Genomic DNA, 50,995 nt, shown 5'->3' with positions numbered 1-50,995 from the left:
GCTCCAGATCCGGGAGTTCAATCCACACTACGATTCCAGTCTCCGACAGCGCGCACCCTTGAATCATTCGAGCCCCCTCCATCCCTTGCCAGTGATTCAAAACAGCCGTTCGTTTGGTCGGAATCGAAATCCGCTCGCCTTTCTTGAGGCACGACACCCGGATCACCAGATCAAAGCTGCCCCGTCCCACCTCCACCGACACAATCTTGGCATCGAGCACCGCACTTCCCGTAAACACCGGACAGCGTGCCACCGTGCCCAGCGCCTTCGCCGATTTCTTTGTCCCGACCACGATTTCAAGCGCCTGCTTCAGGGCCTGACTTTTCAACCGTTCCGAGAGCCGGGTATCAGTGAGCCTGCCCAGCGTCGCTTTATCCAGCTTGCCGGGTGTCTCCCACAGCGACCGGATATAGAAATTGACCGCCGCTCGGTACGCTTCCAGCAGCGCCGCGATCTTGCGCCGCTTGGTTTCGGTTGCAAATTTCAGCGTCACTTTGCAGGCTCGTCGCATATCACCTCTCTCACTTGACCCCGATGTGCTTGTCGCGTCTGAGTCCACATCACCAGGTTCCATTGCCCAGTCCAAAGTGTTTTATACCTGACTATATTACAATGTACTTGCCTATAAATCAACCAAACAGTTACAAGACTGACTGAGAGATGGCCTGTGAACCAACCGTTCATCGAAAAAACAGGCCACTGATTGAAAAAACAGGCCGTTGGTCGAAAAACTCTTCCATTATCTTGATTTGGACTGAGAATGTCGAATACATGATGGTTCTCGAGAAAGCATTCGATACCTGCCAAATTGCGTCCTGAACGTGGGCGAAGTTGAAGATGGACCCACGTTTTAGACACGGTTTGGCAATTTTCTTTTTACCAGAAATTCCTCCCTCCTGAGCCCACCTATCATTTGAAAAGAGCTGTATTTGCCGAAACCCAGAATCCGGCCTCACAGGAGTTTTACGCTATGCGACCCTTCGTTCAATTGTTTATGGTTTGTGTTTTGTTCATTGGCTCTGCCCTGGCTATGGCAGGTATGAACCACTGTTCAGACAAGTATTCAACTAAAATCTCAGCCAGGACCGTGAAATTCGTGTCTTCGGTCAACCGTCGTTTAAAACAAATACCCATTGAAGGTGTAGGCCGCAGTCACCCGTATCTCAAGCTCAGTCAGGGAGTTGAGACCTCGCGCAGAGATGTGGTGGAACTGGCACGGTCTGGTGGTTCGGAAACTCCGCTGGCTCTGGCAAGCGCTGATTTGAATGAGGATGGCATCCCGGATCTGGTAACTGCCTGGAGCACTGGAACCGGTGGCATGATCAAAATTCATCCGGGGAATCCAGCGGGGTTTGGCGGCGGGTTGGCCGAAACTGAAGTTGAGCAGACCGATTCCTTTTTTCCAGGAATGCTTGCGGCAAATATGCCTGAAGCCCCAATGTGTGTCGAAACCGGAGATTTCACCGGCGATGGCCATCAGGATGTAATTTGTACCCGGCGCGGAAGCACTCATCTCTGGCTGCTGGTGGGTGATGGGCGCGGAAATGTGCTTTCAGCACGGGAAGTCAATCTTCCCGGTTCAATCACCGCGTTTCAAGTTGGTCAGATTAACCGACACGATGGGCTCAATGATGTGATGCTTGGAGTGACAAATGCTGCCGGAGCGTGTTTTCTGGTTTTTGACTCGGCGGCAGGTGGACTTGAAACACAACCCGAAACGATTTCGGTGCCATCCCCAGTGACCGAGATTGCCTTCGGAAATGTCATCGGCTCCGTCTGGGCTGATATTGTCGGTGTTGCTGGAAAAAACCTGATTGTGATTGAAGGTCGCGATGTGAGTGCGGCGATTCATCCGGCGCGGGTTGAAATCAGAGCATTTCCCCAGGCGTTGACCTCAGTGGCCGTAGGCAACTTTACTGGAGGGCAGGCACTGGATGTGGCGGTGCTGGATACCGCCGGTTCGCTCCATATCTTCACTGGAGATATGGCCAGCCACTCCACCAGAGCCTCCATCCAGGAAAGTACTGGTTCGCTCGGTAACTGGCGTGATGAAACACGATTTCTCGGCTCGCAGGTCGCTCGATTGACCAGCGTGAAAATATCGAGCCTGCCCTATGCGGATTTGCTGGCAACCGATACGACCCGTCGAATGCGCCTCTTGACTGGCAGTGCCGCGCACACATTTGAACCGGTTGAACTTACTCTTTTCAATGAAGTTGTGGATGTGTTGCCGCTCAAAATCAACGGTGATGGGCTGGAAGATCTGGTGGTGTTTCAAACCGGTGAGGTGCCGCTGATGCGATTGGTAACCCTGCCAATGGCCACCTTTATGGTCAATTCAACTGGGAATGGTGCTGACAGCAACACGGCAGATGGTGTTTGTAATGACGGAAGCGGAAATTGCACCTTGCGGGCGGCCATCCAGCAGGCCAATGCGAGCAGCGGATCTGACGTGATCAACTTTGCGATTGCGGGTGCCGGACCGCACACGATTGCACCGACTGGAAGCACCAACTTTCCATCCATCCAGGACACGCTGACCATCAACGGGTACTCACAGTCGGGTACTTCGCGAAACACACTTGCCGTTGGAGATAACGCGGTTTTGCGAATCGAACTCAATGGTTCCGGCGCCGGACCAGCTTCGCGGGGATTGCAGCTTGATGCTTCAAATTGTGTGATTTCGGGACTGGTCATCAATCGCTTTCAGGCATATGGCATTGAACTCAGCACCGGATCGAGCAATCAGATTGAGGGGTGCTTCATCGGTACAAATGTGGCTGGTGACACTGATTTGGGCAATCTCCTGGATGGAATCCGGGTGTCTGATTCAACCAATAACACCATTGGCGGAAGTGCGGTTGGCAACCGCAACATAATCTCAGGGAATAACAGCCACGGCATTGACATTGACTTTGACACTACCACTCCGCCGACTGGCAACACCATTGTCGGAAATTACATTGGCGTGAATGCCGCCGGAACTGGTGATTTGGGGAATAGTTTTCACGGCATTGATACAAGTAGTTCGACCACAACCATTGGTGGTTCCGCCGTTGCACAGCGCAACGTGATTTCCGGCAACAATCGGGGCGGGGTTCGAATTGACGCCGGCGGCATCAGCGGTATGCTCGTTGCCGGAAATTACATTGGGACTGATGCCAATGGCGCCGTCGTTTCAGGTCTTGGAAACTCTGATTATGGCGTGGTCGTGATTGCCGCCAACACCAACACCATTGGTGGAACGTCTGCGGGCCAGGGGAATGTAATTGCTGGGAATGGTTTTATTGGTGGTGTTCATCTGGTTGGCCCAGGTGCTGCCAACAATCGAATTCTGGGCAATTCGATTTTTTCGAATACAGGTGTCGGGATTGATATTGCGGCTTCGTTTACAACGGTGGATGGCGTGACCCCAAATGATCTGAATGATGATGATTTTGGTGTCAACGGACAGCAAAACTTCCCGGTGTTAACTGGGGCAACGGCATCTGGTGGCAATACCATCGTCACCGGGATGCTCAACAGCACGGCGAACACAGCTTTCCGAATCGAATTTTTCTCAAACCCGACTTGTGACAGTTCCGGAAACGGGGAAGGGCAGACGTTTCTTGGGTTTACCAACATCACTACGGTTGGTAACAACGCAACCTTCAGTGCGACGTTATCAGGTGCCGTTACCACTGGACACGTTGTGACAGCGATTGCGACCGATGCTGCCGGGAATTCGTCTGAATTTTCAGCCTGTCAGGTAGTGTGTGGTCCAATTACGGCCATGGTCAGTGGGATCGGGACCGCTTGCGCCGATAGTCCTGGAACGTTTGCGGTGACGGTTACGGTGTCAGGAGGTGTTGCGCCATACACCGCGACACTGACCAATGGCGGCGGCACCCAGATGGGGAGCAATCCGCTGACCTTTATGGTTTCGCCTTCAGCCACAACCACATACAGTCTGCAATCTGGAACTGATGCCAATGGTTGTGGCCTGACCGAAGGTGGGAGCGCCACGATTACGGTCAACCCGGTTGCGACCGTGGATGCAGGTTTGCCTCAAACGGTTTGTGCCAACCAACCGGCGGTTACGCTGGCGGGTGTCATCGGCGGCAGCGGAACGGCTGGCACCTGGAGCGGCGGCGGCGGCACTTTTACGCCTGACAACCGAACTCTGAATGCCACCTATACCCCGACACCGGCTGAAGTTTCCTCCGGGTCGGTAACGCTGACATTGACAGCGGATGATCCTCCAGGGCCCTGTGGTCCAGCCAGCGATACGGTGACCATCATCTATGATGTGTGTGGTCTTGAGCGATCTATCCTGATGGTGGCTGATACCTTTAACAACCGAATCCAGCGATTTGACGGCGACACATGGTCCGTGATTGGGCCAGGAACAGTTGGTTCCGGCAATGGTCAGTTCCGAACGCCTGAAGCCGTGACCTTTGATGCCAGCGGCCAGCGAATTTACGTGGCTGATACCGGAAATAACCGCATTCAATGGTCAACCGATGGCGGAACTTCGTGGGCGAATTTTGCCACGGTTGGTTCTGGTCTTGACCAGGTCCGGGCGCCGCAAGGGCTGGCCTATGACCCACAAGGCAACCTCTATGTCGCCGATACTGGCAACGGACGGGTGCTTCGATTTGACGCAGGACTCCCTGGATTTGGCGTCGTGATTGCCACCAACGGCGCCGGGAGCGGTCAGGTGGGCAGCCCGCGTGGATTGGCTATTGATTTGAGTTTCAGGTTATTTGTGGCCGATGACTCCAATAGCCGGATTCTCAGAATCAACAATGCCAATACTGTCACAAGCAGTACCACCGGGGTAATTATTGCCTCGCGGGGTGTCGGGCTCAATCAAGTCCAAAATCCGCAAGGAGTTGCAATTGATACCACTGGAACTTTGTATATTGCCGACACTGGCAACTCGCGTGTATTACGGTTTCTCAATGCAAATCCAGCCAATGCCACGGCTCTGGCACTGACCGGATCACTTCTCGGTCAAGTCAACCGGGCTGAAGGTGTGACGGTAACTCTATTTGCAACTGGACCTTTTGCTGGAATGCCATTTTTAGTCATTGGCGATACCGGAAACCACCGGATTCAGGGCCGCTTTGTACCAACCGGCGGTTGGGCGCTGGTTGGCCTGCCAAACGGCACTGGAACAACGGTTGGACGCTTCCGCAGCCCGAGCAAAATCCGGTGAGGACTGCAGGGTTCAGGGTTTAGGGTTCAGGGTTCAGGGTTCAGGGTTCAGGGTTCAGGGTTTTCGAATTTACTTTTTGTTTGTCTTTTAGTGGGTCGCTCTGGATTGCACAACTGGAGTCTACAAGATATTGTAGCCCCCCATTTGCGAACTTCGACACTAGAAAATTCAACGATACTTTCTAACCCTGAACCCTGAACCCTGAACCCTGGTTTTCAAACCCTGAACCCTGAACCCTGAACCCTGGTTTTCAAACCCTGAACCCTATTTCCCGCCATTACCCACGCGGTCCCGGAACAGGTTGAGCAGGAGCAGCGTGCCGAGTCCGGCTGACCCGTCGCCCTGGCCGCCAGTGGCCATCACGTCAGGCGTGATGCGAACTCCTTTTTCACCAATCACTTTCAAGGTTTCGATCAAGGCCACACCTTGTGGGCCCATGGCTTTGACCTGTTCGGCATAAGCGACACCCTGGGCTTCACCCATCAATCGAACTTTTTCTGCTTCAGCACGACCAGTTGCCGAAATGAAGTGCGCTTCGCCTTCGCCTTCAGCTTTGCGTTGTTCGGCGCGTTTGGTGGCGATTTCAACGCCGACCGTGGCCGCCATCAGATCGCGCTGGTTGTCAGCATGGGCTTTGGTCTTTTCAAGCTGAATGCGCTTGTCTTCTGCCTCCCGTTGGGCGAAGAACATATTCTGACGCTGTTCGGCCAGGATTTTTTCGGTCTGGGTTTTCATCAACTCTTCAGGCAGGTGGATATGGCAAATCAGTACATTGACTACATCCACGTGGTATTTGAGCAAATGTGCCCGGACACGGGCTTCGGCGCGTTCCTGTTCTTCGTGACGATTTTGCAAATAGGCCATGGCGGATGATTCCGAAGCCTGGTTGCGGAAAATCGAATCAATCAGCGGATGCATGACATTTTTGATCAACCGGTCAATCGAGCCGATCTTGGCGACCATAAACGGTGCATCTTCGGGCTTGACACGAAAGACGACCCGAACTTCAAGCTGCATGGTAAACCCATCTTTTGAAATGACTTCAAATGGGTTAAAGGTGTTGTCAATGTCTTCGGCGGTCCATTCGACGGTCTGGTTGGTGGTGGGAATGATAATCGGGGTGATGGCCAGCGTGTTGATGTAATAGCGGCCTGGACCAACCACCGTTTCCTGAATTCCGCGATAGCCTTCGGGCACCACATAGGCTTCGTGCGCCCCCTGATCAAGCCGCGCATCTGCCGGGTCATTCACCCGAAACTCCGCTGCCAGCTCTGCCGCTGTCGCTTTTTTCGCGGTTCCGGTGAGTTTAGACGCCATCAGTCTGGCCTGTTCTTGTTCTTCGTGCTCAAGGCGAGTGCGAACTTTGAGTGCCATCGCCCGTCGAATTTCTTCGGATGGATCTTTTCCGACGTTTGAAACAATCACCGCGACTTCGCCGGGTTTGACTTCGCCGGCTTTTTCCGGAATGACCTTAAAGAGCAACGGGTTGATGTAATAAATCCCAGGCAGGAGAATGTCTTTTTGCGGGCCACGCTGACCGCCGCGAGCGAGGAATTCGTCGGCATCCTGAAAGTTGTCGTGGCCTTCGACTGGCTGGGCGACATAATCGCGTGGATCAAGTGGCGAGCCGTCGAGGGCCTCGACCAGCCCGACCTGATTTTCAGTAATGAACGTGGCATCACAGAGCCGAACCGTAAAAATCCCTGGTTTTTTCTCACCTGCAAACGAAATGGATTCAGTGTGGATGCGATACGTCCCCGGCGTCAGGACTTCGACCTGCGACCCTTTCTGGCCATTGGCCGCGATAAATTGTTCAGCTTCCTGAAAGTTGCGGTGACCTTCAATCGCTTTTCCCAGCAGGCGACCAGGATCGAGCGGGCTGCCATCAGCGGCGATGATCATGCCGACTTTGCCCTGTGGAATCATGGTTGATTTGGCAATTGAAACCCGAAACAGATACGGATGGATGGGCCATAGTCCAGGCGGGAGTGTCCGCAACTGGATTCCCTTCACGCCGCCTTGTTTGATGAACGCAATCGGGTCTTGAAAATTGTTATGGGCATTTTGGGCCCGGTCTGGGGCAAAGATTCGGCCTGGAGGCAAAGGCTCGCCGTCAATGGCTTCGATAACGCCCATTTCGTCTGAGCCAACCGAGACCAGCGGGACTTTGCTGTAAATTCGTTCCATTGGCCATTTGATGAAATGTAATCCGGGTTTGAGGACTTCGGCCTGGATACCAACTTCACCAGCCGTTGCCACCACCCGTCCGGGAGGCATTTTTTCACCAAAGTAACGCCGTTCTTTAATCGCAATTTCCGTCGCACCAACACTGACGAAAAACGAATTAAAGACCATCAAAAAGACAATCAACGCAAAAACAATTCCTGCTGCAGCAATGAGATAGATGGGTTCCATACAAAACCTTTCTGTACTGGGGACAAAGAAACAACCGTGATAAAAGCTTCACTCAATATCAGAAAAGCTCCTGGGCCGTCAGTTCACGCCGAATCAAAGCCAGAACACGCTTAAACACATGACCGTCTCCGGATGAGCGGACTTGAACGGGTAGCAGCCAGAACTGGCTTTCAATCAGGGCCGCCAGATTTGCCGGCTCAATTCCAGTCAGGCTGCCACGTCGCCAGTACGCCATTATCTGGTCAACCATCTGGGAATAGAGTGCCGCCGAGCCGGTGCGAGCTGAAAAGAACAGGCATTGCCGGGCCGTGGTTGGTGTCGGCTGGTTTTGAAACGATTCAAGCAGAAACTGAGCAAAGGTTTGAGTGACAGGCAACTGGTCGTGTTCGTTGAGGAAGGCAATCATGCGTGAACACGCGGCTGGGTCCGATTGTACCGACGCAAAAACAGCCTCAAACACTTCTGTATAGAGCATCTGATTGCCAAAGTGATCGGCATCGAGGAGCACGCCAAGGTCAGTCTGCTCGGCGCGTTCCAACAAACCGGGCCGAAGTTCATTGAGGTGTTGTTGTTGAGAACTACGGAGGAGGTTTTCCCGCGAAACCCTCGTGGCTGGTTCGGAGAAAAGGCTGCGGAAAGGGGGATCAGTCATACACCTGTCCTTTGTCCGGCAAGCGAACGTCAGGGGCATAATTTGTGCAAGGACTGCCCGGCATTATATGCCCAGAATGGAAAAGAAAAAATAAAAATCGAAAAAGTTCAGAGTATTGCCTTCAGGCGAGAGAATTTCTTTTTCTTCATCTCAACGGGGATCAATTGGAAGAAATGGGTTGATTCAGCTATATTGGGAGTCCTCCTTCTGCGTTCATCAACCCTTCATGGCGACCCATCGCCAGAAAGAAATCTTGCCGAAAAGATGCCTGCAATATTCTGTAATTTTCGTAATTTGAAGGACTTATCCCAATGGTAGATACAGCACAAATGGTTTTTTGGAAAGTCATGGGACGGCTTTTTAAAGCCCACCCCTGGCATGGAATCCCGGTTGGCGACGATGCTCCACGGCTCGTTAATGCCTACATTGAAATCGTTCCGACCGACTCGGTGAAATATGAAGTTGATAAAACCACGGGCCATCTCAAAGTGGATCGCCCGCAAAAGTACTCAAATCACTGTCCGTCGCTCTATGGTTTAATCCCGCAAACCTATTGCGGTGACCGGATTGGCGCCTTTTGCGCCGAGCGAACCGGACGCATTGACAAAATCGTCGGTGACGGAGACCCGCTTGATATTTGCGTTTTGACCGAAAAGCCGATTCAACACGGAGACATTATGGTCCGCGCCGTGCCGATTGGCGGCTTGCGAATGATTGACGGCAACGAATCGGACGACAAAATCATCGCCGTGCTCCATCGCGACGCGCTGTATGGTGAATGGACCGATATTTCCCAATGCCCGGAAAGTTTGATTGAACGGCTGCGGCATTACTTTTTGACCTACAAAGACATCCCGGGCGCCGCCAAACGCGAAACGGAAATCACGCACGTCTTTGGCGCCGAAGAAGCCCACCGCATCATCAACCTGAGCCGTCAGGATTATGTTGAGAAGTTTGGGGGGTTGGAATAATAAGAGAGTAGGGGCAAGCAATAATTGCTTGCCCCTGAGCCCCAAATCAATATTGGGAAAAAAAGATACTATCAAATGATGCTTTCAATTGAGATAATTAAGGTGGTGAACTGGGTCTCCAGAAGCTTTCAATGAAGTCCAATGCTTGTTGAGCCTGGTCAACAGATTCTTTAGCCAGATATGGCAGATCTTGCACTATCGCCTCATAATCAGATTTCTCACGATTTTCATAGAGTTTTTCAAGCATTGTGGAGAGTTGCCGTGGTCTTGTTCTTTGGAAATGTCTTCTTACCCCGGAGTGATCTTTTGCGCTTCCTTGAGGAATATAACTGTATTTTTCAATCGCAAAACGAAGTGCATGACCATAGACAGCGTAATAAGCACGATTTATAGCCGTTCGATATGCAGCTTCAGGTGTGATTCCGGATGGACAATTCTCCTGAAGAGTTTTAGCAAGAGGCAATAAATCTCTCCAATCGAATTCCATTACCCCCTCCTTACCGATTGAAAATCAGTTGTGACGTAGATCCACCCTTCTTGTGTTGAAAGCCACTCGCCAAATTCTTCCATTGCATCAAGCAGTTTGTTAAATAATTGATCATCATACTGACTTGGGCGCACATACAGGGTGAACACTTCTTCTTGAGACTCAATTCGCTTTTTTACTTCAAGTGAGAATTCGGCTGGGTTTTGAGGGATTGTTTTGACTTTGGCGCAAATGTCAGGGAGCTTTTCCATCAAGGATGGGTATTGGTTTAAATAGGATTTGACTTGATCAGGTTCCGGAATGAGCACACCCAGGGTTTTCAGTTCTTCGAGGAGTGTTTCTATTCTCGAATCAATAACTAATTGATGTGAGCGACCTGGATGCCTTGTCTGTAAAGTATTTACCAGGTTTCGGTTTCGAGAAAGGATATCATAAAGGAGTCGGATGTCTTTAAAGGACCAGTTCGATAAATGCTCAAATAATTGCTGAGGATCTGCAGGTAACTCAGAAAGAATTCCAGAGATGAGATGTTCTTTTAAGTCAATTAAATCAGCTTCAGCATTTGGTTCATACTTTGTTGAATCAGAGAGAGCAGATGCTTGAGGTGGCGTTAATGGATTATGATAGCTTCCAAACTCAAGGATTTTCTTCGGTGTTGACATTGTTTTTTCTGCTCCTTATTTAGCCAAAGGTAAGTAGCTTTTATAAATTGTCCATAAAAAGTTAGTATCGAACAACCCTTTTAAATATGTTAGCTTGGGAAGAGATAGAATATGTAAGGAATCGGCATGTGAAGATCACAAGTGATGACAACTATTGTAAATTAGTAGGTTTATCTGAGGTTTTATATGGGGCGTTTTGAAGAAAAAGGATTTTGGTGGCTTCCGGAATTCCCTGACAAACCAGTTGCTGGAACTTTACGCTTTTTAGATTCAGATGGCGGACAACTTGATATTCTAGGGAGTTTAAACATCACTACAAATTCAGATTCTGTAATTTGGAAACATAAGGACTGGAACAGAATTCCTATTATTCTAGGGCGTTCCACTACCGGCAAAGAATATACATTGGTTCGCTGTTTGGAAACGAATTCAAGTTTTGGTAGTGGGTATTCAACAACAACTTACCAGACAAACCTGATAATTGAGAGGTGGCATTTCCAATCACTGGATAAAATTGGATTTGACGAAATCAAGCTTTCTTACTCAGGATTGACTGAATGGTATGGACAAAGTGGGATTTTAGCAAAAAAAGAAGCTGGGCGATTCAAATTCATAGAGGTTGAGAGCCTGTCACCCGTTGTGGTGCCGATAGATGGAGGTGAGCTTCGATTTGATTTGAATCTGATACATGAGCAAAACCGTCCGCTTGGTTTCCCAACACACGTTGGCTTCTCTCAAGAAGCCGTGATTGAAATCCAGTTTCAGGAATTCAATAGCCTAAAAAAGTGCCTGGAACGGGAAAGAGAAGTAGCTGACTTCTTAACACTGGCGATGGGAGGGCCTCCTTCCCTGATTTCATTCACTGGTATTAATAAGGATTGCCGAATAACAACAATGCATATGGATCAGCCGCTTCCTCTGCTCTTGCATAGGCAATTGCCTGATTTAGAGAAATTATCAACCAGAAAATTTACACATGAGATGGTTTTCACTTTTGGTGATATAGAAGCTGATCCACAATCTGTCGTGAAAGGCTGGTTCCAAGCATGTCGAGAAATTCGTCCAGTGATTGCTCTCTATATTGACGTCTTATACAGATCCTCACGGCTGGTGCGCCATCAATTCCAGGACCTTTTAGCTGCTCTGTGTGGTTGGTACTTTGTCAGAGTTGTTCAAGCTGGAAAACAACCGGAAAATAATTTGAAGACAATGGTTGAATTGATGATTGAGCCAGGTCTTCTAGGAGTTTTAGCCAGTTTTGAACATATTGTTGGAACCACATTTGGAACTCATCAGGAATTTTCACAAAGGGTTGTCTCGGCCAAATACGGCCTTGATTCCGGCAAATATCCACCTTTAACAGATCAGCCTGACTGGATTGAACTGGCCATTTTGACAGAACAACTGAAAGCTTTGGTTGAACTCTGTTTGCTTCGCGAAATACGGTTTAGTGAAGAATCGCAAAAGCAATGGTTTGAATCAATTGCAGCGAAGATTCCCAAACGGGAGCAATTCGCTGGCTGGGAGTTTTAATGCCAGTCAGTAGTTCGTAGTCAATAGTCAGTAGTCAAACATTTTGAAATCAACAGAGTACTGACTACTGATAGAGGTTTTGGAATCATTTTGGGGACTTACTGCTCAGCCGGAAACTCAACCCGGTCATAGAGTTCCGAAAGTTGCAGCCGGCATTCAATCGAAGGCAGCTCCAGTACTGATTCAATGCCGGAAACCAGCGTCGTGGCCCACTCGCGATTGGCTTGTCGGTGCCGATGTTCGACCAGCGGCTGATCCTGGGTAATCAAGACATAATCGGTCAGACTTTCCAGGTTTTCACGATACCGATCAAATTTTTCAGTTCGATCAAAGGTCTCTGTCCCAGGAGACAAAACTTCGAAGATCACTTTTGGATTGAGCAAAATATCCTGGTGGTAATCGTGAAATTCAGGCGAATCACCCACAACAGTGAGGTTCGGGTAAGAAAAAATCCCTGACATCACCTGATTCCCACTCACAAATCTTCCACTTCTCACTTTCATATTTGGTGAAAGGACTTCATGGGGTTTTCTTTTCAGTTGCTGACCAAGTTCAACAATCAAATGAACGGTGATTGTACTGTGCCTGTAGGTAACACTTTCCATCGGAGAAACTTGCCCATCCAGATACTCGTGCCGTTCTTCTGAGGCACGTTCAAATCAAGATATCCGTCAACCGTAAGCAAAGTGTTTGCCGGAAAGTCAGCCATATCAAATGACCATCCACATTCAATTTGAGCCTGTTTTCTATATGGCTGAGAGCCCTATATTTCCCCCAGCCCTCAGCCCGATTGGGTTTACTTCCCATCCTTCGACTTCGCAAAATAGCCTTCCCGGGCCCACAACCGAATATTTGGCCGGCGGCATTCGACCCGCAGGGAGTGATATTTCCCATCGTGCGGGTCGCCAGGTGGAGTGTAGCCGATGCTGTAGCGCTGGTGCAGTTCGTAGGCGATTTCCGTGTAACTGTCCGCCACATAGCTGTCATCCGTCGGGAAGAGCACGCGCCCGCCGGTTCGTTCCGCCAGATTGATCATTGCTTTTTCCGAAGCCTTCATCCGGTCGCGTTGGGCACGGGCTAGCAACCGGTCGGAGCTTGAAACCCCGCTTGAATCCAGCACCCGTTCCAATCCACGAATAATCACCCGCGAACGCGAAATCACATACACGCTCGCTTCAGAACGATTGCCTTCGGTAATGGCCTGATCAAGGTTGGTATTGCGACTACTGGTATCGTCTCCATCAGTCAAAATCACGATACAGCGGCGATTGGTCGGCGAAATCAGCCCGGTGGCAGGAAGTTTCGGATCAGCAATCCGTCGGGGGCGGCTGCTGGGAAGCGTATCGGCTGCCAATCCCATAAAATGATTGGTCACTGACCGAATGCTGTCATAGAGCGCCGTATTTCCGCTGGCGTCCAGTGACCGGAGCGCCGCCGCAATCGTTTTCGGGTCAGTGACTGGAGTCCAGTCACACAACCGTTCCGCCCGGTCTGAAAATGACCAGACTGAAACGCGGTCATCAGGGTTGAGATGGCGGACAAATTCAAAGGCGGCTTCCTGGAGCGCGCTCAGTTCTTCGCGGACGCTCCGGCTGCTATCCATCAGAAGCACCACATCAACCGGCGTTTTATCGAGCCCATAGTAGGTAATTGGAACTTCCGCCTCGTCTTCAAAGAGTCGAAAATCAATATCACGCAAATCTGTCACAATTCGGTTCCGGTTGTCGCGAGTCACCACGGGAATTGAGACCACATGCGTTTCAATCTTAATTTCAGGCTCTTCCTCTTCCTGCTGGGCCACCGCCATCAACGATGCTGGCACCCCCCAACTCAATATACAAAATAACAGCAATCCCCTGGCTATTGTGCGAACTTGGCGAACCTTCATGAAACTCTCCAGAAATTTGGTGACTGGTGACTGGTGACTGGTATTTGGTTTCGAAACCCCCAACCCCTGACCCCCAACCCCTGATTACAGGTGCTTGCGTGGCACGTCAGCGTGACGATTAACAAGTGGAATGACGGGCCACGCAATTGGTGCATTGAGTGTAGATGACAGTGCACGTTCAGAATCACAGATCAGTTGGTCAATTGCCAGCCAGTCAATGTCCAGGGCCACAGTTTCAAGATTCCGTCGGGCTTTGGTCCACATAGTTTGAAGCGAATGTATGCGCCCTTTCAACCGATGAATGTGCGCCCCGCAAAGTTGTATAAGTGCCTGAATACAGAGCTTTTCTGAACCTTCTGGAAGGCGTATCCAGAGCGATTCCCAGGCTTCGTGCGCGGCGTAATATTCACTTGCCTGAAATAAATCAACTCCGGCCACCAGGCCCAGCCGCAAGTGTGGCCAGCTTTCCTTGAGCGTTGACCCGATTGGTGGTGTAAATGGATGATCCCGGCTGGTTTGATAGTCACGCCAGACGGTGCCCAGTGTTTCAGTGTTCGCCTGTTGATTGAGCCATTGAACCACACTTCCAGGCTGATAGGAGATGAAATTTGAGTCTTGCTGGCCGGTGCATTCTATTTCCAATCGTGCCTGGATCCAGTCAGGCAACTGCGCGTGGCACGCCAACCGGGGTTTTAAACCCAATCGTGCCGCGAGTTTCAGCCCATGCCGATCAATGTCGCTCAATTGTTCAACTGACTGAAGCCCAAAAACAGGCATGCCTTGACCCTCAATCAGTGGAAGGGTGTTGAGTCGAAGTTGCTGGCATACATCCAGCCAAGTCAAAATAGATGATGTCATGAAAGTTTCAATTCAGGACTGAAGAAATGGGGCTGAAAAAACCAGGGCTCAGAGTTTGAAGCGAAAGACCCGCAAGCTTGGGGCTGAAAAAAACAGGGCTGAGGGCTTGGGGCAACTGAAGGGATGAGGGATGAAAGATGAGGGATGAAATAAAACCAGTTCTTCAGCCCGACTTCTTCAGCCCGTTTTCTTCAGCCCCCAAATTGTTTGACGTTTCGACAACCAGCGTCTCCGTTGGAGTTGTGTTGATTTCCATCGCGAGAGATTGAGTTATCAATTCGGCTGTTTTAGCTCTGGAAAAAGTCTGGGTTGACGATTTCGCCTCAGACTGTGTAGTTGTGTCTTTTGCCCAATCCAAATCCCACCCGTCTTGCTTTAAGAACTCAATCAACTCGCTGGCACTGGGGCGACGGGTTGGGTCTTTTTCAAGGGTTTGCAGGACGGTGGCCTCGATATCGGGTGTCAGGTACGGGGCTCGATCCCGGATGGCCGGTGGGTGCTCTTGTAAATGAGCGTTGATCAGACTCCACACATTGTCACCTTTGGGCAGAAACGGCGGACTCCCACATAACATTTCATACATGGTCACTCCCAGGCTGTATATATCACAGCGCCCATCATAGGAAAGCCCCGCAAAGCGTTCTGGGGCAATATATTTGGGCGTTCCAACGATTCGCCCGGTCAGTGTGAGATCGGCCTGCTCGTTACCACCTGCTTCCTGCAATTTTGCCATGCCGAAATCCACGACTTTGATGACTTCGCCTTCCGGAGTTTGGGTCAGGAAAATGTTTTCCGGTTTGATATCACGATGGATAATCCCCAATCGGTGAGCCTCGGCCAGGGCCTCGCAGATCTGAATTGAAATCGTGGCGCAGCGTTTGGGTGACAGCCGATGATGTCGGTGAAGTTCTTCCGCCAGCGAGTGTCCTTCAAGGAGTTCCATCACCAGATAGGCAATGCCTTCGTGTGAAATACCGGAATCCAGGACATTGACCGCGTTTGGATGATTCAACCGCGAAGCGGAAATCCCTTCGAGCTTGAAGCGTTCAACCGCTTCGGCGGAATCATTACCCGGCGAAGGTTTAAAAATCTTCACGGCCACTGGTCGGTCAAGCGTCAGGTGGCGGGCTCGAAACACTGCACCAAACCCACCTTTGCCAATTTTTTCATCAAGCCGGTATTTCCCATCAAGGATTGTTCCCGGCAATGCCTCGGCCAGAGCTGAAAAAATCCGGTCTGCCTGTTGTTGCGAAGCAATGAGTTCTTCGATTTTGTGATCCAGTTCACGGTTTTTGTGGTCAACCTGGTCTTTGGCGACCTTGAGTTCGATGTTTTTCCGCTCAGTTTCGTTCTTGGCAAGTTGAAGCTGTTCAACCGTTTGAGCGAGTTCGTTGGTTCGCTCGGTAACTTTGAGTTCAAGTTGTTCGGCACGCCGCCGTATGGTTCGAAATCGCCATTGAACCAGTCCATACAGCCCACCAATACCAACCCCAGCATAGAGCGCAACCGCCCAAATGGTCATCCACCAGGGCGTTTTGACGTGCAGGACCATTGTGACGCCGGTTTCATTCCACACGCCGTCATTGTTGCAGGCTCGAACCTGAAACCGGTATTCACCGGGCGGAACCTTGGTGTAAAACGCGACCCGGCGGGTGCCGACATCAATCCATTTTGGGTCATACCCAACCAGTTGATATTGAAATCGGACTTTGTCTGGCCAGAGTAAACTCAATGCGGTGTAGTGGATCTCAATGTATTTCTTGCCTGGATCCACGGAAAATTTCTTTGCGGTCGGAAGCACTTCGCCATCTGCCACCACCTGTTCAATCACCATCGGCGGCGGAAGCGGGTTGGTCGCGATGTGATCTGGTGAAATGGCAATTGCCCCTGCCGTCGTTGGAAACCAGAGTGAACCATCCTGCATTTTCCAGCCGGCTGGTTGCGAAGCCCCATTGCACTGACTGGCTTGCATTCCATCAGGTTTCCCGTAAACCACACAGGGCAGCACCGCGATAATTTTTCGGTCATAATCGTCAAATGCCTGTCGTGCAATGCGATAGATGCCCTTGTTGGTGCTTATCCAGAAAAATCCCTGTCTATCTTCCAGAATTTGAAAGGCCACATCATCAAACAAGCCATCTCTGGTTGTGTAGCGAGTAAAGTGGCCGTCGTGATACCGATGTAGCCCATCCGAGGTTCCAATCCAGAGATCACCAGTGGCATCCTGATAAAAAGAAAAGACATTGTTTAAGGACAGTGATGGTGGTTCGGCAAAGCTTTCGATTTTTCCATTCGACAGGCGATTGAGTCCATTGATCGTCCCTATCCAGATGGCCCCGCTTCGATCTTCAAAAAGGGCCCGCACACGATTAGACCGCAAACCCTGAGCCATAGTATAGGTCGTAAATATACCATTTCGAAGAACATAGGCCCCATCACCATCAGTTCCGATCCACAGTGCGCCAGCCTGATCCTCCCAAAGTGCATAGACAACTTCGTAACGGAGCCCCTGTTTGTGGGTATAGGCGCGCAGTTTCCCATTTTCCAGGCAGTTCAGGCCACGATCTGTTCCAATCCAGATCTGGCCAGTTCGGCTCGGGAAAACTGATTTCACTTGATTGCTCAGAAGTCCTTCAGTTGTGGTGTAGTGGGTTAGGTTGTCATTCTCCAAACAATTGACACCGCCGCCATCTGTACCGATCCAGATCCGGCCTGCCAGATCCTGACTGATGCTGCGAACATAGTTTCCAGACAAACCTTCAGTCGTCGTCAACGGAGTGAATTTGCCGTTTTGCAGGCGATTCAGCCCGCCGTTGGTGCCAATCCAGAGACTCCCTTCGCGATCTTCAAAAAAGCATCGGACAACATTCTGCGAAAGCCCCTCGGCTTCGGTATAAGCCGAATACGTCCCATTCACGATGCGGCTGACGCCTTTATCATTTGTGCCAACCCAGATATTTTGATCCCGATCCTGATAAATCGCCAAAATAAAAGAACTGGCTAATCCCGGTTGAGGCAGGACAGGTGAAAGCCGTCCATCGGCAAATCGGCAAATGCCACGCTCGGTGGCAATCCACAGGCTGTGATCCTGGGCTTCACAAATCGCGTAAATTGACAGATCAGGTAATCCGTCAGTTGTGGAAAAGGTCTGGAACTGCTTTCCATCAAACAGGTTGATGCCCCCACCCTCGGTTCCGATCCAGAACTTTCCGGTTGAATCCTGAAGGAAAGTCAAAATCAGGTTACTCGACAATCCATCTGCCCTGGTAAAACTTGAGAACTGGTTGTCTTTCCAGGCATTGAGCCCACCATCTGTTCCAATCCAAAGTGTTTCATTCTGATCCTGAAAGAATGCCCGGACAGTGTTGTTGAGCAGTCCTTCCCTGGTGGTGTAGGCCGTAAACGTACCGTCTGCATAACACACGGCACCGCCGCCAATCGTACCGATCCAGAGCCGGTGCTGGTGGTCTTCATAGACTGAGACAATTCGGTTGCTTTGAATCGCTGGGGTGTTTTGTTTGTTGAAGACCACAAACCGCACGCCATCAAACCGGACCAGTCCTTCGTACGTGCCAAACCACAAATACCCATCCTGAGTTTGGGTGATGCACAGGACTGAACCTTGTGGAAGTTCATCGCGCCAGACGTGATGAATGTACTGCGAAACAGCTTTGTGCGGGTCGAGAGCCAGCACCGGCGAGAGCCAAACAGCACTGATCAGCAAGCCAAACAAGATGACCAGACTTCGTACCAGAGATTGGAATGAAATCAGGGTGACATGCGCCATTTGAAAAATGAATCGGGAGATTGTGGTTTGGGCCTGGGGCTGAAAAACCAGGGCCTGGGGCTGAGGGCTTGGGGCTGAAGACTCGCAAGCTCGGGGCTGAAGAAAATGGGTTCAATACCCTGAGCCCCAAGCTCTCAGCCCTGGTTTTTCAGCCCCAGGCCCCAAGCCCTAACTGCCAAAAACCGTTCCCGCTGCCAGTCGCATGCCATTGGTAAAGTCACGGGCTGGAAGTCGTTTACGGCCTTCGGATTGGAGTTCTTCGATGAGTAAGGCCGAGTCACCACTACAGGCAACCGCAAGCTGGTTAGCCGGAGTCAGCCCCAACACTGTTCCCGGTTGTGCCGTGGCTGCACCCTTGTGTGCTCCGGGCGTCGCCTTCCAGATGACGGTGCGCGTTCCGTTGAGCAACGTATAAACACCTGGCCAGGGCTGAAAGCCGCGTAGCCGGCACGAAATGGTTTCAGCCGGAAGTGACCAGTCAATCAAGCCGTCTTCGCGGTTTAAAATTGGAGCAAACGTTGCCTGGCTGTGTTCCTGTGGAATGCGAGGCAGTGTGCCTTCGGCATGTTTGTGGAGTGCTTCGGCCAGAGATTGCGCTCCGATCTCAGCCAGTCGCTCGCCAAGCGTCACCGTCGTGTCTTCGCGAGCAATCCAGCATTCGGTCTGGAGCAAAATATCACCGGTGTCGAGACCCGCATCCATTTGCATCACGGTCACGCCGGTCAATGGTTCGTTATTGGCAATTGCCCAGTTGACGGGTGCCGCGCCGCGATATTTCGGAAGCAGCGAGAAATGGACATTCCAGCAGCCAAGTCGCGGTGTATCAAGCAGATGCTGGGGGAGAATGCGTCCATAGGCGACGACCACCGCCAGATCGGCGTCAAGGCTTTTGAAGTGTTCGTGCATTTCCGGAGTCTTGATTTTGGTCGGTTGAAAGACGGGCAGGTTGTGTTCCAGCGCCAGTTCTTTGACCGGAGGCGCGGTGATTTTGTTTCCGCGTCCGGCTGGACGATCAGGTTGCGTAAAAACGCCGACGATTTCGTGTTTGTCGGCCAACAGTTGATCAAGGCACGGCAGGGCAATCGCTGGCGTGCCCATAAAGATAATTCGCATAATTGTAAATGAAGGGCGCTTCGGACCGCGCCCTTGAAGTTTAAATGGTGGATTGTGGAGGTTGATGAGGTGGCTGTTTTCTGATGCTCCACGGACTTCAGTTGCTGACGCTCCTTCCGCCCGTGGCTTTAATTCTGTCGCCCAGTGCCTGGGCTTGAGTAGCTTTTTTCGCTATTTCGCTATTTCACTGCTTCACTCTTTGGCACTCATTGCTTTTTGCGAAGGGTATCAACCGGAGCGGCTTTCATTTCGGGACGGCATCCGGCACCTTCGGGGCAGACCACAAAGGCACCAACCCAGAATTCTTCGCCCTGGAGCGTCGCAAACCCAATGCTGCCATAAGGAAAGGTGTTGTCACGATCCTGGAAGAGACTGACCGAATATTCATCCGGGCTTTCATTGGGCGTAACCAGATGACTGATTTTGTTGCCTTCGACCAGGATGCGGAAGTGATGCCATTTCTTTTCGGCCACCGGCACCGGGATAAAATCAGTTTGGACTGGCGTTCCGGGAATGCCATCGCGGCAGACAAAGGTTTTGAGCACGGCGGTCGGACCGGAAAGTTCAAGCGTGAACAGGTAGTAATCTTTCTTTGTGTCTTTAGCGTGAATCACCCACGAAGCGCGTCCACCTTTGACGAGTTGGAGATCAAACGCCACTTCGCAATTGCGGAAACCGACTTCCTTTGGCATTCCGATAGTTTGCGCGCCGCGCACTTTTAAGAGTTGCGTTTCAGCTTTCCAATCCGCCGGAGCATCCCATTTGTTCAAATCGGTGAAAAGATCGGCAAATTCAATGATGGCTTCAAGTTTGGCCGGGAGTTTGGAATCCACATCAGTCCGGAGTTCAACATCGGTTTCAAAGGTTCGGTACCGATCTGCTTCAATCCGGATGCGGTGCGGTTCATCTGGTGAAAGCTTGTCAATTGTCAGTGTTCCTTCACCTGAAGCTTCACCACAAAAGATATCATCGGCATAAACGCTGGCTTTAGGAAGTGTCTCGATGATGAGAACAGCTTTAAGTGGCTCAACTTGCTCAACTTTTTGGATGCGGGCGTCTACTTTGTAAAGCTTTGCGGGAACAATGGTGCGCGTCCCTTGCACGATTTTGACTTGACGCTCGCCAGTTGGCGAAATTTTGAGCCGGAGTTCTTTTCCTTGCAGTTCAATGTTGGCTGGATCAAGTGGTTTTCCATCCACCTCAACCGTGTATTTGGCATTTGGTTTCAAACTGACATTTGACAGGGTCAAGTAGCCAAAATTAGGAATCAACTCAACTGGAATGATTTCTGAACGGCCCGGAGCAATCACGACATCTTTCAAGAATGGTTCATAGTCCGCCGCACGCACTTCAAGCTTGTATGTCCCTTTATTCAGCGATTTAAGAGAAAATTTTCCATCTTTGCTGACTGACCCGCGTGATTTAGTATTCAATAAAATCTCGGCTGCCGGAGTATTGCAAATGAGTGAAAGTGAGCCAGTTGTTGGTGGTTTGTAAGTTGGTGTAACTTTTTTCTTTTCACTTAAAATGACTAGATCTTTTTGAGCAAAAGCTACAGAACTTGAGATCAAAGAGTATACAAAAATACCAATGATGAGAACGGCTTGCAGGAATTTTTGTGAAGTTTTGGAAAACAAAATAGTCATGTTCAACTCATAGGAAGATTTCATTACTTATTTGACGCATCTGAAGCCAGTCTCAACCCAACATAGGGACGTATGTCAGTCGGAAGAAGCCAAACGCGACTTGTCGTTCGTGTTCCTGGCTTTTCAGAGCTGAACGCTCCTCCTCTAAAGATTTTGCACTGAGCATCAGTAGGTTTAGGTTTGTATGAACTACCTGGATATACCACAAATTGTGAACTGGTCCATTCAGCGACATTTCCTGCCATAGCAAAAATTCCAAATGGGCTGACATCATCTTTGATTTTCGGTGAGCTTGAGCTAATTTCTAATGGGCTAGTTTTTTCCAGGTCTTTATTACTATTTGTGCGGTCAGCGTTCCATTGATTTCCCCAGGGGTAAAAACGTCCTTCTGTGCCACGAGCGGCAAATTCCCACTCTTCTTCAGTTGGTAGGCGGAATGGAACACCATCCTTTTTGGCGCGCCATTCACAATAAGCTGCTGCATCATTCCAGGAAACATTGACGACTGGGTACTTGTCCTCCCCAGGGCCAAATTTTCCATTTTTCCAACCATCTGGAGCTTTGTGTCCAGTCGCCTTGATGAACTCATGGTACTCTGCGTTGGAAACTTCATATTTGGAGAGGTAAAAAGGTTTGACCATTACTTCGTGGGCTGGGATCTCGTCTGAGGAGATTGGATTATTATCTTTGTCAAAATCAGCCTGGTTAGAGCCCATCTTGAACGTCCCGCCTGGAATCAGCACAAATTCCTTCAACGGGCTATTTTCCGCTGCCTTTTTGGCTTCTTCTTCTTTGCGGAGGCGGTCGGCTTCGGCCTGGAGGCGCTTTTCTTCCTGGACTTTCTGGTTCCAGATCACGCCGCCGACACCGACACCGCCAATCACGAGGAAAGCGATCACGGCATAGACCAGCCACGGTTTTTTCTGGGCATCCGTCGGGCCTTCGGAACCAAAGGCTTTGGTCGGCCCGCCCATTTTGCTCAACGGAAGCGTGCCGCCGGCGGTCTTATTGCCTTTACTCTCCGACGTTTCCATCTTGGAGTAATCCACTGGGGCCGAGCCTGCCAGCAACTCCATATGCACCGTAGATTGCAGATTGGCCGCCTGCACCAGCGCCTGGGCAAAGTCTTTGACCGACGCATAGCGGTCCTTCGGTGCTTTGGCCATTGCTTTGTAGATCACATCTGAAACGGCTTCGGGAATATGCGGCGCAACCTCGGAAAGCTTTGGAATCGGAGAATTGATCTGTTTGAGCGCGACGCTGAATGGATTATCGGCGTCATAGGGCACCTGACCCGAAAGCATTTCAAACACCACCACGGCCAGCGAATACAAATCTGACCGGCCATCCACGCCCTGGCCCTGACACTGTTCGGGCGACATATAGCGCGGCGTGCCGATCATCATGCCTTCGCGGGTCAGGTCGCTCCCGGCATGCGTGGCGGTGGCGTGAACCTTGGCGATTCCAAAGTCCAGCACCTTGATCGTCTCCATGTCCTCCTGGAGTTGGTAGAAGATATTGTCTGGCTTTAAGTCGCGGTGAGTGATGCCCTTACGGTGCATATACTCCAGCACGTAGCACACCTTCTCGGCAAAATGGACCGTTTCGGCCAGTGGAATCCGGCCACGTCGAAAGATTCGTTCCCGGAGCGATTCACCTTCCAGGAATTCCATCACGATGTAGCAAATCCCATCTTCAACGCCGGTATCAATCACCTGGACGGCGTTGGGGTGCGAGACTTTTGCCGTGGCCTGGGCTTCGCGCTGAAACCGGGCGATGGCTTCGGCGTCTTCATTCATATTGCCGATCAGGAACTTGATGGCTACCATCTTGTCCAGACCTTCGTGATGTGCCTGATAGACCTTGCCCATCCCGCCCGCGCCGAGCAGCTTGATAATTCGGTATCGTTTCTGGAAATAATCGCCAATTGACAGGCCGTCTTTGGATTGAACTGCCCTGGTTGCTGATCCAACCGGCGTGGTCGGGGTACTACCGCCAGCCACCGTGGCATTGATGGTCTCGGCATTGCTGATGACGCCGGACCCACCCATCAGTGTCGAATCAAACCGTTCACCGGTCAGGCTTGACCCGGTGGCAATCGTTTCATCAAGCGAGCCAGGACCAGCCTGAACCGATCCCGTTGCAATCGTGACATCCGCCGGCATCGGATTGGGTTTATTCACCGTGCCAGTGGTAATGGTTGCCATCACAGTTGGGGCATTGTGGTCGGCTTGATGAAAAGCTGCTGTCTGGTCAATGTTGGGCCGGGTTGGTTTACCGGATGAAACATATTGGGTGACATCGGCATTCTCAGCCGCTGTCGTTGGGTTCAGCGGGGCAGACCCCATCTGGACAGTTTCATCAGCCCCCACGGGTGGCTTTTTCGGATCTGACGGTTGTGACATAAGACGTTTCTCCAAACACTGACCGACACTTCACGCTTTTGACGGCAAAAAGGTCGGCGGATTGGTGCTGGCAGCAAAGTAAGGAAATGAATCGAACAACGATTTCGGGAAGATCAATGAATGAAGCTCAAAAGTATAGTGCCGGCACCCTGAAAAACCAAGCTCAAAACCTGCAGGCACTTTTTCGAATTATGAATTATGAATTATGAATTATGAAGAAGCTAAATAGTTATTCTTCAACAAGATCGATATCAGGCGAATAGAATCACGCACCCATGATAGTACCAGCTTCATTTGAGGTTCGAGACCAGCGGACGCGTATCCTGGTTTTGACCAGCTCCTTTCCAAGTCGTGAATTTCCCTCAACCTGTCGGTTTGTGGCGGAATGGGTAACCAGCCTGAGCCAGTTTGCTGATGTGACGGTTCTGGCCCCACCTGGGGCTGCCCTGCCCGATGATTTGTCGGCTTCGGGTGTGCAACTGCACTGTTTTGCACATTTACCGGAAAACTGGAAGCCACGGTTACGGGCCGATACTGATTTGCGTCGGATGCTGGAAACCAAACCGGCGGCCTGGGTTGAGTTCCTCCCGTTTCATCGTGAATTTTATCATCAGGCGCTCTGTCTGGCCGCACAAACTGATGTCGTTTGTTCACACTGGTTGGTTCCCAGCGCAGTGATTGGCCATGCTGTTTCCCGAAAACGCAACCTGCCCCACGTGATGATTGAACATTCCGGTGGGTTGCGGTTGCTCAATCAGGTTCCCGGTGGGGTATCTCTTTTGAAGCGGATGATTGACCGGTCAGCAAGCTGCATTACAGTCAGTCAAGAACTCAAAACCAGACTGGTGGAGCGCCTCCCCCAGGGAGCGGAAAAAATTATTGTACTCCCAATGGGAGTGGCAGATGACGCGCTGACCGCCCGTGAATGGTCGAAAGCGGAACTTCGGGCGGCTCTGGGTTTGCCCGACTCAAAGCTGGTTTTGTTCTTTTTAGGGAGACACGTTGAAATTAAAGGACTTCCAGTCGTTCTAAAAGCTCTGGAACATCAACCTGATGTGCATTTGATTGTGGCTGGTGATGGTCCGTGTCGAACTCAATGGGAACACGAAGCCCTCAGGCGAGGTGTTGCAGCTACGTTTCTTGGAGAAGTCAGTGGTGCGGAAAAATGGCGCTGGCTGGCAGCAGCGGATGTGATGGTTCTGCCGTCACTTGAATTCAAAGGCGGGCGAACCGAAGGCACGCCGGTGGTGTGCCTTGAAGCGTTAACCGTCGGAACACCCGTGATGGCTGCCGCCGTCGGAGGCATTCCCGAACATATTCAAACTGGAATAAATGGCTGGCTGCTTCCGGCTGGCGATGTTGCCGCCTGGCGAGCGCAAATCAACCGGTTGGCGACTGACCGAGCCCATCTGGAGAACGTCAGTCGTGTGACCAGAAGTCAGCCAGCACCTCACGTCTGGTCACACCGTGGAAAAGAATTTGCGGAAATGATTGGGATACCATTTCGCAATGGAACACCTGTATCGTAAAACAGCTAAGTAATTCAACCAAATGAGCTTAGTGAACTACTGACTACTGACTACTGACTACTGGCTGGTATTATTTTGGTGATACCGTAAACGAAGGTACGCTCCCGCCACCGGCTGAAACATTGATGACGGCGTCGGTTGAAGTTCGGGTAACGGCCCCACAGGTCACGCCGCCCAGATAAAACGGGTTGACGTTAAATTTCATTTCACGGAATTCAAACCCGTCTCCGACACGCACGGGAAATGGTTCAACCGGAGTTGCCACCCGTTCTTGCACCACCCATCGTGTTTGGCTGATGGCGGCTTGAACGGCGGATTCCCAGACGCTTTGCTCGACTTCGGTGCCGACATAGACATCCTTCCCGCCATAGGAATCAGCCGGTTTGAGGACAAATTGCTCGCGATTGGCGGCGATAAACTCTCCGAGTTCAATCTCCTGACCATGAAAATCGGTTTTGGTGGCTGACACGTGGCGCGTCCAGGGCAGGTAGCGATCCAGGGCAAGGCGTTCGTCGGCTGATAAATGTCCCAGATGCGACGGATCAGTCAAAAACTCCATAAAGGCTTTATTTTCACTGATTCGACAGCGAAAGGTGTTGATAAAGCAGGCGGCGTGGGTACGGTAGGCATCAACGAAATCACGGCATTCGTCAAATTTTTCAAGCAATTCACTCGTCACGACCCGGCGATACACCAGATCAATCCGGAAATCCTGGTGATAGAGCTTTCCGTCGCGCATTTCCACCGCTCGCGGATCACAAATGATCGTCCGATAGCCTGACTGTTCAAAAAATGCCTGCAAAATCTGAAAATCAGCCGATGTGCGGACGTCCTGCCAGTCCACAATCGCAATTTGGGGATGTTCGGAGCCGCCCCAGACTTTGTAGGTATCAAGCAGCGCTTTGAGCAACTGTGGCCGGGCGTCTTCAGCCGCAACGCGATAGCGGGTCTGGAATTCCTCCATAATCGGCAATTCGAGAAAACTTTGAGCCATCAGCGCCGAATAGCCAATTCCAGCCGGGGCGTCATTGTTAAATTCAAGGAATTTGATGTCGTCGTCACCAGCGCCAAGAAACGCATCCAGCCGCGACCAGATCACGCGTTCGCGGTACCCCGGCTCAACCCGGAGCAGAATCCGCTCATTTTCACTTACAAACAGAGCGTCATAGAGCTTTTCGGCATCACCGCCAAACAAACCAAGCTCGGCTTTGAGCGAAGCTTCAAGCACGGTATGCGCTGCATTTTCAAGATTTTGCCGCACAACTGATGACATCATATGTGGGCGCAGGTGAAACGGTGAGGGCTTTCCGGCAAAGGTAATGTTGCGCTCGATGAATTTTTGCTCAAGCAGATCACATTGCCTGAGCGCTGATTGTGGATCGTCTTGAATGAGCTGGTGATAGTAATTGATAGCTGTCAGCATAAGTTTGATTCCAAAAGATTTAAGGAGAGAGTTCGTCGGCTTCGAAATAAATTTCCGTTCGGATGGCCAGTTGTCCGGCGAGTGCAGCCTTACCGGTCTGAAGCCGGATTGGGCCGCGAAACCCTTCAGCGAGTTTGCTCGCCGCCACGTCAGATCGGTCAGCAATGGAAAGAATTGGGCATTGGCGTAAGTCAGCTTCTGAAATTTTTGGCGTGAGTGATTGAACCGCCAGTATCTGGTCAAAGTCAGGAGGTTTGGAAATGAAATGGGCCAGGAACTGTTCGCTGGTATTTCCAAAAAGCAGGTATTGCAACTGGTTGGGTCTGACCGCTTGCGGATCAAACTTCCGAAAATGGACCACGCGCGAGACCTGAACCGTGAGGTCTTTCAAAATCGGTTCGCCGCCGCGCTCAAAGTGTCCACGATAGAGTGTGCCTTGAAACTTTGTCCGATGGGGTACATCTGAAACTGGTCCCGCCAATGTCGGGAGCACAAATTTCTCAGGTTCCAGCGTGTAGAGTCGAGTTTTGGTTTGCTTGCGGTCTTTCTGGTAAATCTGGATGGCGTTTCGGCTCGGGTGATGGAACGTAGCCTGGAGAATGACCTGATAATCGTGGGGTGAATTGTACGTGGCGGTTTTAAAGAGCGGCAGGTGTGAAAGGAAAATGGACTTTTCACCCATGACCACCATGCCATGCACTGCCGGGTGGTCGCCTGAATGCTGGTGTTGCGCACCAGACGCCGTGTGATTCCTGTCAGGCAGACCCAATCCAAGTGCTGCCAGAACGCCGGTTTGAAGGAAAATTCGGCGAGGGATTTTCATGGATTTTTGATGGGGTCGAAGATGGGTAGAGAACACCCCAGGGTTTGAACCATTAAGCTGGTGCCTGGTTCATATGGTTTTACTCACCAGTGTTTTTCGGCTCTGAGCTGGATTCTTTGAGTAATTTTTCCAAATATGCCTGAATTTCCTGGATGGTTAATCCTTTGAGTCGCTCCTCAGGGGCAACATGTTTCAAAAGGGCCTCAGGAGGAATGTATTTTAAAAGTTCCTCAGACGGTACACCCTCAAGTCGTTCCTCCAGAGTCAACTCACTGAGTAAGTCTGCACGGGCATCTTTCTTAAATTCTTCAAGCGTGTATGGCATGGGAAATCCCTCCGCTCGGTAAAACTTCAACAATTGATTTAGAATGGTACTTGCTTCGTTGTGTTTCTGGTACACATCGGTAGCGGCGGCCTGAACTCGTTTTGGAACGCCACTAAACAATTCCCACAGCCAATTGTGTTTCTGATCTCCAATCTCACTTAAACACAATCAACCGAATTTGGGTGGCTCCCCATTTTACCTCATAAACCCCTTTTAAAACCTGAGTGAATTTGGTTTCCAGGCTCAGTTTTTGGGGGAATCGAGTACTGATTCCAAAAAGTCGAAACATTTCTTTCGGAAGTAAGTCTTCCAGTGCGGGACTCACTTGCTTCCGATAGTTTACATAATAAGCGATCAATTCTTCTACAGTCCAATCATCAAACGGTTCTCGGAACGACTTGTAACTAATCAGGTTATGTTCAGCTAGATTGTCGAACCCATCAGGGAGTGGACGGTCCCAAACCTCAGTCGTTCGACGTAAAATAACCACATCCAGGAGTTGCTTCTTGAGTGATAAATCTTTTTCAAGTTCAACGACATAGGGTGAACCACGAAAGAAATCAGCCAGAGCGATACCAAAGAGCCGATGCCAGTTAATCATTGAAGAATTCTCTCCTTCAGGATGTGGTTCCCCCAGATTTTTCACTTGAAAAAGCATCAAGCAAGCGATGCATCAACGTCACGCTGGTTTCAAAGTGATGACCAGCCGTCACGATTGCTTCTTGGGTCTGAACAAACGGGCCATCCGTCAGGTCATCAGCCTCGTGGTCAAGCATCTGGGTTACGCTGTCAATGGTTGATTCCAGATGAAACTGGAGGCCCAGCACAGTGCGGCCAAAACTGAATGCCTGATGCCGACAGGCTTCGCTCTGTGCCAGATGAACCGCCCCCGGAGGGAGTTCAAATGTGTCGCCATGCCAGTGAAATGCGGAAAAAGTGGCTGGAAATCCAGCCAGAACTGGTGACCGGCTGCCTTCAATCGTCAGTGAAACCGGAAACCAGCCGATTTCTTTATGGATATTGGGATGAACCCTGGCTCCGAGCACACTGGCGATCAATTGCGAACCAAGACAGATGCCGAGCACAAGTTTTTTGGCCTGGATGGCCTGGGCAATCAATTGCTTTTCGGCGGAGAGCCAGGGAAAGAGGTGTTCGTCATCCACGTTCATCGGGCCACCCAGCACACCCAGCACATCAAGCTCGGAAACATCAGGAAGTGAGGTGTTCTGATACAGGTGCGTGATTGAAACTTCGTGGCCCCGAGCCTGTGCCCAGTCAGCGATGCTGGCCAGATCTTCAAATGGAACGTGTTGCAACGAATGGATTTTCATAATCCCAGGTTGATATTTTTCTCAGCCAGGTCGCCAATCGTCGGCAGTTTGGTCATTTCGCCGCCATAGGCTTTGATCATCAGGTAAATGGTGGCGCCAAGTTGCACGGCCAGCAACAGGAGGCTCAATGGAATGGATGCAATGGCGGCAATGACGTTGACCACTGGGATCATTCCTAAAATCGTGAACAAAATCGAGAATCCAATCCCAAGTACAAAGAAAACCGCATGGAGAAAGAGAGATTGGACGGCATGAAATCGAACAAAGCGATTGTTTTTCTCAGTGAAGATAAACGCCAGTGAGGCAATCAAGCCGATGCAGCAAGGAGCATACGCCAGCAATCCCGCAACGCGGGGATCAAGACCGAAAGGACCTGGACCGCTCTGGTTGGACTGTTGCGGTGGTTGATACGGGTATTGTGATTGTTGCTGTTGCTGCTGATAAGGGTCATAAGGTGGGTAGTTCGACATTCGGGCAGAATCCTCCGTTTGGAAAGGGGTTAACCGTGTGAATATCCTTATACCAGTTTGTCGTCCGTAGTTAGGAGTCCGTAGTTCGCTAAGTTTATTTGATCGAATTACTTGACTGTCTTCTAATACGGGCATTCCATTGCAAAATGGTATTATTCAAAAACGAGTTTAAAAGAGAGTGTCAACAAACGTGTGAGGAGAAGTGATATTGAACTATTCCTGGATTGCAAAACATTTGTCAAATCCATAGACGACTTGAGTTTCGAAAAGCATCCTGTGGTACTCTGTGGACAACTGATTCAATCACTTTACTTTACCATTTACAATCTGGAGCTTTCTCAATGAAATTTCTGTCTCATTCAGCCAAACTTTTTTTCATCGCGGCGCTTGCCTTTTTCCTTCCAACTGTTTTCCTGACCATGCCGAGCGCCACCGATTCGGTGCAGGCTGCCCAGGCCAAAGCGGCACCGGCTTTTTCTCTGGACAATATCAATGGCGGCAAAGTTTCGCTCGCCAGCTATCGTGGCAAGGTGGTGGTGCTCAATTTCTGGGCAACCTGGTGTCGTCCCTGTATCGCTGAATTACCCGATTTCAATGCTATCAGCAGCGAGTTGGGGCCCAAAGGCGTGCAGGTGGTTGGTCTTTCGATTGACGGCGGTCCAGATGTCGTCAAGACATTTCTCCAAAAGAACCCATTGAACTACGTGGTGGTCATGAGCACTGGCAAAGTTTCATCAAGCTATGGCGTGACTGGTTCCATTCCTCAAACCTTTATCATTGACCGCAAAGGCAAACTCCGGAAGTCATACACCACACGCATCAACAAGCAGCAAGTGGTGGCTGACATCAATGCGTTGCTGGCAGAGAAATAAGACCATTTAGAGTTCCGGGTTCCGGGTTCCAGGTTCCGGGTTTTCGAAATCCTGGTTTTGCCCTTTTCGTCTTTTTTGGCCCTTTTGTCTTTTCCCTGAACCCTGAACCCTAATCTTCCCCAACGGGCACGTCACTCAGGTGGCGTGCCCGTTGTGTTTTTCCCAGGGAAGTTTATCTGGAAATAGATCTGGTCCGGCATAGTTCAGGAGTGAAGCTACTTCTGGGCAGCTTGCTGCGTAGCCGTGCTGGCGGTGAAACGGATTTCGGTGGTGACGTTTGGCGGCCAGCACCGGGCCTGTGCCAAATGGATCCTGGGAAAAAGGAATCAGTCCGTTTTGGTGTTCGCCGATCATGGCTGCTTCCAGGTTTGGTGGATTGTTGACACCAAGATATTCAAATTGCTCAAATGGAAACCGAATTGTCTGACGGTGGAGGTCAAATCGCTCTTGTTTGAACTTCCAACTGATGAGCGAAATCCGCTCTGGATAAGTGCCGGCATATTCGCGGAAGCGACAGATGCCAAAGAGAAGGTTTTCAAAAGAATCTCGTGAAAACTCTTCGGTTGTGGCTCGATCTCTGACCTCGGGCTTTTCCCACCAGCCACATTGCTCAGCCAGCGACCAGTAACTCTGGGCTTCGCTCAGGGGGCCGGCTTGCCGGCGTGTCTGACCACCAGCAAAGACCAGCAGCGAGTTCGGACTTTGCGCCGCCAGGGAAATGCCAGATTTAATATGTTCAAGATAAAAAACTGGCTCGCCAAACTGGAATGTCTGCAAGCACCAGCTTTGATCAAGCATGGCTTCATCCTGAGTTCGGCCCAGATAAACCGCATGACAGGCAATCAGAATCAGGTGAGTGATGGACATTGGGGGTTCAGGGTTCAGGGTTCAGGGTTCAGGGTTCAGGGTTCAGGGTTCAGGGTTCAGGGTTCAGGGTTAAGGGTTCAGGGTTCAGGGTTCAGGGTTCAGGGTTTTCGAAAAGAGGTTTTCGCCGCGTAGTGGAGGTTGAATTGAGGCAGGTCGTTTACGGCTTGCTGCTTGTTGATTTTCAAAGAAAAAAAATCCTCCGTTCACGTGGAACGGAGGATACTTTGAGGTTAAAGGGGAGAACAAACAAAAAGAAGGGATACTCTCAAGGATGTATTTTAATCGTTGGTACGTGACGGTGACTCGGTGGTCCCAGCCGGCTGATTTGGATCCTGGTCTGGGTTTGACGTGACTTGAATGTTGTTGACTGACAGGGTGGTCGAAGTCACGCGCTGCAATTCGGAAATGCTCTTGTTGTAGTCAGTCAGCGCCCGGATTTCCTGCCCCTGGGCGTTTGAAAATCGCGTCTGGCGATCCAACACAAAGAAGTTGTTTGAAATACCAGCTTCGTACTTTTTCTGTTCGCCTTCAAGCTGTTCTTTGGCCGCAATGCGAGCGGCGCGGGCGGCTTCATAGCGTTGCCGGGCTGAGAGCACGGCCTGGACGGCGTTGCGAACTTCGGCTTGAATCGTCTGCACTGTTTGCCGTTCCTGAGCCTGCAGTTGGCGATTTTCAGCCAGGGTACGACCGATATTGGCTTTGGCGGTCCGGTTGCGAAATGAAAAGCTAAAATTCACACCCAGGTTGTAGCTTCGGAAATCAAATGAAAAGACATTTGACAACGCTGCTCCATACCCACCCACAAAGCGGTCTGGGATGACAGACTGTTGCTGTCGGGTAATTGGATTGATCAGAGTCGGCTGACCCAGTTGCTGGTTGAACGAGTAGATTGACGAACGTAATTGATCGGCGGCTGTCTGTGGTGCGAACGAGGATGAATCACTCGAAGTTTGACCGGCTAATCCAGAGAGTATATAGCTGGCAACAAAATCAACCTGTGGTTTTTCCTGATTACGGAAGAATTGAAGGTCAACATTTTTCAGCTCTTGTCGAAGCTTGATTTGTTCCACTTCCGGGCGATTTTGCAAGGCACTTTTAATCGCGTCATCCAGGGTAATGTCAATCGCGGTAAACTCCACTTTTTCGGTTGGTTCAATCACCGCGTTCCACTGGTCAGCCAGTGGGTCGCCCAAAATCAACGCTTTGAGCGCGTTTTCAGCAATTGTCACTTGCTGGAGGGCTGAAATGGCGGTGTCTTTGCGGCTTTCAAGATCGGCGCGAGCTGAGACAATTTCGATTGGGGCGAGCGTGCCGACTTCAACCTGACGGAGGTTATTGCGTAGCGTGACGTCGGCCAGTTCAACCGCTTCGCGGGAAATCTGGCTGTTACGGATGGCAAACACCAGATCCCAGTAGGCCGCCTGGACACGTGAAATCGTGGTGATCACGCGTTGGCGGAAAGCACTGTCACTGAGCGTCAATTGCTTTTTGTTGATCTTGATCAACCGCTCGTTCTGGCTGGAGCGGTAGTTGCGCATTAACGGCTGGGTAAATTGAAAGCGCAGTTCGGAAAAGTATTGCGGATTTAATCCCTGGGATTGAGCGTTGGTTTGCTGGCGCGAGTTGTTAAAACTGATTTGATAATTTCCACCCGTTGTAAGCGACTGGCGAAGCGCGGCGTTGAAATCTAGTTGCTTGCTGGCGACCGATCCCCCCTGGGCACCCACAAACGTTCGGGTTTCCGGTGTCACTGACGAATTGAAATTGAATTGCGAGCTGAGCAATGGATCATAGGCGCCGCGCGAGCCTTCCATATCATACTGGGCAATCTGAACGTTGCCGCGCTCAACTTCGATATCAATGTTGCTGTTGAGCGCCATCAAAATCGCATCGTGGAGGGCCAGTTTGAGCACTTTGCTTCGATCCACGCCGACGCGTTCCGTTGGCAAGGTATCAACCGCTTTTGGTTCTTGTTTGGCGGTACTGGTGGCTGAATCTTGAGTAGACGTTGAGGTGGCGGGCGGTTGCGTTCGAACAATGCCATCGGTTGGGGTGTTGACGGCAACCAGCGATTCCGGTGTCGGATTGGGATTCTGGGCCAGGGCAGGAAGTGAGCTGCCTCCAAGCAATAGGGCTGAGAGCGTCGCGGCACTCAAGCGACGAAACGTAAGGGTCAGACTAAGCATCAGTTTGCTCTCCTCGAAAGATGAATCCGTTTGATTTTAGATGATTTGAAAAGCAGGTGTTTTGGAATTGCCGCCAGATACGTCTTCAATTTTGGGATAGTTTCAATCTATTGAAGACTCATTACAACTTCTTCATAAATCAAAGTGGTTTCCAAGGCCAACAAATCTGCCTTGATCAGTTCCGGTGTCAGTTCCGGCAACGGTACCGAGGTGCGAATAAACTGTGCGCGGAGATCGGCCAGCGTGGGTGATTCAACCAGAAACAGATCGGTTTCGGTGCGGGTTTTGGCAGACCGGATTTTGTCATACGCTGCCCGGATTCGTTTAAATCCTTCGGGATCGTGCTCAGGTGAGTGCTCACGCACCAGCCCAAAATATGCTTGCTTGATTTCGATTTCGCTGGCATCACGGCTGATTCCCAGCACGGCATATGGATTTTCAACGCTTGGAAGTTTGTTCATAACGAAAATCTTCTATTTTAACCACGAAAAACACGAGAAGGATCAAGTTTTTACCACAACCACTCTTTCCGCGAGCACAGGACTGGCACTTAAAAACTAAATGGGAATTTCGGGCCGCCTGGAGGCAGGCTTTTCATCAGATCCAGCACCTTTTGAATTCCATTCTTTTGCATCCGGATTTCAGGGAGCCGGTCCAGCGGGTCATACTTGAGTGCTTTGCGTTCTGCTGCCTCAAGCTCGGCATAGGCTTTGGTCAGTTCCAGTTGCTCGGTCAGAAAAAATGCTTTGGCAAAGTGCGGTTCCGGGTCAATCGGGAAGGCTTTGGCGATTTTGTCGCAATACCCAAGGGCTTCCTGGTACATGCCTTCCTTTCCAAACAGGGAGACCACATCCAGTGCCGGTTCGATATCTTCTTGCTTGAGCAGGCGATCAAAGTACTTATGAGCTTCTTTCATCCGGTTGGCGTTAAGATAAATCTCGCCGATGTCATAAATAGTCTCAGCCGATGAGTCCAGTTTCAATGCTTGTTTGATGTGGTTCTCGCCCTGTTTTGGATCGCCATATTTCATCAAGGCGCTTGCAATAGAAAGGTGGATGCCGGCTTTATTGTGCTCCGTCGCCAGAAGTCGGGCGATGGTTTCATCAGCCTTTACCTGATCCTTCTGAGTCAGGTAGAGCAACAGCAACGATAGTAACGAAGGAGTAAAGCTGGGATTGATGGTGAGTGCTTTTTCATAAAACTCAATGGCTGATTTCGTATCGCCACGCTCTTCAGCATTGATTCCAGCTCGATTGAGGCCAAGCCCATAGACTGCCTGGGCGCGTGGATTGTCTGGGTCCAGTTGATAGGCTTGCTCAAAGCAGGCAAATGCTTTGTCGAAATTCTTTTTCTCAGGGCCCAAAATAAAGCCTTTCAATATCAGGATATCCACCGAGGCCCCGTGAGCGCGTTCAATGACCTCGATATGTTTGAGCGCCTGCTGGGTCTTGCCAAGCCCCATATAGATTTCGGCCCCGATTTTGCGCAATTCAAGGTTGGTCGGGTCGAGTTTGAGACCGTTATCGAGCTCCTGAAATACTTCGTGATTGGGACGATCTGTGGACAACATCAAATCCAAGACATGTTCCGTCAGTTGGACCAGCGATTGTTTAAACGCGGTATCAGTTCCCCTTGATTTGAGTTGCTGGCGTTGTCGCTGAAGGTATTGCTTCCAGTATGAAATTGATTCGTCAATCTTTTCTGATTGTTCCAGCGCAATGGCCAGATGTTTAAGGGTTTGTTCGTCTTTAGAGCCTCCATAGGATCTTTTCCAGAATTCAATTGCTTCCGGCAGGTTTTGTTGCTTCCAGGCTTCGCCGGCTTTGATTTGAAAGGCAAACGCCAGATTCTTTTTGATGGCTTCGTTGGTGGGCTCCAATTGGTGGAGCAATTCCCAAACTGCCATTGCAATATCAAGCTGATCGGTCTGGAGTGCCTGATCTGCCAGCGCAAAAAAGCAGGGTTTGAGGCGAGTGACCCAGGGTAACGTCAGCCCAGAGGCGGACGCAATGCGGTGGGCTTCGCTCAAATTCATCAATGCCGATTTGAGTTCTCCGGCGCGAATCTGCATCCAACCGGCATAAAATGACTGGCTCCCCAGTACGGCAGCTTCAGTTTTGCTCAGGTGATGGGTGATAACTGGAAGGTTTGCAAATTGAGTCAACGCCTCAGGTTCATTCCCTTGCAGTAGAGCTGTCCACCCAGAAAACACGGGTGTTTCAAGGGTTGAAAACGCTGTGTCAGTGGTGGGTTTCGATTTTTTGGTCTGGACTGGTTTGACTGGCTGGGTTGTTGTGGGTTCGAGACCGCCAGTCAGGGCACTCCGCAAAAATTCAATCCGCTGGTGGGTGGGTGTGGTTTGTTCTGGTGTCAGGCGTCTAAGGAAATCACGAACTTCACGGGTTTGACCAGCCACCAGCCACGCGGTCAGTTGGGCTCGCTCCATCAACCGATTTCCTGGCGCAAGCTGGTGTACTCTCTGAAAGCGGTCGAGGGCCAGTTTGGGATTTCCCTGGACAAGTGCCGTGGCCCCAGCCGTGAAGAGATATCCTGCATCAGCCGGCGACCGTTTAATGGCCTCTTCCAGAAAGGCATTTTTTTGCACCGGATCCGTTGCCTGTAATGCACTGGCAAAATTGGCTTTGGCCAGCAGCGAGTGAATCTGTGGTTTGGCGGCAATCAACGCCGGATCGGCACTGCCTGGTTTGGCTTCAGCCTGTCGAAGATGAGTTTCCAACCGCCGCAACCCTTTGAGTGCTTCTTCGGGTTGCTTGTCGACCAGATTGACCTGTATCCGATTCAACACTTCCGAAAGATCAATTTTTGGCGCTGGTTTATTTTTCTGGTGGTGTTTCTTTCCCATAAATCACAAATTGAAGAATGAAGAACTGGGGCTGAGGGCTTGGGGCAATCGAAGGGATGGGGGATGAAGGATGGGGGATGAAATAAAACCAATTCTTCAGCCCTCAGTCCTCAGCCCTCAGCCCTATTCATACTCGTACAGCATATCTTCAAGCTTTTCGAGTGCTTTGCGAGCTTGTGGTTCTTTGCCTTCAGCGTGGGCTTTTTCCAATCTGTGGCGGACAGTGCGGATTTTTTCAGCCGCTTTCTTTTTCCCGTCAGCCTCAAGCTGGGTTTCCATCCGGGTGGCATCCCCAATGGCATCCTTGATGGTGCGTTCAAGCTCAGGTTCAAAGTGCGCGGTTTGTTCAGGCTCGGATGCTGCCCGTTGGGTGGCAAGCGTGTTGAGGACCAGCGATTCCTTGCGTTTCCCATGCCGATCAAAGGCTGAGACTTCGAGGATGCCGTCCAGGTTATAACTAAACTGGACGATGATTTCGCGGGGACGTTCGGGGTCTTCCGACGGTGGAATATCGGTAAATTGAAAGCTTCCAAGCGAAGTATTTTCCGCGCAAATCATTTTTTCGCCTTGAAAAACTTTGACTTCAACCGTGTCCTGGGTGGGAGTAATGGTAAAAAACCGCTCGGATTTGGTGGTGGGAATCGTGGTATTGCGGTGAATCAACGGCGCAAACCGACCTGGCACCATGTTGGTCATAAAGAGTTCGGCGACTTCGATCCCCAGGCTGTGTGGTGCGACGTCAATCAACATGGCTGCGATTGAGTCGCCTTTGATGATGCCGGCTTGAACAGCGGCCCCGAGCGCCACGGCTTCGTCCGGATTGACTTCCATTGAGGGTTCCAGGCCCAGATGTTCTTCCAACAGTTCACGCACCATCGGAATTCGCGATGAACCGCCCACCAGCAACACTCGCTTGAGCTGCTCAGCTTTGAGTTCGGCATCGGTCAGCGCTTTGTCAATCAGATCGCAGGTCGAATCAAGTTGTTCCGCAATGAGTTCTTCAAATTCATCGCGATTGACTTCAACGTTGAGGTGGGCAATGTTGCCGTCATACCGGGCCAGAAACTCTTCGACTGCCTGGGCATAGGGGGCATCGGACAGGACCACTTTGGCCCGCTCGGCAGCCCGACTCAGGCGCGCCATGGCCCGCCGATCCGCTTTGAAGTCATAGCGGTGAGAAGTGGAGAGGTGCAGCAGCAGGTGTTCGAGCAGTTTTTCGTCAAAGTCATCACCGCCGAGATTGACGTTTCCATTGCTGGCGCGGACTTCGAGGATTTCGCCCTGTTGTTCAATCACTGACACGTCAAACGTACCGCCGCCCAAATCATAGACCAGCAGGTACTGGTCTTCCTGACGGTCAATGCCGTAGGCCAGCGCCGCTGCCGTCGGTTCGTTAATAATGCGAATGACATTGAGGCCGGCCAGTTCGCCAGCGCGTTTGGTGGCCTGGCGTTGGAGGTCGTTAAAGTAGGCCGGAACCGTAATCACCGCTTCCGTGACCGGCTCACCCAGCAGTTCCTCAGCCATTTTCTTGAGATAGGTCAAAATAAAAGCTGAAATTTCTTCCGGCAGATAGGATTTGTCCCCGAGTTGAACTTTCTCGGTCGAGCCCATTTTGCGTTTAATCGAGCGAATGGTTCGTTCTGGTGCCAGGACATACTGGTTGAGCGCTGCCTGTCCGACAATGAATTCGCCTTCATCTGACAGGCCGACAACGGAGGGAATCAGGCGCTCACCATTGCGCTCCAGAATGCGGGGAATGCCGTTTTCAAGAATGGCCACCAGTGAATTGGTGGTGCCAAGATCAATGCCAACTGTTTTACTCATAACGAGTTACGATCACCTCTGCGAAGCGAAGAATTTTCCCGTCCAGGGTATAGCCCTTCACTTCTTCATCAACGATGGTTCCTGCTGGAACATCGGTTCGGATTTCAACCGACACGGCTTTGTGTCGGTCCGGCATAAAGCGGTATCCAACTGAATCAATCGGTTCTACTCCAACAGCGGCTAAAACAGCCAGAAACCGACGAATGACCATGTGTTGACCCTCAAGCCATTGATTGAATGAATTGGCGGTGTCGGTCACATCCCAGCGGAAGGTGCGGGCGAGGGAAAACCAGGCCAATACCTCGGGTGGGAAGGAATGAGAAAGTGTCTCAAAATTCACGGCCACTTCCTCAGCCATCGTTGTGTTTTCATCAAGCGCGATTTCGAGTTGCGTGACGATGTCTTTGGCCGAAGCCAGGCTGAGTTCGAGTCCGTCAAGCACACCAAGCAACTCTTTGCACAGCGAGGCTTTGGTTTCAAGGACAGCTTGTTCAATCGCACTGGAATCAACTGAGGCGGCAGCTTTGGTTGCGTCGCGGTTGAGTCGGCGCAGTTCCTTGAGGGCGTCTTCAAAGAGTTCCTGGTTGCGGTCAACCGCCCGGTTGACTTTAAACACTTCGCGGCCAACCCGGCGCAATTCGTCAGCCAGATTGACAATCAGGTCTTCGAGGGTTTCCTCTTCCTCTTCGTCCTCAAATTCGTCGTCGGAATGGTCAAGATCTTCGTCAAGGTCCGAAGCAGACATAAGCAGATTCTTTCAGGTGGGTATAGCCCGGAATGGGCAAGTCAATTAAAACGCGCCACCTTATCATTTTCTTTTTGGGTTGTACAGGCAAGTAGGGAGGGTGTAGTGACGGACGGTTCACTTTTGCAGCGGTGTTTCCCAGTGCGGGGAAAGTTTTTGGATCCAAAGGCTTCCAATGATCTGCACCGCGATGAGGACGCCATGGGTCAGCACAAACAACCAGGCTGGAAGCAACAATGATGGAGGAACACAGAGGACGGCTGCCGAAATTACTTCAGCAAAACTGATATGTCGTTTGGCAAGTCGGTGGTGTAACAGGTGGAGTGCCTGAATCACCAGCAACGCAAAATAGGTAAGTTGCGGATTGATCATCAGTAGCAAGCTCCTGGAGCAGAAATGGAATGAATCAAGATTTCATCATAGCTGCTCAAGCTATCCAGGCCAATTTTGTGAATTCACCTGGCATCAGGTGTTGGTGCTGGTGATTCTTATTCGGAAGGTTGCGTTTCTCGAAGATACCTGGCGACCCCACCGAATTTCAAAAACAAGGCTGGAATGACCACCATATTGAGAAACGTGGAGGTCACAATACCACCTAAAATGACAACGGCCATCGGTTGCTGGATTTCCTTGCCCGGCTCACCTTTGCCGAGCGCAAGCGGGATCAGGCCGATACCGGTCACCAGGGCAGTCATCAAGATTGGACTCAACCGTTCCAGTGACCCCTGAACAATCGCCTCCCGGAAATCGAGGGATTCTTCCTGGATCAAATGCAGATAGTGGGTGATGAGCATAATCCCGTTGCGGGTGGCGATTCCAAACAACGTGATGAATCCAACCATGGATGCGACTGAAAGCGTTCCACCGGACACAAAGACCATGACAATACCTCCGATAAGCGCTAGCGGAAGGTTGACCATCACGAGCAATGCTGACCGGCTCGATTTCAAGGCCAGATAGAGCAAGAAAAAAATGCCGCCGATGGAAACCAGCGACAGAATCAGGATTTGCCGCGAGGCGCGTTCTTGTGACTCAAACTGTCCGCCATATTGCACATAGTAGCCTTGCGGCATGGGAACTGTTCGAGAAATAGCGGTTTTAACATCCTCAATGACGCTTCCCAAATCACGCCCGGCAACATTGGCCTGAACAATGATGCGGCGCTGGACATTTTCCCGGTTGATGGTATTTGGCCCTTGATCAGTTCGAATTTCAGCCACCTGACTGATTGGAACCCTGGCCCCAATCGGGGTGTCAATCAATGTCTTGCCGATGCTTTCGACCGACTGGCGGGCGGAATCTTCAAGTCGAACCAGCACGTCATAGGTTCGCTGCTCTTCGAGCACCTGGGCTGCAATGTGGCCGTTGAAGGCGGTATCCACGGTTTCGGCTAAATCTGCAGCCTGCAATCCAACCGCCGCCGCTGCCTGGCGATTGAGATTGATTTGAACTTGCGGCACACCAACTTGCGGCTCAACGATCAGGTCAACGATTCCGGGCACGGTTTCCATTGCCGCTCGAACTTCTTCGGCTTTGGAGCGAAGGGTTGCCAGATCCGGGCCAAAAATCTTAATTGCAATTTGTGCCCGTGTACCCGAAAGCAAATGGTCAATGCGGTGTGAAATCGGCTGGCCGACCTCGACTGATGCGCCGGGAATCCGGCTCAGGTTTTGGCGGACTTCTTCCATGACTTCGGCGTGCGGGCGATTTTTTTCCTCGGTGACCACTTCGATTTCACTGGTGTTGACTCCAGCGGCGTGTTCATCCAGTTCCGCTCGCCCGGTCCGACGGGTCGTGCTGACAACCTCCGGTATTTGATGCAGCATGTTTTCAACGATGGTGCCGATCCGGGTTGATTCGTTGAGCGAGGTTCCAGGCGGCAGATTGACGTTGATATTGAGCGTGCCTTCATTGAACGGAGGCAAAAACTCCTTTCCCATCAGCGGGATGATGGCCAAAGCCGCCAGGAGCATCACGCCGGAGGCCCCGATAATCTGGTAGGGATGATGCAGTGTCCAGTCAAGCAACCGGGTGTAATGGCGTTTGAGCCATACCACGAACCGTGAGTCAGTTTCGTGATGGAGCAACTCCGAACGGGTCAGCAGGTAATAACACAGCACCGGAGTCACGGTCAGTGCGACCACGAGCGATGCCAGAATTGAGATAATGTAGGCAAATGCAAGCGGCGCAAACATCCGCCCTTCAAACCCGCTCAGACTAAACAGCGGAATAAACACCAGCACAATGATCAGCGTGGCAAACACAATCGAGTTTCGGATTTCGCTTGAAGCTTTGAAGATAACTCGAATCACTGGTTCCGCCTGGGCAGATTGGGTATTTTGTTTCAACCGACGAAAGACGTTTTCCACGTCCACAATGGCATCATCCACCAGTTCCCCGATGGCAATGGCCAGTCCACCGAGCGTCATGGTGTTGATGCTCATCCCAAAATAGTTCATGGCCAGGACCGCTGCGATGAGTGAAAGTGGAATGGCAGTCAGACTGATGAACGTCGTTCGGAAATTCCACAAAAACAGAAACAAAATGACGGTGACAAGGATGCCCCCTTCGAGCAATGCTCGCTGCACGTTGCCAATCGCCCGCTTGATGAAATCAGCTTGCTGGAAGGCTTTGGTATCAATCGTGACATCTGGTGGAAGGGTTGGTTTCAGGCTGGCCAGCGTCGCTTCAATCTGGCTGGAGACTTCAAGGGTGTTGGCATTCGGCTGTTTCTGAATGGTGGCCACCACGGCTGGTTGGGCGTTAAAGCTTCCATCTCCGCGTTTGAGTGCCGGGCCGATTTGAACCGTTGCCACATTTTTGACCAGCACTGGTACGGTCTCGCGGACGGTAATGACTGAATGAGCCAGGTCCTCAATGGAATGAATTCTGGCACGGCCCCGGATCAGAAATTCTTCATTCGGACGCTCTAAAAATCCGCCGGGCGCGTTGGCCGTGGCGGCAATCACCGCGTCTGTGACTTCTTTGAGGCTAATTTGATAGTCAGCCAGTTTGGCCGGGTTCACCAAAACCTGGAATTGTTTGGTTTCGCCACCAATGATCATTACCTGAGAGACTCCGGTGACTCCGAGTAGTCGCGGGCGAACAGTCCAGTCTGCCAGAGAGCGAAGCTCCATCGGCGTGGTTGTGGTGCTGGTCATTGAAATGAGCATGATTTCGCCCATGGTCGAGGAAATCGGCCCCAATGTCGGCGGAGACACACCTTCTGGAAGTCGAACCTGCTGGAGCTTTTCCGTTACCAGTTGCCGGGCACGATAAATGTCGGTGCCAAACTGGAATTCCACAAACACCAGCGAAATGCCGATGGCTGAGTTGGACCGCACCCGAAACACCCCCGCCGTGCCGTTCATGGCGGATTCAATCGGCAGTGAAACCAGCGATTCGACTTCTTCGGGGGCCAGACCGTGGCTTTCAGTCAGAATGGTGACGGTTGGTGCGGTTAAATCGGGGAACACGTCAACCTGTGTCTGAAATGCAACTACGCCGCCATACACCAGCAGCACACCGGCTGCGATGATGACCAGCAGCCGGTTGTTGAGGGACCAGTCAATGATTTTATTCAGCATAGGGTTTGGGGCTCGGAGTGCCGGGTCAGGTTTCGTGGGTATGGGCGCCGGCGTTTGCGGGTCTGAGTTCCTGAAGTTTGAGTTGATAGGCGCCCTGAGTAACGACTCGCTCCCCTGGCTTGAGCCCAGCAAGAATGGCAATGGTTGGGCCGTATTCATCGCCAACCTTGACTTCGCGTCGTTCAAACTCTTCGCCTGAAAGCAGCACGTACACGATTTTCTTTCCTTCGTGATCGAGCACGGCTTCACGCGGAATCAGCGTGGCTTCGACCTGGTCACCGGCATCAAGCCGAACATTGGCCTGCATCCCGATGCGGAGTTCACGGCGGGGATTCGGAACTGAAAAAATCACCGTTGCCGCCCGGAGGTGCTCGTCAATCACGGATCCAATATTGACGAGACTCCCGGTGTATTCCACGTCGGGGACGGCCACGGTTGTAAAAAACGCCGTTTTACCGATTGCCAGCCGGTGCAGGTCCTTTTCAAAGAGCGGAGCTTCCACCCAAACCTCATCCAGACTGACAATTTCAAACATGGCTTCTCCGGAAGCGGCGCGTTCGCCGAGCGATTTATGAACGGCTGTAATCGTGCCGGTCAGTGGTGACCGGATTTCAACCCGCGTGGTTTCTTCCGCAGGGGCAATGGTTGAGGAGTTGTTTAAAGCCTGCAACTGGTTTTGGGCGGCGATGAAATCTGCTTCCGCAGCTTTCAATTCGGTCTCCGCTGTTTGTGCTTCACTCAGTGAGACGATTCCATCCCGGTGGAGCTTTTGCGCCCGGTCATACTCATTTTTGGCCAGTGTCAACCGGGCCTGGGTTTTATTGACATCCTGGGCCAACTGGCGGCGTTCAGCTTCCAGCCGGGCGTTTTCAATTCGGACCTGGGCGTTGGCGGCGGAAATTTGTCCGGCGTCTCCGGCTGTCGGTGTTTGCTGCAAGATCGCCAGCAATTGCCCTTTGGAAACCGCTTGACCAATCCGGGGAAGGGGGTGCGAATCGGTAATGATGCCTTCAACCGGAGGCGACACCACGGCCTGGCGTTCCGGCGTTGCCACGACCCGCCCGGTGGAAGTGATCTGACGGGCGACAGTTTTTGCCTCAACCAGTGCCAGTTTCATCCGGATGAGCCATTGCTGTTCCATCAGGAACTTGACCGTACCGGTACTTTGAGCGGCCACGGGTGGTTCTTCCACAACGGAGCCTGGTCGCCGCCACAGGGCAGCCGTCAGGATGCTTGCAACCAGCATCAGGACGGTCAGCCAGAGAACCCAGGACATTTTTTGGCCAGTCTGTGGCGTTGGATTTTCAGGAGTGACCTTCGGGGCTGGTGAAAGATCGGGGATTCCCATGACGATGTTCTCCGGTATGGCAATGATTCGATTGGCGGTTATACCATTTTGGAATGGACCCACCGTATTACGGCAAGGTTAAGTTATTGAGAAAATTGTATTTCCCTGACCCCGATACCCTGACCTAAATTGGTATTACTCAACCTGAAAATCAGTCACGGTCAGCCGTTCATCGAGCTTGTTGTTTTTGACGTGAAATTCAATGTCGTACTGTCCTGAATTGGAAATTGCGACATCGGCCACATAGATTCCCGTGACTTTCCCGATGCGGGCTCTGGTTTGAGCGATTTCAGATGGTTGCCCTTTTCTTCGGATCGAAAGCACGACCTCGGCTTTTTCAACTGGCGAACCGTCGGTTAAATCGGTGAGATGAATCAAAAACTGGCTTTTGCGATTGGCTTTCAGTGGTTCGTACTCAAAAAAATTCTCAATCCGGCTGGTAAACTCAGTGCGAGCCAGTGCTTCTTCCTCGGCTTCGGAATGGACTTGGGGTGGGGCTTGAGGTGAACACCCGGTCATTCCGATTCCGAATGCCAGGCCCGCAAGACAAATGGTGGCAACTGTTTTCATTGAAAAGAACGGGCTGGCCAGTGCCCAAATTGGTGGTTTTCTGTTCATTCCTCATTCTCCCGAAAACTACCGACGATAGTTTTTGAAAATCTGAACCCGCGAAAAAATTGATCCAACCGACAAAGGTCAAAATTGGTGGAGGAATTGTTCCACGAGTCGGTGGATGGCCAGCGGCGAAATGGCAAACACCCCCACTAACACGGCCCCAAACATGGCGGTCAGCCACAGAGCGGAACCAGTCCAGGAGTGGGATAGCCGTGCTACCGAGACGCGTTCTTGAGAGTCCAGCAACCCGACCAGATGATGAATGCGGTGTTCCAAATGGTGAGCGGTGTCACCAAAGAACGCTGATTGCCCGGCCTGGGGACCCATCGGGAGAGTGCCCGCCAGTCGCTTGATTTTCACCAGCGCCTCGGCCACTTCCAATGGGTGAGTGCGTTCGGCGGCGACCTCATCACAAATCATTTCAACCGAATGGCTCCACCAGCGATACACGACATTCGTCAGGGGAAAGGCACACGAACTGTACCGGCACATCGTCAGCAACCACTTCAACAAATTGTCACGACGGTGGTGGTGGGCGGCTTCGTGGTGAAGCAAAGCCGCCAGCTCCTCTCTGGTCAGGCTATTGAGCAGCCCGGTTGACACAATCAATTTTGATTTGAAATAGCCCCATACAAACGAAAACGGACGCCGGCTGCAGACCAATCCAACTTCCAACCCATGCTGGTGGCACAGGTGGTTCACTTGTTCCATTTGCTCAGTTGAGATGGGCTCGCCGCCGATTTCAAGACATCGCACCAGGCTTCCGATACGGACATACGCCTGGACTGCCACCAGGCCAGCGATGACAGTTGCTCCAACCAGAAACAGGAAGGTGGAATATTCCAGGGCTGGGTCAAAACTCGAAGTCAGGGCATTTAACAAATGCAGGGTATGGGGTTCCGTGTGGTGGGTGGCCCATTGTGACCGGTTCATCCAGCCCACCGGCAGCAAGGACGCCAGCACCAGCCAGCCTGAAAAAACAGCGGGGAAGACCATGGCTGATGCGTACAACCGCGATTGTCTCAACGGATGCCAGGTGGTCAACTGTCCACTTGCCCGGATGATGCCAATCAGAAAAAACACAAGCCCGGACAGACCTGTGTTGATCAGGACAAAATTCTCAATACCGGCCAGCAGGAGCGCCCACGGCGAAATATTCATGACTGCCGGTCCTTTCGTTTTTCCTGAATCAAGGCTTCCAGCTTGTTCAACTGGGCTTCGTCTTCACCGATCATATCCACAAACGTGGACAGTGCCGGTTCACCAATTCCTTTCAAGATAGCACTCAGGACCTCTTCGGCCATTCCGCGTTCAAATTCCTGGCGGGTATAGGTCGGGGCATAGACGAACGCTTTCCCCTCCTTTTCGCGTGTCAGATAGCCTTTGCGATGGAGTCGGTCAAGCGTTGTCAATACCGTGGTATGGGCGATGGTCCGGCTGTGGGCAAGACGGGTTTCTACTTCAGAAACGGTTTGCTGGGGCTGCTGCCAGAGGAGTTCCATGATGACGGTCTCCAATTCGCCCAGCACGTGGCTGGCGCCCTGACGGTCAGTTTTAAATCCTCTAAGTGAAAACTTCGGCATGGTCGGTGAGGTCTTACGAGGTGAAAAAATAATGAGAGGTAGGCACTATAGGTACTCAAACAACTACTGTCAATAGTTGATAGATTAGAGTATGTTTCGGTGACTTCTTCAGCAAATTCGGACACCGGGACATCCATAGATTTTCGGCCAGGATATGTTAAGTACCTTACTGAAAATTTCCAGACATTTTGAACCACGAAACACACGAAATACACGAAAAGAATCAAACACTTACCAAGTCCAATATCTCAGGAAATTTATGACAAGGTACTTATTCAAACTAGCATTCTCATTTGGGGAGGACCTCCGGCATGGAACGCAAATACCATTAGGAAACTGAGTAGAGCGTGTCGCAGGACGGATTTTTGGGTATTTCCCAACATAGTTGGGAAATACCCAATATAGGTGAAACTTCCCAGACCTGGAGACCCAAAACTGGTGAAAATAGGTTAAAAAAACAGTCATCCCATTTTGGAATGGAACTCTCGCATTAGGAAATTATTAAATATTTGAAATCAATGGATTTAAACCATTCTTTATTCTAAATTGGTATTATTTCAAGGCCATTGAGAGGGTCTTGCCAACTTCCCAGGTGTGGCATTGCAATTGCCGTCACTTTTCAGAAGGCGGAAGGGCGGACAGGTTCAATTCGTCAATTCGTCTTCACATCTGAAAGGCAGGAAAAACGGTGAACGGGAGGGAGGTTTAGCTGTATGAAACGTAGCTTCAACCCATTTGATGAAATCAAGGGCAACAGAATTCTCAATCGAAGAGATTTTCTGCAACTGGCAACGCTGGGCGTGACGGTCTTGGGGACAGAGGGTTTTCCATTCTCATCAATAAAAGCCGATTCACCAGCGACCGCATTTCAAACCAGCAGCACCTTTGACCCGGACGTTGAAATTGACTTACAGGCAACTCCAGCCGACGTTTCCCTTTTCCCGGGTCAGCCGACTCGGGTTTGGACCTATCAGGCAGCTTTGCTCAAGGGTGATTCTGGGTCTATTGAAACCATCGCCGGTAGTTACCTGGGGCCGGTTATCCGGGTTCATCAAGGGCAAAACATCCGCATCAACTTTCGGAATGACTTGCCGGAGGCTTCGGTGATTCACTGGCACGGTCTGCGTCTATCATCCGAGATGGACGCCCATCCGCGTTATCTCATCAATCCGGGTCAAATCTATGTCTACGAGTTCCAGGTTCGGAATCGGGCGGGTACTTACTGGTTTCACCCACATCCGGATGGACGCACTGGGCCGCAAGTCTACCATGGATTAGCCGGTCTCTTTCTGGTTTCAGACGATGAAGAATCAGCCACCCGGCTTCCTTCCGGTGAGCACGACCTTCCGCTGGTGATTCAGGATCGTCTTTTTGACGGCAACCATCAGCTTTCCTACCAGACGGGCGGAATGATGAATGGGATGGATGGTTTTCTGGGCAATCAAATTCTGGTCAACGGAAAACCTGATTACGTCCTCCCGGTGGCCACGCGGGCGTATCGGTTGCGTTTGGTAAACGGATCAAATTCGCGCGTCTACAAACTCGCCTGGAGTCATGGCGCACCAATGGCTGTGATCGGGACGGATGGCGGGCTGTTGGAAGCACCACTTTGGCGCGAGTATGTCATGCTGGCTCCAGGTGAACGGATCGAGATCGTGGTTGATTTCCAAAAGTTCCCGGTTGGATCAACCATGCGGCTGTTGAGCCTGGGCTTTTCAGGTGCGGAGAGTGGGATGATGGGCGGTGGGGCATCCCTGACGAACGGCGCTCCCTTCACGGTGATGAATGTGGTGGTAGTCAGGAAAGAAAAGGTTGGAAAATTTGCAGTGCCCTCCACTTTGTCCACGATTTCCCGTCATCGATTGGAAGATGCGGTCAACCGGGACAAGCCACGAACCTTCAGCACGTCCTTTAACCGGATGGCGTGGGTCCTCAATGGGCGGCGGTTTGCAATGAATGAGGTAGCCGAGAACGAAATTGTTCAACTCGGCACACTGGAGGCATGGAACCTCGTCAATGATGCCGGTTCCGCCCGAATGATGGGCATGCGGATGATGCATCCGATCCACATTCATGGCGTGCAATTCCAGGTGATCGAACGGCAAATCACGCCGGGATTCGCTTCCGGTTGGAACACGGTGCGGGCCGGATACGTGGATGAAGGGTGGAAAGACACGGTTTTGCTCATGCCTGGTGAGCGGGTAAAATTGCTGCTCAAATTTGAGGATTACAGCGGTCTGTTTGTCTACCACTGCCACAATCTGGAGCACGAAGATGCCGGAATGATGCGCAATTTCCTGATTCGTGCCTGAAACCAAGAGTGGACTGAAGGCAAGAAAAAAACTCACCCTTGGGACGCTTCAAAATGGATGGATTGGTTGGGATTTGACTGGTGACCATCGGTTGTGTGGGCGAAAACGCCGGAACCAATATTGTAACCGAGGAGTGGCTTTTATTACCGCCAGCCACATTTCCTTTCATACATCTTTACTGAACCCGGCCAATGTGTTTCATCCCATTTTGCAATGAAGCACTCGCATTACCAAACAGCTAAACCATTGAAACAATTGTATTTCCCTGCAATCCTGAACCCTAATTGGTATTATCTTGGCGCATATGACCTGCTGGGTTGCGTCTGCCGCTCAACCGCTAATTCCGACGGTGTGATACCGAACATTCGGCGAAACGTCCGGCTGAAATGGGCTGAATCGGCAAATGCGGCTGAGTGGGCGGCAGTGGTGAGGGAACCGGTCTGGTTCAACGCGTCAAGCGCCCGTCGCAGTCTGAGCCAAAGCCGGTAACAACGAAGCGGGAGGCCCGTCTGCGCTCGAAACAAATGTCCGAGGCGGCTCGGCGACAAATGAACCTTTTGGGCAAGTTCCCGCAGTGTCGGAATCGCTTCAGCAGATGAATTCAAAAGCCTGGTCGCCTGGGCAATTCGCGGATCCATCGAACCCGGCACGCTGGCTTCGCCGCCAAGTGACGTGACCATCGCGTTGAAAAGCGGAATCAGGTCGGCTTGGGGCCCAGCTTCGGTATATATCTTCTCCAGCAACGGTGACAGAGTTTGAACTGGTACTGGTTGGATGGCCGCATCGGTGAACCGGGTCCGGATCCGGCTGGCAGCTTCGGATTCGGGGTCGAGGTACACCAAAACTATTCGATGGCCGCTGCCGTCAAGTTGATGTGGCGCATCTGGGGCGACCAACGCCGCTGAGAACGCTTCCCATTTTCGTGATGGGCTGGACCGGAGATTGAAGGATCCTTCAAGCGCAAAACACAATTGGATGGCGTGATGGGCGTGAACCTTCGTATCGGATGATGTGCCGACATATCCGCCCCCGCCGGACCAGAGCGTAAAATTGCCTTTCCACTTGCCTCGTTCCTGCATAGCTGAATCGTTCAAGTATTCCAAAAAAGTGGGTGATAGATTTCAAACTGGTCGCCATCACTCATTCAAGATTGAAAGGTATCATGACGCTTCTCAAATCCGTTTTGTCATTTTTCATTTACCCCACGTTGGTGCTCGGCGGCGGGGCAATCATTATCCTGGGGTTGGGGGCGGGACTCCAGTCAATTCAGGTCGTCTTGCCGGTTATGGTCGTTTCCGCCCTCTGTGTCGGGTGTCTCGAACGGCTGTTGCCCTATGAACCCGATTGGAATCACAGCCACCACGATACGCTGACCGACGTTCTTCACTACCTGGTGAACTTCGGCATCAAACAAGTCAGCCTGATGCTGTACGCAGTGTTGGTTGACCGCCTTCTATTCGCCGACTGGTGGCCGGTTGAATGGCCGCTTGCGCTTCAAGTCGGTGTCTGTTTGGCAATCATTGACCTGTTTTTGTATCTGGTCCACCGATGGAGCCACTCCAACGAAATTTTGTGGAGGTTTCACGCTGTTCATCACAGTTCAAAGCGATTGTATTGGGTCAATGGTGAAAAGCGCCATCCTCTTCACCAGGTTCTGGAAGGGGTGCCAGGGGTGACGCTCGTCCTGGTGCTTGGCGCGCCGTATCCGGTCGTGGTCGGCGCCTTGGCGATTCTCGGAATCAATATGATGTTGCAGCATGGGAACATCGACTACCGCGCCGGGTGGTTGCGGTTCGTGTTTTGCGTAGCTGAACTCCATCGCTGGCATCATCAAAAGGAAGCGGACCGGAGCAATGTCAATTTCGGCGCTTTTTTCGCTGTTTGGGATTTGCTGTTCAAGACCTATCGCAGCCATTCTGGACATCTCACCACCAGGGATGTCGGAATTGAAGGCGAACCAGACTTTCCAACCGCCTATTCCGCCCAACTCCGCTGGCCGTTGAAAGGTTGGACCAGTCTGTCAGCCAGCCGGAAATGAGGCGTGGATTACAGCCGGGCGCTTATTTCACGAACCAGGATCATCAATTCGTTGATCTGTGTGACATTATCTGTCTGATTCATACGTGCCTCCAGCCTGCCAGTCACCGAAGGTTCAATACTGAATTATACCAGTTTATAGTCAGTAGTCAGTAGTCAGTAGATCACTAAGTTCATTTTATTGAATGACTTAACTATTTTCTAATACGACCGCCAGCAATTCTTTGTTTGGAAAACAAAAGCCAAAAAAGATAAACTGAAGGGATGACAAACACCAAACAACCGGGAATCAAAGAGCGAACATTTGAAGAAGTCTTCGGGAAAGTCAGCGCGAAGTTCGATGAAATCGAGGACTATCGAGCCAATAATCGGACCTATGAGTTGGGAGACATCCTGCGGAGTGGGTTTGCGATGTTTTCGCTGAAAAAAGCGTCGTTGCTGGAGTTTGGAGAACAAACGAAGCCGGAACAGGAGAACTTGAAAAGCATCTACCAGATCAAGGGGTTGGTGGGAGATGGACAGATGAGAGCGGTGCTCGACGAGGTGAAGCCAGAGCCGATCCGGGCAATGTTCCAAACACTGCATGAGGTGGCGAAGGAAAGCGGGCTGGTGAAGAAATATGAGTACTGGCCGGG

At 51.2% G+C, this 50,995-nt stretch carries 39 protein-coding genes; 8 read left to right on the top strand and 31 right to left on the bottom strand.

Annotated elements, in window-relative coordinates:
- A partial coding sequence (locus tag HY774_12745) for a hypothetical protein (GenBank protein ID MBI4749352.1) occupies window positions 1-511 on the bottom strand: 511 nt, incomplete at its 3' end.
- A 576-nt stretch (window positions 512-1,087) separates the two neighbouring features.
- On the opposite strand from HY774_12745, the gene HY774_12740 reads away from it, so the two are divergent.
- On the top strand, window positions 1,088-5,200 hold the full coding sequence (locus HY774_12740; GenBank protein ID MBI4749351.1) for a hypothetical protein: 4,113 nt from the start codon (window positions 1,088-1,090) through the stop codon (window positions 5,198-5,200).
- 264 nt (window positions 5,201-5,464) lie between these two features.
- Here HY774_12740 and HY774_12735 read toward each other — a convergent pair whose 3' ends face one another.
- Together HY774_12735 and HY774_12730 are read right to left on the bottom strand one after the other, a co-directional pair.
- Window positions 5,465-7,615, bottom strand: a complete 2,151-nt coding sequence (locus tag HY774_12735; protein ID MBI4749350.1) for a hypothetical protein — start codon at window positions 7,613-7,615, stop codon at window positions 5,465-5,467.
- Window positions 7,616-7,673: 58 nt separating this feature from the next.
- Window positions 7,674-8,267 (bottom strand): hypothetical protein, encoded by a 594-nt coding sequence (locus HY774_12730; protein MBI4749349.1) that lies wholly within the window; start codon window positions 8,265-8,267, stop codon window positions 7,674-7,676.
- Window positions 8,268-8,578: 311 nt separating this feature from the next.
- On the opposite strand from HY774_12730, the gene HY774_12725 reads away from it, so the two are divergent.
- A complete protein-coding gene (locus HY774_12725; GenBank protein MBI4749348.1) occupies window positions 8,579-9,238 on the top strand; it encodes an inorganic pyrophosphatase in 660 nt (219 codons plus the stop codon).
- A 97-nt stretch (window positions 9,239-9,335) separates the two neighbouring features.
- On the opposite strand, the gene HY774_12720 is transcribed toward HY774_12725, so the two are convergent.
- Together HY774_12720 and HY774_12715 are read right to left on the bottom strand one after the other, a co-directional pair.
- Window positions 9,336-9,725 (bottom strand): hypothetical protein, encoded by a 390-nt coding sequence (locus HY774_12720; protein ID MBI4749347.1) that lies wholly within the window; start codon window positions 9,723-9,725, stop codon window positions 9,336-9,338.
- Entirely contained in the window at window positions 9,725-10,387 is a 663-nt protein-coding gene (locus HY774_12715) for a hypothetical protein (protein MBI4749346.1), read from the bottom strand. Before HY774_12715 ends, HY774_12720 begins: the two co-directional genes overlap by 1 nt.
- A 186-nt stretch (window positions 10,388-10,573) precedes the next feature.
- Between HY774_12715 and HY774_12710 the strand changes: the two genes are divergently transcribed.
- Entirely contained in the window at window positions 10,574-11,920 is a 1,347-nt protein-coding gene (locus HY774_12710; GenBank protein ID MBI4749345.1) for a hypothetical protein, read from the top strand.
- Window positions 11,921-12,018: 98 nt separating this feature from the next.
- Here HY774_12710 and HY774_12705 read toward each other — a convergent pair whose 3' ends face one another.
- The 7 genes from HY774_12705 to HY774_12675 all read right to left on the bottom strand — a co-directional run bounded on the left by HY774_12705 (window position 12,019) and on the right by HY774_12675 (window position 23,617).
- The gene (locus HY774_12705) at window positions 12,019-12,525 is read right to left on the bottom strand and encodes a Uma2 family endonuclease (GenBank protein ID MBI4749344.1); all 507 of its coding nucleotides are present in this window, start codon (window positions 12,523-12,525) and stop codon (window positions 12,019-12,021) included.
- 191 nt (window positions 12,526-12,716) lie between these two features.
- The gene (locus HY774_12700) at window positions 12,717-13,742 is read right to left on the bottom strand and encodes a VWA domain-containing protein (GenBank protein ID MBI4749343.1); all 1,026 of its coding nucleotides are present in this window, start codon (window positions 13,740-13,742) and stop codon (window positions 12,717-12,719) included.
- 150 nt (window positions 13,743-13,892) lie between these two features.
- Window positions 13,893-14,666, bottom strand: coding sequence for a DUF309 domain-containing protein (locus HY774_12695; protein MBI4749342.1), 774 nt, complete (start codon window positions 14,664-14,666; stop codon window positions 13,893-13,895).
- Between the two features lie 163 nt (window positions 14,667-14,829).
- Window positions 14,830-18,453, bottom strand: a complete 3,624-nt coding sequence (locus HY774_12690; protein ID MBI4749341.1) for a protein kinase — start codon at window positions 18,451-18,453, stop codon at window positions 14,830-14,832.
- 168 nt (window positions 18,454-18,621) lie between these two features.
- The gene (locus HY774_12685) at window positions 18,622-19,566 is read right to left on the bottom strand and encodes a methionyl-tRNA formyltransferase (protein MBI4749340.1); all 945 of its coding nucleotides are present in this window, start codon (window positions 19,564-19,566) and stop codon (window positions 18,622-18,624) included.
- A 206-nt stretch (window positions 19,567-19,772) separates the two neighbouring features.
- The gene (locus HY774_12680; GenBank protein ID MBI4749339.1) at window positions 19,773-21,212 is read right to left on the bottom strand and encodes a carboxypeptidase regulatory-like domain-containing protein; all 1,440 of its coding nucleotides are present in this window, start codon (window positions 21,210-21,212) and stop codon (window positions 19,773-19,775) included.
- Window positions 21,213-21,235: 23 nt separating this feature from the next.
- Window positions 21,236-23,617, bottom strand: a complete 2,382-nt coding sequence (locus tag HY774_12675; GenBank protein ID MBI4749338.1) for an SUMF1/EgtB/PvdO family nonheme iron enzyme — start codon at window positions 23,615-23,617, stop codon at window positions 21,236-21,238.
- 275 nt (window positions 23,618-23,892) lie between these two features.
- Between HY774_12675 and HY774_12670 the strand changes: the two genes are divergently transcribed.
- Window positions 23,893-25,146, top strand: coding sequence for a glycosyltransferase family 4 protein (locus HY774_12670; protein ID MBI4749337.1), 1,254 nt, complete (start codon window positions 23,893-23,895; stop codon window positions 25,144-25,146).
- Window positions 25,147-25,216: 70 nt separating this feature from the next.
- Here the strand turns inward: HY774_12670 and HY774_12665 are convergent, their stop codons facing one another.
- From HY774_12665 to HY774_12640, 6 genes are all read right to left on the bottom strand, one after another.
- Entirely contained in the window at window positions 25,217-26,569 is a 1,353-nt protein-coding gene (locus HY774_12665; protein MBI4749336.1) for a glutathionylspermidine synthase family protein, read from the bottom strand.
- Between the two features lie 19 nt (window positions 26,570-26,588).
- The gene (locus HY774_12660) at window positions 26,589-27,392 is read right to left on the bottom strand and encodes a hypothetical protein (GenBank protein MBI4749335.1); all 804 of its coding nucleotides are present in this window, start codon (window positions 27,390-27,392) and stop codon (window positions 26,589-26,591) included.
- 79 nt (window positions 27,393-27,471) lie between these two features.
- On the bottom strand, window positions 27,472-27,717 hold the full coding sequence (locus tag HY774_12655) for a hypothetical protein (protein MBI4749334.1): 246 nt from the start codon (window positions 27,715-27,717) through the stop codon (window positions 27,472-27,474).
- 154 nt (window positions 27,718-27,871) lie between these two features.
- Complete coding sequence (locus tag HY774_12650; GenBank protein ID MBI4749333.1) at window positions 27,872-28,318, bottom strand: hypothetical protein; 447 nt, start codon at window positions 28,316-28,318, stop codon at window positions 27,872-27,874.
- A gap of 16 nt (window positions 28,319-28,334) precedes the next feature.
- Window positions 28,335-29,048 (bottom strand): gamma-glutamyl-gamma-aminobutyrate hydrolase family protein, encoded by a 714-nt coding sequence (locus tag HY774_12645; GenBank protein MBI4749332.1) that lies wholly within the window; start codon window positions 29,046-29,048, stop codon window positions 28,335-28,337.
- Window positions 29,045-29,518, bottom strand: a complete 474-nt coding sequence (locus HY774_12640) for a DUF4870 domain-containing protein (protein ID MBI4749331.1) — start codon at window positions 29,516-29,518, stop codon at window positions 29,045-29,047. Before HY774_12640 ends, HY774_12645 begins: the two co-directional genes overlap by 4 nt.
- A 341-nt stretch (window positions 29,519-29,859) precedes the next feature.
- On the opposite strand from HY774_12640, the gene HY774_12635 reads away from it, so the two are divergent.
- Window positions 29,860-30,390, top strand: coding sequence for a TlpA family protein disulfide reductase (locus HY774_12635; GenBank protein MBI4749330.1), 531 nt, complete (start codon window positions 29,860-29,862; stop codon window positions 30,388-30,390).
- A gap of 135 nt (window positions 30,391-30,525) precedes the next feature.
- Here HY774_12635 and HY774_12630 read toward each other — a convergent pair whose 3' ends face one another.
- The 12 genes from HY774_12630 to HY774_12575 all read right to left on the bottom strand — a co-directional run bounded on the left by HY774_12630 (window position 30,526) and on the right by HY774_12575 (window position 46,011).
- Window positions 30,526-31,257 carry a hypothetical protein gene (locus tag HY774_12630; GenBank protein ID MBI4749329.1) on the bottom strand — a complete coding sequence of 244 codons (732 nt, stop codon included), beginning with the start codon at window positions 31,255-31,257 and terminating at the stop codon, window positions 30,526-30,528.
- A gap of 278 nt (window positions 31,258-31,535) precedes the next feature.
- Entirely contained in the window at window positions 31,536-33,443 is a 1,908-nt protein-coding gene (locus tag HY774_12625) for a TolC family protein (protein ID MBI4749328.1), read from the bottom strand.
- 107 nt (window positions 33,444-33,550) lie between these two features.
- The gene (locus HY774_12620) at window positions 33,551-33,904 is read right to left on the bottom strand and encodes a DnaJ domain-containing protein (GenBank protein ID MBI4749327.1); all 354 of its coding nucleotides are present in this window, start codon (window positions 33,902-33,904) and stop codon (window positions 33,551-33,553) included.
- Window positions 33,905-33,993: 89 nt separating this feature from the next.
- Window positions 33,994-36,306, bottom strand: coding sequence for a tetratricopeptide repeat protein (locus HY774_12615; protein ID MBI4749326.1), 2,313 nt, complete (start codon window positions 36,304-36,306; stop codon window positions 33,994-33,996).
- Window positions 36,307-36,429: 123 nt separating this feature from the next.
- Window positions 36,430-38,133, bottom strand: coding sequence for an Hsp70 family protein (locus HY774_12610; GenBank protein ID MBI4749325.1), 1,704 nt, complete (start codon window positions 38,131-38,133; stop codon window positions 36,430-36,432).
- The gene (gene grpE, locus HY774_12605; GenBank protein MBI4749324.1) at window positions 38,126-38,878 is read right to left on the bottom strand and encodes a nucleotide exchange factor GrpE; all 753 of its coding nucleotides are present in this window, start codon (window positions 38,876-38,878) and stop codon (window positions 38,126-38,128) included. Before grpE ends, HY774_12610 begins: the two co-directional genes overlap by 8 nt.
- A gap of 117 nt (window positions 38,879-38,995) precedes the next feature.
- A complete protein-coding gene (locus tag HY774_12600) occupies window positions 38,996-39,250 on the bottom strand; it encodes a hypothetical protein (GenBank protein ID MBI4749323.1) in 255 nt (84 codons plus the stop codon).
- Window positions 39,251-39,366: 116 nt separating this feature from the next.
- Window positions 39,367-42,465, bottom strand: coding sequence for an efflux RND transporter permease subunit (locus HY774_12595; protein MBI4749322.1), 3,099 nt, complete (start codon window positions 42,463-42,465; stop codon window positions 39,367-39,369).
- Window positions 42,466-42,490: 25 nt separating this feature from the next.
- Window positions 42,491-43,813, bottom strand: a complete 1,323-nt coding sequence (locus tag HY774_12590; GenBank protein ID MBI4749321.1) for an efflux RND transporter periplasmic adaptor subunit — start codon at window positions 43,811-43,813, stop codon at window positions 42,491-42,493.
- A 135-nt stretch (window positions 43,814-43,948) separates the two neighbouring features.
- Window positions 43,949-44,431 carry a hypothetical protein gene (locus HY774_12585; protein ID MBI4749320.1) on the bottom strand — a complete coding sequence of 161 codons (483 nt, stop codon included), beginning with the start codon at window positions 44,429-44,431 and terminating at the stop codon, window positions 43,949-43,951.
- A gap of 78 nt (window positions 44,432-44,509) precedes the next feature.
- The gene (locus HY774_12580; GenBank protein ID MBI4749319.1) at window positions 44,510-45,589 is read right to left on the bottom strand and encodes a M48 family metalloprotease; all 1,080 of its coding nucleotides are present in this window, start codon (window positions 45,587-45,589) and stop codon (window positions 44,510-44,512) included.
- Window positions 45,586-46,011 carry a BlaI/MecI/CopY family transcriptional regulator gene (locus tag HY774_12575; protein ID MBI4749318.1) on the bottom strand — a complete coding sequence of 142 codons (426 nt, stop codon included), beginning with the start codon at window positions 46,009-46,011 and terminating at the stop codon, window positions 45,586-45,588. Before HY774_12575 ends, HY774_12580 begins: the two co-directional genes overlap by 4 nt.
- A gap of 713 nt (window positions 46,012-46,724) precedes the next feature.
- On the opposite strand from HY774_12575, the gene HY774_12570 reads away from it, so the two are divergent.
- Entirely contained in the window at window positions 46,725-48,323 is a 1,599-nt protein-coding gene (locus tag HY774_12570) for a multicopper oxidase domain-containing protein (GenBank protein ID MBI4749317.1), read from the top strand.
- A gap of 290 nt (window positions 48,324-48,613) precedes the next feature.
- Here the strand turns inward: HY774_12570 and HY774_12565 are convergent, their stop codons facing one another.
- The gene (locus HY774_12565; GenBank protein MBI4749316.1) at window positions 48,614-49,402 is read right to left on the bottom strand and encodes a helix-turn-helix transcriptional regulator; all 789 of its coding nucleotides are present in this window, start codon (window positions 49,400-49,402) and stop codon (window positions 48,614-48,616) included.
- A gap of 83 nt (window positions 49,403-49,485) precedes the next feature.
- Here HY774_12565 and HY774_12560 point away from each other — a divergent pair, with 83 nt between their 5' ends.
- Window positions 49,486-50,361, top strand: coding sequence for a sterol desaturase family protein (locus HY774_12560; protein ID MBI4749315.1), 876 nt, complete (start codon window positions 49,486-49,488; stop codon window positions 50,359-50,361).
- Between the two features lie 263 nt (window positions 50,362-50,624).
- Window positions 50,625-50,995: hypothetical protein (locus HY774_12555; protein MBI4749314.1), on the top strand; the 371-nt coding region annotated here is incomplete at its 3' end.

Source organism: Acidobacteriota bacterium (assembly GCA_016208495.1).
Classification (GTDB): Bacteria; Acidobacteriota; Blastocatellia; order Chloracidobacteriales; family Chloracidobacteriaceae; genus JACQXX01.
Note: the sequence above shows the minus strand (reverse complement) of the source record. Positions and strands in the feature narration are given on the sequence as shown.

Coding starts and splice junctions, on each gene's coding strand:
- HY774_12735 (MBI4749350.1), bottom strand. CDS start 7,615: ATGGAACCCATCTATCTCATTGCTGCAGCAGGAATTGTTTTTGCGTTG.
- HY774_12730 (MBI4749349.1), bottom strand. CDS start 8,267: ATGACTGATCCCCCTTTCCGCAGCCTTTTCTCCGAACCAGCCACGAGG.
- HY774_12725 (MBI4749348.1), top strand. CDS start 8,579: ATGGTAGATACAGCACAAATGGTTTTTTGGAAAGTCATGGGACGGCTT.
- HY774_12720 (MBI4749347.1), bottom strand. CDS start 9,725: ATGGAATTCGATTGGAGAGATTTATTGCCTCTTGCTAAAACTCTTCAG.
- HY774_12715 (MBI4749346.1), bottom strand. CDS start 10,387: ATGTCAACACCGAAGAAAATCCTTGAGTTTGGAAGCTATCATAATCCA.
- HY774_12710 (MBI4749345.1), top strand. CDS start 10,574: ATGGGGCGTTTTGAAGAAAAAGGATTTTGGTGGCTTCCGGAATTCCCT.
- HY774_12705 (MBI4749344.1), bottom strand. CDS start 12,525: ATGGAAAGTGTTACCTACAGGCACAGTACAATCACCGTTCATTTGATT.
- HY774_12695 (MBI4749342.1), bottom strand. CDS start 14,666: ATGACATCATCTATTTTGACTTGGCTGGATGTATGCCAGCAACTTCGA.
- HY774_12690 (MBI4749341.1), bottom strand. CDS start 18,453: ATGGCGCATGTCACCCTGATTTCATTCCAATCTCTGGTACGAAGTCTG.
- HY774_12685 (MBI4749340.1), bottom strand. CDS start 19,566: ATGCGAATTATCTTTATGGGCACGCCAGCGATTGCCCTGCCGTGCCTT.
- HY774_12680 (MBI4749339.1), bottom strand. CDS start 21,212: ATGACTATTTTGTTTTCCAAAACTTCACAAAAATTCCTGCAAGCCGTT.
- HY774_12675 (MBI4749338.1), bottom strand. CDS start 23,617: ATGTCACAACCGTCAGATCCGAAAAAGCCACCCGTGGGGGCTGATGAA.
- HY774_12670 (MBI4749337.1), top strand. CDS start 23,893: ATGATAGTACCAGCTTCATTTGAGGTTCGAGACCAGCGGACGCGTATC.
- HY774_12665 (MBI4749336.1), bottom strand. CDS start 26,569: ATGCTGACAGCTATCAATTACTATCACCAGCTCATTCAAGACGATCCA.
- HY774_12660 (MBI4749335.1), bottom strand. CDS start 27,392: ATGAAAATCCCTCGCCGAATTTTCCTTCAAACCGGCGTTCTGGCAGCA.
- HY774_12655 (MBI4749334.1), bottom strand. CDS start 27,717: ATGCCATACACGCTTGAAGAATTTAAGAAAGATGCCCGTGCAGACTTA.
- HY774_12650 (MBI4749333.1), bottom strand. CDS start 28,318: ATGATTAACTGGCATCGGCTCTTTGGTATCGCTCTGGCTGATTTCTTT.
- HY774_12645 (MBI4749332.1), bottom strand. CDS start 29,048: ATGAAAATCCATTCGTTGCAACACGTTCCATTTGAAGATCTGGCCAGC.
- HY774_12640 (MBI4749331.1), bottom strand. CDS start 29,518: ATGTCGAACTACCCACCTTATGACCCTTATCAGCAGCAACAGCAACAA.
- HY774_12635 (MBI4749330.1), top strand. CDS start 29,860: ATGAAATTTCTGTCTCATTCAGCCAAACTTTTTTTCATCGCGGCGCTT.
- HY774_12630 (MBI4749329.1), bottom strand. CDS start 31,257: ATGTCCATCACTCACCTGATTCTGATTGCCTGTCATGCGGTTTATCTG.
- HY774_12625 (MBI4749328.1), bottom strand. CDS start 33,443: ATGCTTAGTCTGACCCTTACGTTTCGTCGCTTGAGTGCCGCGACGCTC.
- HY774_12620 (MBI4749327.1), bottom strand. CDS start 33,904: ATGAACAAACTTCCAAGCGTTGAAAATCCATATGCCGTGCTGGGAATC.
- HY774_12615 (MBI4749326.1), bottom strand. CDS start 36,306: ATGGGAAAGAAACACCACCAGAAAAATAAACCAGCGCCAAAAATTGAT.
- HY774_12610 (MBI4749325.1), bottom strand. CDS start 38,133: ATGAGTAAAACAGTTGGCATTGATCTTGGCACCACCAATTCACTGGTG.
- grpE (MBI4749324.1), bottom strand. CDS start 38,878: ATGTCTGCTTCGGACCTTGACGAAGATCTTGACCATTCCGACGACGAA.
- HY774_12600 (MBI4749323.1), bottom strand. CDS start 39,250: ATGATCAATCCGCAACTTACCTATTTTGCGTTGCTGGTGATTCAGGCA.
- HY774_12595 (MBI4749322.1), bottom strand. CDS start 42,465: ATGCTGAATAAAATCATTGACTGGTCCCTCAACAACCGGCTGCTGGTC.
- HY774_12590 (MBI4749321.1), bottom strand. CDS start 43,813: ATGGGAATCCCCGATCTTTCACCAGCCCCGAAGGTCACTCCTGAAAAT.
- HY774_12585 (MBI4749320.1), bottom strand. CDS start 44,431: ATGAACAGAAAACCACCAATTTGGGCACTGGCCAGCCCGTTCTTTTCA.
- HY774_12580 (MBI4749319.1), bottom strand. CDS start 45,589: ATGAATATTTCGCCGTGGGCGCTCCTGCTGGCCGGTATTGAGAATTTT.
- HY774_12575 (MBI4749318.1), bottom strand. CDS start 46,011: ATGCCGAAGTTTTCACTTAGAGGATTTAAAACTGACCGTCAGGGCGCC.
- HY774_12570 (MBI4749317.1), top strand. CDS start 46,725: ATGAAACGTAGCTTCAACCCATTTGATGAAATCAAGGGCAACAGAATT.
- HY774_12565 (MBI4749316.1), bottom strand. CDS start 49,402: ATGCAGGAACGAGGCAAGTGGAAAGGCAATTTTACGCTCTGGTCCGGC.
- HY774_12560 (MBI4749315.1), top strand. CDS start 49,486: ATGACGCTTCTCAAATCCGTTTTGTCATTTTTCATTTACCCCACGTTG.